The organism is Brevundimonas sp. (assembly GCF_029945885.1).
Lineage (GTDB): Bacteria > Pseudomonadota > Alphaproteobacteria > Caulobacterales > Caulobacteraceae > Brevundimonas.
The window spans coordinates 284469-342139 of the sequence record NZ_JAQSDK010000037.1; the positions used below are offsets into that span (position 1 = coordinate 284469).

Annotated in this window: 52 protein-coding genes (2 of these 52 cut by a window edge); 13 read left to right on the plus strand and 39 right to left on the minus strand. The window is 69.0% G+C overall.

What is annotated here, in order from left to right:
* The 3 genes from uvrC to pgsA form a co-directional block, all read left to right on the plus strand.
* Positions 1-907, plus strand: partial view of an excinuclease ABC subunit UvrC gene (gene uvrC, locus PSV00_RS14345; protein ID WP_300448522.1) — the end only. 977 nt of this gene lie to the left of the window's left edge; the window shows 907 of its 1884 coding nt (coding positions 978-1884); its start codon lies off the left edge, out of view; its stop codon occupies positions 905-907.
* Between the two features lie 21 nt (positions 908-928).
* A complete protein-coding gene (locus tag PSV00_RS14350; RefSeq protein ID WP_300448524.1) occupies positions 929-1552 on the plus strand; it encodes a carbonic anhydrase in 624 nt (207 codons plus the stop codon).
* A gap of 62 nt (positions 1553-1614) precedes the next feature.
* Positions 1615-2241 (plus strand): CDP-diacylglycerol--glycerol-3-phosphate 3-phosphatidyltransferase, encoded by a 627-nt coding sequence (pgsA, locus tag PSV00_RS14355; RefSeq protein ID WP_300448527.1) that lies wholly within the window; start codon positions 1615-1617, stop codon positions 2239-2241.
* Between the two features lie 78 nt (positions 2242-2319).
* Here pgsA and PSV00_RS14360 read toward each other — a convergent pair whose 3' ends face one another.
* Positions 2320-4407, minus strand: coding sequence for a S46 family peptidase (locus PSV00_RS14360; RefSeq protein ID WP_300448529.1), 2088 nt, complete (start codon positions 4405-4407; stop codon positions 2320-2322).
* A gap of 193 nt (positions 4408-4600) precedes the next feature.
* Positions 4601-6622 (minus strand): S46 family peptidase, encoded by a 2022-nt coding sequence (locus PSV00_RS14365; protein ID WP_300448973.1) that lies wholly within the window; start codon positions 6620-6622, stop codon positions 4601-4603.
* A 259-nt stretch (positions 6623-6881) separates the two neighbouring features.
* Here PSV00_RS14365 and PSV00_RS14370 point away from each other — a divergent pair, with 259 nt between their 5' ends.
* From PSV00_RS14370 to PSV00_RS14380, 3 genes are read left to right on the plus strand one after another with little or no spacing between them, the layout of a single operon-like run.
* On the plus strand, positions 6882-8054 hold the full coding sequence (locus tag PSV00_RS14370) for an ABC transporter permease (protein WP_300448530.1): 1173 nt from the start codon (positions 6882-6884) through the stop codon (positions 8052-8054).
* Positions 8051-8803 carry an ABC transporter ATP-binding protein gene (locus tag PSV00_RS14375; RefSeq protein ID WP_300448532.1) on the plus strand — a complete coding sequence of 251 codons (753 nt, stop codon included), beginning with the start codon at positions 8051-8053 and terminating at the stop codon, positions 8801-8803. The genes PSV00_RS14370 and PSV00_RS14375 overlap by 4 nt, the downstream gene beginning before the upstream one ends.
* Before the next feature lie 25 nt (positions 8804-8828).
* The gene (locus PSV00_RS14380) at positions 8829-9842 is read left to right on the plus strand and encodes an efflux RND transporter periplasmic adaptor subunit (protein WP_300448534.1); all 1014 of its coding nucleotides are present in this window, start codon (positions 8829-8831) and stop codon (positions 9840-9842) included.
* Between the two features lie 74 nt (positions 9843-9916).
* Here PSV00_RS14380 and PSV00_RS14385 read toward each other — a convergent pair whose 3' ends face one another.
* Together PSV00_RS14385 and PSV00_RS14390 are read right to left on the minus strand one after the other, a co-directional pair.
* Complete coding sequence (locus tag PSV00_RS14385) at positions 9917-10717, minus strand: crotonase/enoyl-CoA hydratase family protein (protein ID WP_300448536.1); 801 nt, start codon at positions 10715-10717, stop codon at positions 9917-9919.
* Positions 10718-10818: 101 nt separating this feature from the next.
* Positions 10819-10977, minus strand: a complete 159-nt coding sequence (locus PSV00_RS14390) for a hypothetical protein (protein WP_300448538.1) — start codon at positions 10975-10977, stop codon at positions 10819-10821.
* A 163-nt stretch (positions 10978-11140) separates the two neighbouring features.
* On the opposite strand from PSV00_RS14390, the gene PSV00_RS14395 reads away from it, so the two are divergent.
* Entirely contained in the window at positions 11141-11371 is a 231-nt protein-coding gene (locus PSV00_RS14395; RefSeq protein ID WP_300448540.1) for a DUF1289 domain-containing protein, read from the plus strand.
* 91 nt (positions 11372-11462) lie between these two features.
* On the plus strand, positions 11463-11978 hold the full coding sequence (locus PSV00_RS14400) for a TIGR02281 family clan AA aspartic protease (protein ID WP_300448542.1): 516 nt from the start codon (positions 11463-11465) through the stop codon (positions 11976-11978).
* On the opposite strand, the gene PSV00_RS14405 is transcribed toward PSV00_RS14400, so the two are convergent.
* The 3 genes from PSV00_RS14405 to PSV00_RS14415 all read right to left on the minus strand — a co-directional run bounded on the left by PSV00_RS14405 (position 11975) and on the right by PSV00_RS14415 (position 16558).
* Positions 11975-12799: a sulfite exporter TauE/SafE family protein gene (locus PSV00_RS14405; protein ID WP_300448544.1), complete on the minus strand. Its 825-nt coding sequence runs from the start codon at positions 12797-12799 to the stop codon at positions 11975-11977. The genes PSV00_RS14400 and PSV00_RS14405 overlap by 4 nt on opposite strands.
* A complete protein-coding gene (gene dusA, locus PSV00_RS14410; protein WP_300448545.1) occupies positions 12796-13821 on the minus strand; it encodes a tRNA dihydrouridine(20/20a) synthase DusA in 1026 nt (341 codons plus the stop codon). Before dusA ends, PSV00_RS14405 begins: the two co-directional genes overlap by 4 nt.
* A gap of 88 nt (positions 13822-13909) precedes the next feature.
* Positions 13910-16558: a TonB-dependent receptor plug domain-containing protein gene (locus PSV00_RS14415; protein ID WP_300448547.1), complete on the minus strand. Its 2649-nt coding sequence runs from the start codon at positions 16556-16558 to the stop codon at positions 13910-13912.
* A 354-nt stretch (positions 16559-16912) separates the two neighbouring features.
* Between PSV00_RS14415 and PSV00_RS14420 the strand changes: the two genes are divergently transcribed.
* The gene (locus tag PSV00_RS14420; protein WP_300448549.1) at positions 16913-17512 is read left to right on the plus strand and encodes a DUF4168 domain-containing protein; all 600 of its coding nucleotides are present in this window, start codon (positions 16913-16915) and stop codon (positions 17510-17512) included.
* A gap of 63 nt (positions 17513-17575) precedes the next feature.
* Here the strand turns inward: PSV00_RS14420 and PSV00_RS14425 are convergent, their stop codons facing one another.
* Positions 17576-19405: a monovalent cation:proton antiporter-2 (CPA2) family protein gene (locus PSV00_RS14425; protein WP_300448551.1), complete on the minus strand. Its 1830-nt coding sequence runs from the start codon at positions 19403-19405 to the stop codon at positions 17576-17578.
* 138 nt (positions 19406-19543) lie between these two features.
* Here PSV00_RS14425 and PSV00_RS14430 point away from each other — a divergent pair, with 138 nt between their 5' ends.
* A complete protein-coding gene (locus PSV00_RS14430; RefSeq protein ID WP_300448553.1) occupies positions 19544-21370 on the plus strand; it encodes a von Willebrand factor type A domain-containing protein in 1827 nt (608 codons plus the stop codon).
* On the opposite strand, the gene PSV00_RS14435 is transcribed toward PSV00_RS14430, so the two are convergent.
* The 3 genes from PSV00_RS14435 to PSV00_RS14445 all read right to left on the minus strand — a co-directional run bounded on the left by PSV00_RS14435 (position 21367) and on the right by PSV00_RS14445 (position 26164).
* On the minus strand, positions 21367-22422 hold the full coding sequence (locus PSV00_RS14435) for a PepSY-associated TM helix domain-containing protein (RefSeq protein WP_300448554.1): 1056 nt from the start codon (positions 22420-22422) through the stop codon (positions 21367-21369). The genes PSV00_RS14430 and PSV00_RS14435 overlap by 4 nt on opposite strands.
* A gap of 2 nt (positions 22423-22424) precedes the next feature.
* A complete protein-coding gene (locus PSV00_RS14440) occupies positions 22425-24554 on the minus strand; it encodes a TonB-dependent receptor (RefSeq protein WP_300448556.1) in 2130 nt (709 codons plus the stop codon).
* Between the two features lie 107 nt (positions 24555-24661).
* Complete coding sequence (locus PSV00_RS14445) at positions 24662-26164, minus strand: aldehyde dehydrogenase family protein (RefSeq protein WP_300448558.1); 1503 nt, start codon at positions 26162-26164, stop codon at positions 24662-24664.
* Positions 26165-26355: 191 nt separating this feature from the next.
* Between PSV00_RS14445 and PSV00_RS14450 the strand changes: the two genes are divergently transcribed.
* Both PSV00_RS14450 and PSV00_RS14455 read left to right on the plus strand, forming a co-directional pair.
* A complete protein-coding gene (locus PSV00_RS14450) occupies positions 26356-26925 on the plus strand; it encodes a hypothetical protein (RefSeq protein WP_300448560.1) in 570 nt (189 codons plus the stop codon).
* 82 nt (positions 26926-27007) lie between these two features.
* Entirely contained in the window at positions 27008-29455 is a 2448-nt protein-coding gene (locus PSV00_RS14455; RefSeq protein ID WP_300448562.1) for an ATP-binding protein, read from the plus strand.
* A gap of 9 nt (positions 29456-29464) precedes the next feature.
* Here the strand turns inward: PSV00_RS14455 and PSV00_RS14460 are convergent, their stop codons facing one another.
* From PSV00_RS14460 to PSV00_RS14535, 16 genes are all read right to left on the minus strand, one after another.
* Entirely contained in the window at positions 29465-29980 is a 516-nt protein-coding gene (locus tag PSV00_RS14460) for a periplasmic heavy metal sensor (protein ID WP_300448565.1), read from the minus strand.
* The gene (locus PSV00_RS14465) at positions 29977-30402 is read right to left on the minus strand and encodes a hypothetical protein (protein WP_300448567.1); all 426 of its coding nucleotides are present in this window, start codon (positions 30400-30402) and stop codon (positions 29977-29979) included. The genes PSV00_RS14460 and PSV00_RS14465 overlap by 4 nt, the downstream gene beginning before the upstream one ends.
* Positions 30402-30983: an RNA polymerase sigma factor gene (locus PSV00_RS14470; protein WP_300448569.1), complete on the minus strand. Its 582-nt coding sequence runs from the start codon at positions 30981-30983 to the stop codon at positions 30402-30404. Before PSV00_RS14470 ends, PSV00_RS14465 begins: the two co-directional genes overlap by 1 nt.
* Before the next feature lie 65 nt (positions 30984-31048).
* Positions 31049-31702, minus strand: coding sequence for an EF-hand domain-containing protein (locus tag PSV00_RS14475; protein WP_300448570.1), 654 nt, complete (start codon positions 31700-31702; stop codon positions 31049-31051).
* A gap of 73 nt (positions 31703-31775) precedes the next feature.
* Positions 31776-34661, minus strand: a complete 2886-nt coding sequence (locus tag PSV00_RS14480) for a bifunctional [glutamine synthetase] adenylyltransferase/[glutamine synthetase]-adenylyl-L-tyrosine phosphorylase (protein ID WP_300448573.1) — start codon at positions 34659-34661, stop codon at positions 31776-31778.
* On the minus strand, positions 34658-36115 hold the full coding sequence (locus PSV00_RS14485; RefSeq protein ID WP_300448577.1) for a HAMP domain-containing sensor histidine kinase: 1458 nt from the start codon (positions 36113-36115) through the stop codon (positions 34658-34660). The genes PSV00_RS14480 and PSV00_RS14485 overlap by 4 nt, the downstream gene beginning before the upstream one ends.
* Before the next feature lie 5 nt (positions 36116-36120).
* On the minus strand, positions 36121-36792 hold the full coding sequence (locus tag PSV00_RS14490) for a response regulator transcription factor (RefSeq protein WP_300448580.1): 672 nt from the start codon (positions 36790-36792) through the stop codon (positions 36121-36123).
* 69 nt (positions 36793-36861) lie between these two features.
* Complete coding sequence (locus tag PSV00_RS14495; protein ID WP_300448583.1) at positions 36862-38406, minus strand: trypsin-like peptidase domain-containing protein; 1545 nt, start codon at positions 38404-38406, stop codon at positions 36862-36864.
* Between the two features lie 81 nt (positions 38407-38487).
* Positions 38488-39009 carry a cytochrome c-type biogenesis protein CcmH gene (locus PSV00_RS14500; protein WP_300448584.1) on the minus strand — a complete coding sequence of 174 codons (522 nt, stop codon included), beginning with the start codon at positions 39007-39009 and terminating at the stop codon, positions 38488-38490.
* Complete coding sequence (locus tag PSV00_RS14505; protein ID WP_300448586.1) at positions 39006-40991, minus strand: heme lyase CcmF/NrfE family subunit; 1986 nt, start codon at positions 40989-40991, stop codon at positions 39006-39008. The genes PSV00_RS14500 and PSV00_RS14505 overlap by 4 nt, the downstream gene beginning before the upstream one ends.
* Positions 40988-41458, minus strand: coding sequence for a cytochrome c maturation protein CcmE (gene ccmE / locus PSV00_RS14510; protein ID WP_300448588.1), 471 nt, complete (start codon positions 41456-41458; stop codon positions 40988-40990). The genes PSV00_RS14505 and ccmE overlap by 4 nt, the downstream gene beginning before the upstream one ends.
* On the minus strand, positions 41455-42288 hold the full coding sequence (gene ccmI, locus PSV00_RS14515) for a c-type cytochrome biogenesis protein CcmI (protein ID WP_300448591.1): 834 nt from the start codon (positions 42286-42288) through the stop codon (positions 41455-41457). The genes ccmE and ccmI overlap by 4 nt, the downstream gene beginning before the upstream one ends.
* Before the next feature lie 79 nt (positions 42289-42367).
* Positions 42368-43723 (minus strand): hypothetical protein, encoded by a 1356-nt coding sequence (locus tag PSV00_RS14520; RefSeq protein WP_300448594.1) that lies wholly within the window; start codon positions 43721-43723, stop codon positions 42368-42370.
* Between the two features lie 99 nt (positions 43724-43822).
* On the minus strand, positions 43823-45259 hold the full coding sequence (locus PSV00_RS14525; protein ID WP_300448597.1) for a sensor histidine kinase: 1437 nt from the start codon (positions 45257-45259) through the stop codon (positions 43823-43825).
* 10 nt (positions 45260-45269) lie between these two features.
* On the minus strand, positions 45270-45950 hold the full coding sequence (locus PSV00_RS14530) for a response regulator transcription factor (RefSeq protein WP_300448600.1): 681 nt from the start codon (positions 45948-45950) through the stop codon (positions 45270-45272).
* Positions 45951-46256 carry a hypothetical protein gene (locus tag PSV00_RS14535; RefSeq protein ID WP_300448603.1) on the minus strand — a complete coding sequence of 102 codons (306 nt, stop codon included), beginning with the start codon at positions 46254-46256 and terminating at the stop codon, positions 45951-45953.
* A gap of 228 nt (positions 46257-46484) precedes the next feature.
* Between PSV00_RS14535 and PSV00_RS14540 the strand changes: the two genes are divergently transcribed.
* Positions 46485-47000 carry a hypothetical protein gene (locus PSV00_RS14540; protein ID WP_300448606.1) on the plus strand — a complete coding sequence of 172 codons (516 nt, stop codon included), beginning with the start codon at positions 46485-46487 and terminating at the stop codon, positions 46998-47000.
* 62 nt (positions 47001-47062) lie between these two features.
* Here PSV00_RS14540 and PSV00_RS14545 read toward each other — a convergent pair whose 3' ends face one another.
* From PSV00_RS14545 to tolB, 12 genes are all read right to left on the minus strand, one after another.
* Positions 47063-47872: a PhzF family phenazine biosynthesis protein gene (locus tag PSV00_RS14545; RefSeq protein ID WP_300448609.1), complete on the minus strand. Its 810-nt coding sequence runs from the start codon at positions 47870-47872 to the stop codon at positions 47063-47065.
* The gene (locus PSV00_RS14550; RefSeq protein ID WP_300448612.1) at positions 47872-48456 is read right to left on the minus strand and encodes a nucleotidyltransferase family protein; all 585 of its coding nucleotides are present in this window, start codon (positions 48454-48456) and stop codon (positions 47872-47874) included. The genes PSV00_RS14545 and PSV00_RS14550 overlap by 1 nt, the downstream gene beginning before the upstream one ends.
* On the minus strand, positions 48453-49268 hold the full coding sequence (gene thiD / locus PSV00_RS14555) for a bifunctional hydroxymethylpyrimidine kinase/phosphomethylpyrimidine kinase (protein ID WP_300448615.1): 816 nt from the start codon (positions 49266-49268) through the stop codon (positions 48453-48455). Before thiD ends, PSV00_RS14550 begins: the two co-directional genes overlap by 4 nt.
* A gap of 14 nt (positions 49269-49282) precedes the next feature.
* Complete coding sequence (gene folP, locus PSV00_RS14560) at positions 49283-50101, minus strand: dihydropteroate synthase (protein ID WP_300448617.1); 819 nt, start codon at positions 50099-50101, stop codon at positions 49283-49285.
* The gene (locus tag PSV00_RS14565; protein WP_300448620.1) at positions 50098-50403 is read right to left on the minus strand and encodes a transcriptional regulator; all 306 of its coding nucleotides are present in this window, start codon (positions 50401-50403) and stop codon (positions 50098-50100) included. The genes folP and PSV00_RS14565 overlap by 4 nt, the downstream gene beginning before the upstream one ends.
* A 7-nt stretch (positions 50404-50410) precedes the next feature.
* Complete coding sequence (locus PSV00_RS14570; protein WP_300448623.1) at positions 50411-51064, minus strand: hypothetical protein; 654 nt, start codon at positions 51062-51064, stop codon at positions 50411-50413.
* 61 nt (positions 51065-51125) lie between these two features.
* The gene (locus PSV00_RS14575; RefSeq protein ID WP_300448626.1) at positions 51126-52346 is read right to left on the minus strand and encodes an acyltransferase family protein; all 1221 of its coding nucleotides are present in this window, start codon (positions 52344-52346) and stop codon (positions 51126-51128) included.
* Positions 52347-52464: 118 nt separating this feature from the next.
* Complete coding sequence (gene ftsH, locus PSV00_RS14580) at positions 52465-54393, minus strand: ATP-dependent zinc metalloprotease FtsH (protein WP_300448629.1); 1929 nt, start codon at positions 54391-54393, stop codon at positions 52465-52467.
* A gap of 64 nt (positions 54394-54457) precedes the next feature.
* The gene (tilS, locus tag PSV00_RS14585; protein WP_300448631.1) at positions 54458-55765 is read right to left on the minus strand and encodes a tRNA lysidine(34) synthetase TilS; all 1308 of its coding nucleotides are present in this window, start codon (positions 55763-55765) and stop codon (positions 54458-54460) included.
* Positions 55756-56607, minus strand: a complete 852-nt coding sequence (locus tag PSV00_RS14590; RefSeq protein ID WP_300448634.1) for a tol-pal system protein — start codon at positions 56605-56607, stop codon at positions 55756-55758. The genes tilS and PSV00_RS14590 overlap by 10 nt, the downstream gene beginning before the upstream one ends.
* Positions 56608-56687: 80 nt before the next feature.
* Positions 56688-57233 carry a peptidoglycan-associated lipoprotein Pal gene (gene pal, locus PSV00_RS14595; RefSeq protein WP_300448637.1) on the minus strand — a complete coding sequence of 182 codons (546 nt, stop codon included), beginning with the start codon at positions 57231-57233 and terminating at the stop codon, positions 56688-56690.
* A gap of 143 nt (positions 57234-57376) precedes the next feature.
* Positions 57377-57671, minus strand: partial view of a Tol-Pal system beta propeller repeat protein TolB gene (gene tolB / locus PSV00_RS14600; RefSeq protein WP_300448640.1) — the 3' end only. 1073 nt of this gene lie beyond the right edge of the window; 295 of the gene's 1368 nt are visible here — the last part of the coding sequence; its start codon lies off the right edge, out of view — the gene reads right to left on this strand; the stop codon is at positions 57377-57379.

The following is a 57671-nucleotide window of genomic DNA, read 5'->3' on the forward strand; positions in this document are numbered from 1 at the left end:
CCGCCTGATCCTGTCGAACGTGCGGCCCCACGAGCTGGAACTTCTGGAGGAAGCCTTCGGCCTCAAGTCCGGGCACCGGGTCGAGATCGCCCGGCCGCAGCGCGGCGACAAGCTGGGGCTGGTCGACCACGCCCTGACCAATGCCCGCGAGGCCCTGGGCCGGCGGATGGCCGAGAGTTCGGCCCAGGGCAAAATTCTGGACGAGATGTGCGAGGCCCTGGGTCTGGAGACCCGGCCCGAGCGGATCGAGATCTATGACAATGCCCATATCCAGGGGACCAACGCGGTCGGCGGCATGGTCGTGGCCGGACCCGAGGGTTTCCAGACCTCGCAGTATCGCAAATTCAACATCCGCGGCGAGGACCTGACCCCGGGCGACGACTACGGCATGATGCGCGAGGTCATGCGGCGCCGGTTCGGCCGTCTGGTCAAGGACGAGGCCGCGGGCGAGGATGTGGTCCGGCCGGACCTCTTGCTGATCGACGGCGGGGCGGGCCAGCTGGCCGAGGTGCTGGCAGTGCTGGCCGAGCTTGGTGTCGAGGACATCGCCGTGGTCGGCATCGCCAAGGGACCGGATCGGGACGCCGGGATGGAGCGGTTCTTCATGCCGGGCAAGCCGCCCTTCATGCTGCCCTTGAAGTCACCCGCCCTCTACTATGTGCAGCGGCTGCGCGACGAGGCCCACCGCTTTGCCAACGGGGCCCACCGCACCCGCCGCTCGATGGACATCAAGAAGAACCCGCTCGACGAGATCGAGGGCGTCGGGCCCGGGCGCAAGAAGGCGCTGCTGCATGCGTTCGGTTCTGCCAAGGGGGTGTCCCGGGCGGCGGTCGTCGATCTTGTAAAGATTCCCGGAATCAACCAGCCCCTGGCCGAGCGTATTCATGCCTACTTCCGCAAAGCCTGACGCTGGCCTAGAAGCCGGTTCATGACCGCAGCCTCCGACGAACTGACCGCCGGCTATCGCCGGTTCCGTGACACGACCTGGCCCGAGCAGCGCGCCCGTTTCATCGCCCTGGCCGAAGAGGGCCAGGAGCCGCACACCCTGATCGTCGCCTGTTCCGACAGCCGCGCCGACCCCGCCGCCATTTTCGACGCGACCCCGGGCGAGCTGTTCGTGGTCCGCAACGTCGCCAATCTGGTGCCGCCCTATGAGCCCGACGGCCAGTTGCACGGTGTCTCGGCGGCCCTGGAGTTCGGGGTCAAGGTTCTGAAGGTCAAACGGATCGTGGTCATGGGCCACGCCCATTGCGGCGGCGTCAACGCCATGCGCACCGGTGCCCCTGCCAACTGCCAGGACTTCGTCGCCCCGTGGGTGGCCCAGGGGACCGAGGCGGTCCGCCTTGCGATCGGGACGACCAGCCCGGCCGAGGCCGAGCGGGTGGCCGAGGAGGCTGTGGTGCGTCTGTCGCTGGACAATCTGCGGACCTTTCCGTGGATCGCCGAGCGTGAGGCGGCCGGTGCCCTGGAACTGACCGGCCTGCATTTCGGCATCGCCGATGGCGTGCTGACGGCCTTGACCGACCAGCCCCGGTTCGAACCTCTGGGCTGAGACGACCCTCGCCAGTCTCCGCGAACCATGGCAAACCGGACGCAAGCCGACCGGAAACGCCGATGACCCGCCCCCACGCCAACCCGATCCCCAACATCCTGACGGGCATCCGTCTGTTCGCCGGGGTGATCATGTTCCTGATCCTGGCGGGGGCCACCGGTATTCCGGTGCTGTCGGCCTATCTCAGCCCCGACGACCAGTTCGCCCTCTACCGGGCGGCCTTCTGGATCTTCGTCATCGCCGCCTCGACCGACTGGGTCGACGGCTATCTGGCGCGGCGCTGGAATTCGACGACCCGCTGGGGCGCGATCCTCGATCCGATCGCCGACAAGGTGCTGGTCACCGGCGCGATCCTGGGCCTGCTGACCTCGGGGTCCCTGACCTTCATCGCCATTCCCTGCGGCCTGATCCTGTTCCGCGAGTTCGCCGTCTCGGCCCTGCGCGAAACCATGGCGGGCAAGGTCCACCTGCCGGTGACCCTGCTGGCCAAGTGGAAGACCACCCTGCAGATGGTCGCCCTGGGGGCGCAGCAGCTGATCCTGCTGTGGGACGGCTTCGGCCTGCCGCTGGACTGGCAGCCGCATTTCCAGACCTTCGCCTATGTGCTGATCTGGGCCGCCGCCATCGTCACTTTGTGGACCGGCTGGCAGTATTTCGACACGGCCAAGCGGCAGATGGGCGAGCTCTAGGGCTCAGGGCTCAGGGCTCAGGGCTCAGGGCTTAGAGCCGCACAGAAAACCTAAGCCCTAATTCCTGCCCCTAACCCCTCATTCGACGCCCAACTCCGCCACCAGCCGCCCCATGCCATAGACGTCGCGCAGGGCCGTGGTCACCGCGCCCGTGGTCACGATCACGCTGCGGTTGACGTTGCGGTCATAGCCATAGGCGTTGCGCTGGCTCAGCACGGTCGAGTCGAAATTGGCCCCGACGATCTCGCCGGCCGCATTGACCACCGGGCTGCCCGACGAGCCGCCGATGGTGTCTGAGGACACCGCCATGTTCAGCACGGTCTCGCCGTCGATCCGGTCCCTGGCCGCCAGCAGTTTCGGGGCCACGTCGAACGGTGCCGCACCGGTGGCCCGGTCCCACAGGCCGTTGAAGGTCGTGAAGGCACCCCAGCGCTGGCCTGGGACGTCCGTGCCCTCGATCCGGCCGTAGGTCAGGCGCAGGGTGCCGGTGGCGTCGGGATAGACGGCGTCGCCATAGGCGGCGAAACGGGCGGCGGCCAGCTGTTCGGAGGCGCGCGCCGTCAGGGACTCAACCCGTGTTTCCCAGTCCGAACGCACCGCGCGCGTCTCGTCCTGGATCGACAACAGATACCGGATCAGCGGGTCATCCGAGGCCTCGATGGCGGCCATACCGCCCGCCCAAAGCGCCCGCCGCACGGCGGGATCGGCCAGACTCGTGCCCTCGATCAGACGCGCCGACAGCTGCTCGGGTGATTCATCGCCCAGCAGGCCGCGCACCCGCGGATCGTCGACCGTCAGCCACTCGCGGGTCTTGGACAGCCACCATTCCATCCGGACCTGTTCCAGCGAAGGATAGACCGGACGCTCGGCGAACAGGCCGGACTGCACGGAGGCCAGCCGGCTGTCGGCGTATTCCGGAAGGCGTTCGTCCGAGGGCTTGTCACGCTCCTGCGCGCCGCGCACCAGGGTTCGGGCCCAGCTGAACAACTGCGAACCGCCGCCGGGCGACGTCGTTCCCACGCCGGTTCCGCCCTCTAGCAGGGCGACGGCCGGATACAGCTCGCGCATGACCGGCTGCACCGCCGCCAGGTCGCCCCAGGGGTCACCGACCCGCGCCGCCAGCGCGGCATCGGCAGCCACGCGCTGCCGGAAATCCACTTCAGCCTCGGCCCGTCCGGCCATGAAGGCCGGATCGACCAGCGCCGCCATCCGGCCGCGTCCGCGCTTGTAGGTGTTCTCGACGCTCGAGATCGGGTCCATGGCGATGAAGGCGTTCTCTTCGCTCTCCTCCGAGAACCGGATCATCCGTCCGCGCAGTTCCGAGGCCAGCAGCTGGTCCATGGGCAGGACCACGTCGCGGATGGTCATCAGCTGGTCCTGGGTCAGCAGGCGCTGGGTCGAGCCGGGGCTGCCCGAGACGAACACCGGCGTGCCCTCGACGGGCTGGTTGGCGTTCCAGGTGAAATGGGTGGGGGTCACCGCCGGCTGGCCACCCTCGTACAGGCGGATGAAGGCGGCATCGATGGCGAAGCGCGGGAAGCTGAAATTGTCGAGGTCACCGCCGAAGGTCGCGGCCCGGTCCTCGGGGGCGAAGGCCAGACGGACGTCGGTGTATTTCTTGTAGGTGTAGAGTTTGAACTGGCCACCCCGGTACAGGCTCACGACCTGACAGCGCTTGCCGGCGTCGCCACCACAGGCCTCGGACTCGATCCGGCCGGCCTCGGCGTCGCGCGCCTGGGTGAAGGCCTGGCCCGACAGGCCCTCGCCCGCCCTGTGCATGCGATCGGTGACGTCAGCGATGTCGGTCAGGATCTCGGCCGAGCCGCCGGGGCATTTCAGCTCTTCCTCACGCGAGCGCGGGGTGAAGCCGGTCTCGGCGTAGTTGATGGCCTGGGTCGACAGATTGGCGACACAGCTGGAGACGCAGTGGTTGTTGGTCATCACCAGCCCCTCGGCCGAGACGATGCCCGCCGAACAGCCGCCGAATTTGACCGAACTCAGCCGGACCCGATCCAGCCAGGCCTGGTCGATATGGGTGCCGAGCGTCGCATTGGCGCGGGCGATCGGGAAATTGTCGAAGGTCCACATGCCTTCCTCGGCCCGGGCGGTCGAGGCGGCGGCGAGGCTGAGAGCGAGAACGGCGAGGGAGGGGGCGAGGTAACGCATCGTTTTCTCCTGCCTTCTCCCCTTGCGGGAGAAGGTGGCCCGCGAAGCGGGTCGGATGAGGGGTGGCACACCCATGAAAGACGTGAGGGGTGAACCGTGCAAGTCATCGCTGACCACCGCGCTTCACCCCTCATCCGTCATCCCCGGCTTTCGCCGGGGCTGACACCTTCTCCCTCAAGGGGAGAAGGGTACTCTAGCGGACGCCCAGCTCTTCCAGCAGCTGCGGCTGGCGATAGATGTTGCGCAGCGCCTCGGTGATCGCCGCGGTCGAGACCGTGACCGTGCGGTTCAGCTCGCCGTCGTAGCCGTAGGATCCACCCAGGGAGTGGATGTTGCCGTCGAAGGCCGCCCCGATGACCTCGCCTGCGGCATTGATCACGGGCGAGCCCGAGTTGCCGCCGATGATGTCATTGGTCGAGACGAAGTCATAGACGGTGTCCATGTTCACATCGGCCTTGTTGTCGAGGAAGGCCTGGGCCGCGTTGAACGGCACCGCGCCGGTGGCCCGCTCATACAGGCCGCCCATATAGGTGAAGGCCGGCACGGTCACACCACGATAGGTCCAGCCCTTCACCTGACCGTAGCTGAGACGCAGGCTGAAGGTGGCGTCCGGATAGAGGTTGTCGCCATAGGCCGCGAACCGGGCCTGGGCGACGCGTTCGGCGGCGCGCGCGGTCGGGGCATTGACGGCGGCGGCCCACTGGTCACCGACGGCCTGGGCCGCGTCATCATTGGCGACGACCAGGGCCAGCAGCGGATCGGCCTCGGCCATCTGGGCCGGGGTCAGGTCGAGGGCCCAGCGCCGGTAGGCGGGATCGGCCAGACGGGTACCGGATACCAGCCGCTCGGCCAGGCCCTCGGGGCTTTCGCGGCCCAGCAGCGACTTCACCTGGGCATTGTCGACCGTCAGATATTCACGGGTCTTGGACAGCCAGAAGGTCAGATAGATCTGTTCCAGATCGGTCGAGATCGGCGTCTCGGTCGCCAGGCGATTGCCGAGGGCCGCCAGGGCCGCGTCATTCATCCGGCGCTGGTCGGCGGGTTTGGCCCGGTCCTTGGCGGCGCGCACCAGGGTGCGGGCATAGTTGTAGAGGGTGGAGCCGCCGCCGGCGCGGGCTTCAAGCTGGTAGTAGGGCAGGAAAAGATCGCGGGCGACGGCCTGGACCTGTTCCAGCTCGGCCCAGGGGTCGCCGATTCGCTGCTGCAGGGCCGGATCGGCCGCCACGATCTCGCGCAGCTCGGCTTCCTCGTCCCGCTTCTTGCCCATGAAGGCCGGATCGGTCAGGGCCGCCGACTGGCCGAAATAGACCTTGAAGCTGTTTTCGAGACCGAAGATCGGGTCGAACGAGACTCGCCCCGCCTCTTCACTGGTACCGGCGTACTGCAGCAGACGGCCGCGCAGTTCCGAGCCCTGGATCAGCTGCAGCGGCAGCTGCTGGTCGCGCAGCCGCTCCAGCTGGGACTGGGTCAGCAGGCGCGAGGTCGAACCCGGATTGCCGGCCACGAAGGTGACGTCACCCTCGGCCGGCGGATTCGGGTTCCAGGTCAGATGGTTGGGCGTCTCGACCGGCTTGCCGTCCTCGTAGGCGCGCAGGAAGCCGACATCGAGGGCGTAGCGGGGGAAGTTGAAATTGTCGGGATCGCCACCGAAGAAGGCCGCCTGGTTCTCGGGGGCGAACACCAGCCGGACGTCATCGTATTTGCGGAATTTGTACAGGGCGTAGCGGCCGCCGCGATAGAAGCTGATCACCTGACAGGTCAATTTGGCGTCGGTGGCGCAGTTTTCCTGCTGGATCGCCCGGGTCTCGGCGGCACGGGCGGCATTGAAGGCGGCCCCGTCCAGACCTTCACCGGCACCCAGCACGCGGTCGGTCACATCGATGATGTCGGTCAGAACCTCGGCCGTCTGCCCGGGACAGGTCGCCTCTTCCTCTCGGCTTCCCGGCATCCAGCCGTTCTTGACGTAGTCGTGCTCGGCGCTGGACAGCTCCTGCACGCAGCCGACGACGCAGTGCCAGTTGGTCAGGATCAGGCCCTCGCCGGACACGAACGAGGCCGAACAGCCCTGAATTCGCACCGCCGCGCCGCGCACCCGGTCCAGCCAGGCCTGGTCGATATGGGTCCCGTACTTGTCGTTCACGACCTGGATCGGGAAATTGTCGAAGGTCCACATGCCCTCGTCGGCGCGCGCCGGCGTGGGCAGGGTCGATACCATCGCCGACGCCACACCGATGGCGGCAAGCGAGGCGGTCAGGCGAAATGAGGACAATGACAGCAAAACCAGACTCCCGTTGAATGCGCGGCGATCCGCGCCGTCGATTACAGAGTGATTACGCCGGATCAGCGCCGGCCGTCTATGGCCCGGCAATCGACCCGTCGGCCCGGGAGCATCCCTTGCCTTACCCCGATTTAACTTGGCCCGTGGTCCATGGCCCTTCACATAGCGTGACTACTTCGGGGGTTCATCCAGTTCGATGTCGCTTGCACTTTCAACACTCTTGTACGAATGGCGCCGCTACATGGCCGCCGTGATGGCCCTGGCCCTGTCCGGCCTGCTGGTCCTGGCCATGACCGGTGTCTTTATCGGCATCGGCAAGGGTTTCACGGCCACGATCGAACGATCGAGTGCCGACATCATCATCATGCAGCCCGGGGCCAAGAGCCTGATCGGCGGGCCCTCGGGCGTGCCGCGGCGCTTCATCCCCCTGGCCTATAACCATCCCGATGTGGTCGAGGTTCAGCCCCTGGACGGGGCCGGTGGTTCGTTCCAGTCGATCAAGAACGTCGACCCGACCATGAGCCAGGCCGAACGCGCCCGGCGCGGCGCGCCGAAACAGCAGTTCGTCCAGGCCAGCATCATCGACACCACGCCGAATGCGGTGACCATCCCGACCGACTATTCCCAGGAACTGATCGACGCCCTGCGTCAGCCCTATACGGTCGCGATCGACGAAACCGCACTGAAGCCGCTGGGCGTCAAACTGGGCGACAAGGCCCTCTATAACGGCCAGACCGTCACCGTCGTCGCCGTGCTGCGCGGCTATCCCAATATGATGCAGTCCACCGTGGTGATGTCGCGCGATACGCTGCGCATGCTGGGTCAGGCCGATACCGGCCCGCGCGTCGGGCCGCTGATGGTCAAGCTGCGCGACCCGGCCCGGGCGGTCGCCGTCGCGGCCCAGCTGAACACCATGGGCAATGGCCAGTGGAAGGCCTGGACGCGCCAGGAACTGGCCGACGCCAACGCCGGGGCCATGTTCGAGGAAGGCATCCTCGTCATCATCATCGGTGGCTGTGTCGTACTCGGCACCATCATCGGCGTGGCCATCACCTGGCAGACCCTGCAGGGGGCGATCATGGCCAACATCAAGGAGTTCGCCTCCCTGCGCGCCCTGGGCGTCAGCATGGGGTCGTTGCGCCGGATCGTCGTCGAACTGAGCTTCTGGGTCGGGATTCTCGGCGTCGCCGCGGCGATCGGCCTGACCTGGCTGGTCGCGATGTTCGCCGCCTCCAATGCCGTCATCATCGCCCTGCCCATGAGTCTGTTGCTGGTCGTCGGCGGCGGTCTGATCCTGATCGCCATGGGCTCCGGCCTGCTGTCGATGGGCGTTTTGAAAAACAGCCAACCGGCGGATCTGCTGCGATGAGCCCGACAAAATCCCACGGAAAGCACGGCGACTTTGCCATCGAGGCCAAGGGCCTGATCAAACGCTTCAAGACCGGCCGCAGCTATGTCGAGGTGTTGAAGGGTCTGGACTTCGACGCCCGCCACGGCGACCTGACCATGGTCATGGGCCCCTCGGGCTCGGGCAAGTCCACCCTGGTCGCCGCCCTGTCGGGTCTGCTGCGCCCCGAGGAAGGCACCGTCGCCACCCTCGGCCTCGACAATCTGTGGAAGCTGAACAGCGGCAAGATCGACAAATTCCGCCTCGATAATTGCGGCTTCATCTTCCAGGGCTTCAACCTGTTCCCGGCCCTGACGGCCCTGCAACAGGTCGAGGTCGTGCTGAAATACCAGGGCCTGTCTCCGGGTGCCGCCCGCAAAAGGGCCAAGGAGGCCCTGGAAGAGGTCGGGCTGGGCCCGCGCCTGCACCAACGGCCCGCCTCCCTGTCCGGCGGCGAGAAGCAGCGTGTGGCCATCGCCCGCGCCCTGGCCAAGGACCCGCAGATCCTGTTCGCCGACGAACCGACCTCGGCCCTCGATGGCGAGAACGGCCAGATCGTCATCAAACTGCTGCGCCGGGCCGCGACCGAACACGGCGCAGCCGTGATCTGCGTGACCCACGACCCGCGCCTCGAGGCCTGGGCCGACCGGGTCATTCACATCGAGGACGGCAAGATCCTCGACGACCAGCGCCGTACCCCCAATCCCGATGCCACCCTGGCGTCGCACTGAATCCCGACTTCAAGGACACTTCGTCATGCCCGCCTTCCTGAAGAACAAATGGCTCTGGATCGGCCTGGTGCTGATCATCGTCGCGGTGATCGGCTTCAACATCTTCCAGAAGTCCGCAGCCGCCAAAAAGGCCGAGACCGAACAGGCCGCGACCGCCAAGGTCGTCAGCCCCTATGCGGCCATCGCCAACGGCAAGGTCGATGTCGAGGGCGGCATCATCCAGATCGCGGCGCGCCGTGGCGGCATCGTCCGTGAGGTGATGGTGCAGGAAGGCGATCGCGTCACCGCAGGCCAGATCCTCGCCCGCCAGGAAGACGACGAGGCCCGGCTGGCCGTGCAGAGCGCCCAGGCCCAGCTGGCCCAGGCCCAGAGCCAGCTGGCCACCATCCAGGTCGACATCGCCACCGCCCAGCGCGAATACAACCGTCTGGAACGGCTGGTGGCGACCAATTTCGTCGCCGCCCAGCGTATGGACCAGGCCCGCGACGCCATCGCCTCGGCCCGGGCCCGGCTCGGCTCGCAACAGGCCGCCGTCCAGACCGCCCGGGCCCAGCTGGCCCAGGCCACCTATAATCTGGAACTGACGGTGATCCGCTCGCCGATGGACGGTCGTGTCGTGCGCCGCTACGCCAATCCCGGTGCCGGGGCCTCGACCCTGAACGTATCGAACATGTTCGACCTCGAGCCCGATGCGCCGCGGATCGCCCGCGCCGAAATCGTCGAGAGCGACATCCCCAACATCACCGTCGGCCAGGCCGTCGAAATCACCCCCGAGGGCGATCCGACCAAGGTCTATATCGGGGCGGTCATGCGTCGTGCCGCCGTCTTCGGGGCCCGCAAACTGGCCTCGGACGATCCGTCCCAGCGCAGTGACGAGCGGGTCATCGAGGTCGTCGTCAGCGCCGGGGACGCCCCCCTGCTGATCGGCCAGCGGGTGCTGGTGAAATTCATGAAGCCCGGCGAGACCGCCGGGGCCAGCCGCGCGCCCAGCATCGGCGTCCCCGCCGAGCGCGCCATGCGGGCCCCGCCGGCGCGCTAGAACCGGTTACCGCCTGCGGAAACGACCAGGGACCGGTCGGACACTGTCCGGCCGGTCCTTTTTGTCGAACCGGATCAGGTGCCGGTAAAGGTGCCGGCCCGCTTCTCCAGCACGGCATTGACGCCTTCAAGATGGTCGTCGGTCAGGTGGGCCAGAGCCTGCATGGCGGCGGTGGTTTCCAGGATCTGGTCAAAGGTCGCGTCGCGACCCTGGCGCAGCAGGGCCTTGGTCATGCGCAGGGCCTGGGGGGCCTGGGCGGCGATCTCGCCGGCGGTCACCATGGCCTCGTCCATCAGCCGGTCGGCCGGAACCACCCGGTTGACCAGTCCCCAGTCCCGCGCGGTGGCCGCATCCAGCACCCGGCTGGTGAACAGCATCTCGGCCGTCCGCGCATAGCCGATGTTGCGTGGCATCAGCCAGGCCCCGCCGTCGCCGGGCAGGATGCCCAGCTTCAGGAAGGGCACGCCGAAACTGGCGGCTTCGGAGGCGATACGGATGTCGGCCAGGCCGGCGATGTCGCAGCCCAGTCCCATGGCCGGGCCGTTGACGGCGGCGATCAGCGGCACCTCCAGCCCGTACAGCGCGCGCACGATCCGGTGCACGACCCGGCGATAGCGCTCGCGGATATCCGTCCCGGAACCGCCGAACATGTCGCGCCGGTCCCGCATCGCCTTCAGGTCGCCCCCGGCCGAAAACGCCCGCCCCGCCCCGGTCAGGACGACACAGCGGACAGACAGATCGGCGTTCACGGCCTCGCAGGCGGCGGCGAAGGCCTCGCCGTCCCCGAGGTCCGGCAGGGAGTTGAGCCGGTCCCCGCGGTCCAGGGTCCAGACCATCACCGGTCCGTGTCGTTCCTGTCTGATCAGATCGCCCATGTCCGCTCCTTGCGCTGGTGCGCAGGGCTAGCGGTCAGAGCCGCAATTGCAAAGCCCCGGCCTTGCGGTCCGGGGCTCTGTCAATCGACGGTGCGGCGCAGCTAGCTGCGCGCCCGCTTGAGTTTGATCGGCACGAAGTTGGACGGATGGCTGACCACGCGGTCACCGGCCCCGTTGTTGTTCTTCGTGTTCACCAGCATCCCGCCCCACAGGGCAAAGGACATCATGGCGTGCTGGAGGTTGCGCTCCTTATCGTTCATCTTGGCGTCTCCTTTCGCAGAACGATGAAAAGAGACGCGTCGTGCTGATCGGGAATCTCACCGTCATAGTCGTTTCGCGTCATGGCAACCGTAGCAGGAAAGGCGGAAATTTCAAGTTTTATGTTCCGTCTCCAGAACAATATTCGCAAGGTCGTCATCAACCGTGACCCAGCCCCCCCGGTCTATCGCCACCCCCTGCACCAAGGTCTGTATCGTCGACGGGGCCACCAGCCTCTGCCTTGGCTGTTACCGGACCCTGGGCGAGATCGGTGGTTGGAGTGGCCTGTCGGACGACCAGAGGGCCGAAGTGATGGCCGACCTGCCGCGCCGTCGGGCCGACAATGAACCCGCCGGATTGACCGCGTCCCGGGCGCAGGGTCCGCAGCCCTCTTAACCAATGGTCAGCCACATCGATTCACCGCATCCCAACCCGTCTGCCTCATGGTGACCCCGGCCGCAGAAGTGGCCCAGTCGCGTGAGTCTGAATGGTCCGCTTCGATTTTTCCTCTGCCGCCGTGGTCGGCCTGGCCGTCGCCTCGTCCCTGAGCGCGGCCTTCTGGCTGAATCACCTCGGCCACAACGGTGAGGCCCGGGCCGCCCCGGCCTATGTCGCCCCCGTCCCCTCGGCCTCCGGCGATACGGCCCAGGTGGTGCGGGCCGCAGACGGCCACTACTGGGCCCAGGCCAATATTGACGGCCATGCCATCCGGGTCCTGGTCGACACCGGGGCCAGCGTCGTCGCCCTGACCCGCGAGGACGCCCTGCGTCTGGGTCTGCGCCTGAAGCCGGCGGACTTCACCACCACCGTCACCACCGCCTCGGGACCGGCGCGCGCCGCCGCAGTCGAACTGGACAGCGTCTCCGTCGCCGGTGCGCGCGTCGAGAAGGTTGCCGCCCTGGTCGTTGAATCCGGCCTGCCCAGCTCGCTGCTGGGCATGAGTTATCTGGGACGGCTGTCGGGCTTCCAGGCCACGCCGGCGGCCCTGACGCTGCAGCCCTAAAGCGCCTTGAGCACGACCGAGGCGGCGGTCACCAGCAGATAGACCGCGAAGGCCTTGCGCAGCACGCGCTTGTCCAGCCGGTGCGCCAGCCTTGCCCCGTAAGGGGCCACAAGCGTCGTCAGCAGCCCCATCACCAGGGCCGCCGGCACGTTGACGTAGCCCAGCGAATACGGCGGACGTCCGGCCGCATCCCAGCCGAACACCACAAAACCGAGACTGGCCGCCGCCCCGATGGCCAGGCCGAAGCCGGAGGCCGTGGCCACCGCCTGATGGATCGGACGACCGCACAGGGTCATGGTCATGCCGCCGAAACTGCCGCCGCCAATGCCCATCATCGCCGACAACAGGCCGATCCCGGTGGCGACGATCCGCCGTCCCCAGCCGGTCGGCATGTCGGGCCGCAGCACGAACCGTTCCGGCAACAGACCCAGCTGGGCCGCGACGACCAGCACACAGACGCCATAGACGATGGCCAGCCCCTCCATCGAGGTGATCCCGGCCACGGCGGCCCCGACCAGGCCCCCGAACGCGACCCAGGGCGTCCAGGTGCGCAGCACGACCTCGTCCACGGCCCCGTGGCTGCGATGGGCCTTCAGCGAGCGCCACGAGGTGGCGACAATGGTCAGCAGGGAGGTGCCGATGGCGGTGTGCAGATTGGCCTCACCGCCCAGACCCAGGACCGAGAAGGCATAGAAGAGGGCCGGGACGATCACCGTGCCGCCGCCGACGCCGAACAGGCCGGCGATCAGACCGCCGACCAGACCGGCCCCGGTCAGGGCCGCCAGCAGCATCAGGATCTCGTTCAGGGGCAGGCTCGTCACGCGGCCTCGTCGGCCCGGTCGCGCCGCGCCTCGGCCTCACGCACGGCCCCGACCGCCCGGTCGACCACCTCCAGCCCGGCCCCGGGCACGATCGACTCGACGGTCAGGATGCGCCGGAATGCCCGCGCTCCGGGTCGGCCGTGCATCAGCCCCAGCATATGACGCGCCATGGCCTGCAGATGCACCCCCTCCGCCAGCCGCGCCGCCAGATAGGGGCGGTAGCGGTCGATGGCGGCGAAGGCGTCGACATCGGCGACAGGCTCGCCGAACAGCCGGCGGTCGACCTGCCCCAGAATGCCCGGCTCATGATAGGCGGCCCGGCCCAGCATGACCCCGTCCAGGGCCACGCCGTCGCTGTCGTCCAGATGGGCCTCGGCCGCGTCCAGCGAGGCGATGCCGCCGTTGATACAGACGGTCAGCGCCGGCCGCTCGCGTTTCAGACGTCGCACCAGATCATAGTCCAGCGGCGGCACGTCGCGGTTCTCCTTGGGCGACAGCCCCTTCAGCCAGGCCATGCGGGCGTGGACGATGAAGGTGGTGATGCCGACGGCGGCACAGGCGTCGACGGTCTCGAACAGGCTGACGGCCGGGTCCTGGTCGTCGACGCCGATGCGGCATTTGACCGTGGCCGGAACCTCGACCGCCTCGCGGATCGCGGCCATACACTCGGCCACCAGCGACGGCTCACGCATCAGACAGGCACCGAACCGCCCCGACTGGACCCGGTCCGACGGGCAGCCGACGTTCAGATTGATCTCGTCATAGCCGTAACCCGCACCGATGCGCGCCGCCTCGGCCAGTTGCACCGGGTCCGACCCGCCCAGCTGCAGGGCGACCGGGTGTTCGACCGGATCGAAACCCAGCAGCCGTTCGACGTCGCCGTGCAGGATGGCCGGGGCCGTGACCATCTCGGTATAGAGCAGGGCCCGCGTCGTCAGGGCGCGATGAAACGCCCGGCAATGCCGGTCGGTCCAGTCCATCATCGGCGCGACGGACAGTCTGTGGGCGGGAAATGACGACATGGTCTCGGTTGTTCAGGGCCCGGGCGGGACGGCGCATTTCCCCTCATAGCGAACTATTCGGGGAATTTCGCCGTCCTGTGGCGACGCCCTAGAACAGCAGCTTGCGGAAGCTCAGCTTGATCGTCCGCCCGGTCGGGTCGAGATAGTCCGGCTGATAGCCAGCCGGCGTATTGCCGAGTGAGTCCCGAACCTGCAGACGGCTGTCGAAGACATTGTCGATGTCGAGGCTGATCCGCGAGCCGCGCAGCCAGAAGAAGCGGCTGATCAATTCCGGACGGGCCGTCAGGTCGGCGAAGAATTTCAGACCGACGGTCGCCTGGTCCGAATAGTGGAGGTCGCCGGACGTCAGGGTGCCGTTGACGTCGGTGGCGGCCTTCCAGTTGGCATTCACCCGCGCGCCGAGACCGTTCAGCGAATAGCCGGCCTGCAGCTCGACCTCGTGCCGGGGCTGACCGCCGCGCGTGCCCACGGCCGCGCCGTCCAGCAGGTCGAGCACTGGCAGGCCATCACGGATCAGGATCTCATCCTGGAACCGCCACGTATGATAGACGGCCAGCTGCAGCCGCCCCTCGCGGGCCCCGAAGCCGCCACGACCGCCTCCGCCCCCGGGGCCACCGGGACCACGGAACCCGCCGCCCTCGCCCGGGCCGCGCGGACCGGAGTCGCCGGGAGGCGGTCCACCGTCCGGACCCGGCGCGGCTCCCGACGGTGCCGGCGGGACACCGGCCGGAGACGCAGGACTACGTCCCTCCTCGCGGGCGCGCGCGGCGATCCGGCGGTCCCGTTCGGCCTCAAAGCGGGCGCGCAGCTCGGGCGAGATTTCCGGCCGCGGACTGGTGTCGCGGATCGGCCGCGAATAGTTGAAGCCCCAGCGGATTTCCTGACGATCGGCGCGGGCGAAATTGACGGCCCGGGCATCGATTTCCGTCAGTTGATCGGTGACGGGATCCCGGGTGAAGCGATCGGGGAAGGCCGCCTCGATGTCCGGCGTCAGCGCCGGAAAGGCCGCAACCTGGTCGCGGGTGTTGCTGCGGACATAGTCGGCCGAGATCCGCAGGTCGGTGTCCTCGATCGGCTGCCAGTTCACGCCCAGCTTGAACACCCGGCGATTGTCGGCGGTCAGGGCACTGTTGCCGCCGGTCACCCGGGTCACGTCGACGGTCTGGCCGGTGGCATAGTCATAGGTGGCGACGCCCGGGGTGAAGATGGTCGGATCATTCAGCTGCTGCACCGTCGGAGCCCCGTCCTCGTCGGTATAGCTGACGATGAATCGCACCGGCTCGACCGGCGACCAGGTCAGGCCGTAGCCGATCGTGGTCAGGCCACCGAAGTCGGACAGGTCCTCATATTGCAGGTTCAGATTGGCCGACAGGTCGCCCAGCGCCGCCAGCACCGCGTTGCGACGGCTGGCGATCGGCAGGTTCAGACTGGTCTGCAGACTGCCGGTCTGGCGCGAGATCTCGCCGGTCTGGACGACGCCGGAGCGTTCGCTGCGCGAGTCCAGCCAGACGCTCTCAAACCCGCCCTTGAAGGTGGCGCTCAGCGCGCCGGCGGGCGCTTCATACAGGGTTCCGTTGAACACCGCCTCACCGTCGACGGTGCGCGAGGTCGACCGGGACCGGTCATCCGGCAACCGGACCAGATCACTGGCGGCCAGCGGGCCATAGGGGTCGAGGCCCGGGTCTCCGGCCGTAATCCGGGTCTGCACGGCCGTGGCGTCCAGGCCGCGCTGGGTAACGGTCTCACTGCGGGTCTGGTCGAGATTGCCGGTCACGGTCCAGCGCCAGTCGCCCAGGTCGCCGTTGGCCGATCCGCCCAGATGGCCCGACAGACTGTCGGAATCCCGCGCCTTGGCCCCGAGGGTATCGATGAAGCGATCCAGGCTGACGTCGCTGGCGGACGTCGAATACGGATTGGTTGCCGCCAGGGTGAAGGTCGCCGTCGGCAGGCCCAGATAGCTGCGGCTGTCGCTCGCCTCCACCGTCGCATTGACCGTGGCCATCACGTCGCCGAAGGCCCGCGTCACCGCCCCGTTGACCGAGCCGGAGTCCGAACGCGCCAGCAGGGTGCGGAACGGCTGGTCATCGGTGTTCGGCTCGATGTCGCGGTCGCTCTCGTACAGCGGCGTGGCATGCTGGTACTGGGCGTCCAGGGTCCAGCGCTCGTCGCCGCGGATACGCAGGGCGTTGCTGGCGATCTGGCCCGTGGTCCGGTCGCCGGCGGTGGCGGCGGTCACCCCCGCCTCGGTGGTCAGGGCGCGGAACCGTTCGCGCAGCACGAAATTCACGACCCGCTGGTCGGCGCGGTAGCCGTAGGTCAACGCCACCTCTTCCGGCAGGATCTCGACCCGTTCGATGGCCTCGGTCGGTATGCTGCGGATTTCGCGGAAGCCGGAGATCCGGTGACCGTTCAGCAGGACGACCGGTCGACCGCCGCCCCGCCCCTGGGCGCTGCCGGTCTGCGGGGCCAGGGCCGCCAGCAGGTCGGTGATGTTGTTGGCCCCATAGGCGCGGATATCGCGCGCATCCAGCACCAGCTCCGGCTTGATGTCGCCGAGGACGGACCCGCGCGGCTGCCCGCCGCTGATGACGATCTCACCCAGGTCATAGGCTTCCGGATCGACCGGAGCCGCCACGGCGGGCGGGCTCTGCGGAGCCGCCACCGGATCCTGGACGGCAGTCGCGTCGGCCAGGGCACCGGCGGCGACACCGTACATCAGCAGGGAGGAAAGGATCATCGCAGCGGGTCTTCCGTTGAGGGGGCGTCCGGCGTCGCTTGCAGCTGCGCCCGGGTCTGGTTTGAAACGCGGTGACCGGCCCATTCCGTCGCAGCAATCTGAGCCCGATGCATCGAAGGCGGCAAGAAGGCCGCCCCTGCGCAATCCGGCCTAGTGACCCGATATCGTGGCGTTTTTCTTGCCGGGCGCGGCCCACCTTCCGCCTGATTTGCACCGGGCGCGACCTGCCGCTACCCTAGGGGCCTCCCCACTACCCTTTGTATTCAAATCACATTCTACAAAAGACCGACGGAAACGTCGTTCGGCATGCCGGATGACAGCCCCCCCGGTCCGTGAATAACAGTCAGGATTCCCATGCGTAACACCCTTCTCGTCGCCGTCTCCTTCGTCGCCCTCGCCGCTGCCGGTCAATCGGTCGCCGCCCCTGCCTTCACGGCTACCGCCGCCGTGACCCAGGACGCCAGCGACGCCATCAGCGACGCCGAATTGCGCGCCTTCGCGGCGGCCATGGCCGAGGTCCAGACCGTCGCCGCCGCCGTCGAGGGAACGCCCACCGCCGAACAACAGGCGTCGATGGCGGCCTCCGTGCAGGGGTCCGGCCTGGCCATTGATCGCTTCAACACCATCGCCACCGCCGTGTCCCAGGATCCGGCCCTGCGCGCCCGCATCGCCGTGGTGACCGCCCCCGCTCCCGCCCCGGGTTCGGTGGCGGCCGGCGTCAGCGATCAGGAACTGGGCCAGTTCGCCGCTGCCATGGGCGTGGTCCAGACGGTCGCCGCCGGGATCGAGGGTGGAACCGCCACCGCCGAACAGCAGGCCGAAATGGCTGCGGCGGTCCAGAACTCCGGCCTCGACATCGAGCGTTTCAACGCCATTTCGACGGCGGTCTCCCAGGACGGCAGTCTTCAGGCCCGCATCGCCCTGATCAACGCCCGGGCCGACGGCTCGCAATAAGCCCGACGGCATGACGACCGGGAGGGCGGCCTTGCGCGAGGCCGCCCTTTCGTCTGTCCGGCCTCAGTCGACCGGGGGGCCAGACTCTGCGGGCGGGGCCTCGTTCAGCAACTGGCCCTCACGCCGGGGCGTGACGTATGGGGCCGGCTGCGGCGTGGACATATTGCCCCGCATCAGGGCCCGGCCCGCCTGCAACCCGCCCGAGACCTGCAGGATCAGCCGTTCCTGATCCCGGTGACGGACGTCATCGATGGTCTCGCGCGCCTCGGCATCCGAAAAGCCCAGATCGATCAGCACCTGCTCACCGAAGGTCAGGGCGGATTCGAAGGTTTCGCGGATATGATAGTCGACCTTGGCCTCGATCAGCCGCAGTGAGTGACCGCGGTCATAGGCGCGCACGAACAGCTTGGTCAGCGGGAACTCGGCCTTGACCAGTTCGACGATCCGGTCGGCCACCTCGGGCTTGTCGACACAGACCAGGATGGTCTCGGCCTCACCGGCCCCCGACGCCCGCAGCACGTCCAGCCGCGCGCCGTCGCCATAGAAGACCTTGAACCCGAAATTCCCCGCGGCGCGGATCATCTCGACATCGACCTCGATGATCGACACATCCACGTCCCGGGCCAGCAGCGGCTGGGACACGACCTGGGCGAAGCGACCGAAGCCGATGATCAGCACCCGCTCGCGCAGATCCTGGGCGTGGTCGATCCCGTCGGTCGAGACCCGGTCGCGCGGCCGAAGCCGGTCGGCGATCAGCACCCGCAGCGGTGTCACCGCCATCGACAGGATGACCACGGCAGACAGGATCGAAGCTGTGCGCGGATCGAACAGTCCGGCGGCCAGGGCCGCGGCATAGAGGACGAAGGCGAACTCGCCGCCCTCGCCCATCAGGGCGGCGCGCAACAGGCCCTCGCCATGGCCCGAACGGATCCGCGCCACCGCATAGACGGCGATCACCTTGGCCCCCATGAAGGCCAGCAGCCCGCCCAGCACCAGCGGCCAGTCGGCGAGGACCACGCCCAGGTCCAGCGACATGCCCACACTGAGGAAGAACAGGCCCAGCAGCAGCCCCCGGAACGGCTCGACATCGGCCTCCAGCTGGTGCCGGAACGTCGATTCCGACAGCAGCACCCCGGCGAGGAAGGCCCCCATGGCCATCGACAGCCCGCCCAGCGACATGGCGTAGGCCGCCCCCAGCACCACGAACAGTGCCCCCATGGTCATGACCTCGCGGCCACCGTAGCGCGCCAGCAGGCGAAAGAAGGGATTGACCACCCAGCGCCCGGCCACGATCACCAGCGCCACCGCGCCAACGGCGAGGGCGACGGTGATCCAGATCGGATGGCCACTCTCGACCGCCGATCCATAGGTTCCCGCCAGCACCGCGACGAGGGCCAGCAGGGGCACGATGGCGAGGTCCTCGAACAACAGGACCGAGACCACCCGCTGCCCGGCCGGATCGGCATTCTCGCCGCGCTCCTCGAGCAGCTGCATGACGATCGCGGTCGAGGACAGGGCGAAGCCGAAGCCGGCGATCAGGGCCGCGTACCAGGCCAGGCCCGCGGCCATCGCCACCCCGGTCAGCAGCAGGGCGCACAGTGCGACCTGCACCGCGCCGGTGCCGAAGATTTCGCGTCGCATGTTCCACAGCCGCGCCGGCCGCATCTCGAGGCCGATGATGAACAGGAACATCACCACACCGAACTCGGCGACATGCAGCACGGCCTCGGGCTCGCGCACCACGCCCAGCACCGACGGGCCGATCAGGACGCCGGCGGCCAGATAGCCCAGCACGGCCCCCAGCCCAAGGCGCCGGAACAGGGTGGCCGCCACGACCATGGCGGCCAGCAAGGCCACGGCGTGGCCCAGTCCCATGCCTGTTGTTTCGTGCATCGTGTCTTCCCCGCTGGGTCCAATAGTGGGGCCACCCGCATCGATCTGCCAGTCCGCTGGCGTCAACGCCCGGCCGATCGCCACAGTTTTGCCCGATCGAGCACGGTTTCATGGACCCGAACGCTGGAGGAACCCCCGATGACCGTCCGCCCGACCAAGCCGGCCCTTGCCCTTGCGCTCAGCCTCGGCCTCGCCGTCCCCGGCCTGCCTGCCGCCGCCCAGGCCCCGGCGTTCGACCCGGACAAGGCCGCCGACGGTGTCGTCTCCCCGGCAGCCTGTGCGGCCTTCGGCTTCACCCTGCCGTCCACAGCAAGAAGCCAGCCGCTTGCCCGGCCCGGGACGTCGGGACTGCCGAGCGCGCCGCCGCCGCCGCCGCCGCCACCCCCGCCGCCCGTCATCGGTGCCACCGCCGATGAGGTTGTCGTCAGCGCACAGCGGATCGTCAGCGGATCGACGTCAACGTCGGCAGTGGGACTGACGGCCCCGTCCCCCGCCCTGCCCGCCCGCACCCCGCCCGGCCGAACGCCGGACACCGAACGCTATCCCGACGCCACGCCCAGTCCGGTGCGTCGGGTCGCCGATGCACCCGTCTCGACCTTCTCGATCGATGTCGACACCGCCGCCTATGCCAATGTCCGTCGCTTCATCGACGACGGTGTGGCCCCACCGCGTGACGCCATCCGGGTCGAGGAACTGGTCAACTATTTCGACTATGGCTACGCCCGCCCGGCCTCGGCGACGACGCCGTTCGCGATCAACACATCCGTGGTCGCCTCGCCCTGGTCGCCCGGTCGCCAGATCGTTCACATCGGCCTGCAGGGTTATGAGTTGCCCGAGGCCGGACGCCGTCCGCTGAACCTGACCTTCCTGGTCGACGTGTCCGGCTCGATGGGCAGCCCCGACAAATTGACCCTGGCCCAGAAGGCGATGAACCTGGTCATCGACCGGCTGCGCCCGCAGGACTCGGTCGCCGTCACCTATTACGCCGAGGGGGCGGGCACGACCCTGGCCCCAACGCCGGGCGACCGGAAGCTGAAGCTGCGCTGCGCCGTGGCCAGCCTGTACGCCTCGGGCGGGACCGCCGGGGCCACCGGCATGACCAATGCCTATGACCAGGCCCGGGCCGGTTTCGCCGAAGACCGGGTCAACCGCATCCTGATGTTCACCGACGGCGACTTCAACGTCGGGGTCACCGACGACAAACGGCTGGAAGACTATGTCGCCGACCGGCGCGCCGACGGCATCTATCTGTCGGTCTATGGCTTCGGACGCGGTAACTATCAGGACGCCCGGATGCAGGCCATCGCCCAGGCGGGCAACGGCACCGCCGCCTATGTCGACGACCTCAACGAGGCGCGCCGCCTGTTCGGTCCGCGCTTCGACCAGGGGGCCTTCCCCATCGCCGACGACGTGAAGATCCAGGTCGAGTTCAATCCCGCCCGGGTCAGTGAATACCGGCTGATCGGCTATGAGACCCGCCTGCTGAACGAGGCGGATTTCGCCAACGACCGCGTCGACGCCGGCGAGGTTGGCTCGGGCGCGGCGGTCACCGCCCTGTACGAGATCACCCCGGTCGGCGGCCCCGGCCAGATCCCCGACCGTCGCTATGACCAGAACCGGATCGGCACCGGCGGCGGCGACCCGGACGGCGAGGTCGGCTTCGTCCAGGTCCGCTACAAATTACCGGGGGCCACGGATTCGCGACTGATCCAGCGCGTCATTTCCAATGCCGACGCCAGCGGCCGGGTCAGTGCCCAGCCGCCGGAAAGCACCCGCTGGGCCCTGGCGGTCGCCGCCTTCGGCCAGAGGCTGCGCGGGGATCCGTGGATGAGTCCCGACTACGGTTGGGACGCCGTTCTGCAACAGGCACTGGGCGCGCGCGGTGACGACCCCTATGGCGAGCGCGCCGAGTTCGTCCGCCTGGTGCGGGCGGCGGAAACCCTGCCGGAACGCAACCGGCCCTAGGTCGCGGACATCCGGGCCGCGCGGCGTTTGCGGCGCGGCTTGACCAGGAAGGACCAGGTCCCGACCCCGCCCAGCAGGGCCAGCGCCAGGCCGCTGAGGGCGGTCAGGATACGATACGGCCAGCCACCGACGGAGGCGGCGTGGATGGGATACAGGGCGTTGGTCGCGCGCAGGCCGGACGGAAGCCGCTGGGCGTCGATCACCTGGACCACCCGGCTGGTCGCCGGATCGATCAGGACGGTGGTCCGGCCGTTCGGGTGCCATTCGCCGCGCTGTTTCAGACGGATGGAGACGGGCTTGCCCGGGGCCGAAGGCCAGCCGGCCATGCGCAGGGTGGCGGTCGGAAACCGTTCCTGGGCGGCGGCCAGGGCGACCGGCCAGTCGATGTCGCCACTGCCGACGGGGGGGGACGCGGGCGCAGGCGGTGCGCCGGGAGCCAACAGGGCACGGGCCTGATCATGAAAGACCAGACCGGCACCGGTCAGGCAGAACAGCAGGACCGGCAGGGCCGTGATCAGGCCGAGGTTTCGATGGCTGGACACCATGTCCCCGCGCCGCCCGGATCGCGGCCAGATCCGCAGCCGGGTGGCCCGCCAGCCCGGAGCCCAGACCACCAGCCCGGTCAGCACCAGCAGCACGGCCGCAAGGGCGGCGATGCCGCCGATCCGTTCACCGGTCTCGCCCGCCATAAGCTGATGATGGAGATCGAAAACAAAGGCTTCAGGTCGCGCTGCCCCGCGCCAGGCGACGAGGGTGCGTCCTGACTCATCCGCATAGCCATAGCGGTGATCGTGCATATACAGGCGCTGAATGCCGACACCGGAACCGGCGAAATTGACCGTACGAAGGTCACCGTGTTCGGCCTCCAGTCGCTCGGCCACGCCCCCCAGTGCAGCGGCCCGGGGCAGGACCTGGGCCCGGGCCTCGGGCACGGTCAGCCGCAGCCAGTCGTCCTCGAACACCAGCAGGGTGCCGGTCAGGCCCAGGACCACGAGCAGCAGAGACAGGATCGCCCCCGCCCACGCATGGATCGTCCGCAGCACCCCGATCATGGTCAGAACCGCCGCGTCAGGCCGAGGGTTACGGTCCGCCCCCGTCCGGCGAAATAGGCCGCGTTGTCGGTCGGACGCGTGGTGTCGGAATTGTACGAGATATAGTCCGCGTCCAGCAGGTTCTGGACGCCGAGGCTGATGTCGCCGAAGCCGGCCCGCCAGACGGCGATGAGGTCGACGAGATCATAACCCTCGAAATCGTTTTCGGCCGGTTGGCCGTCGAAGGTGCGCTCGAAATACCGTCCCGCCTGCAACCGCAGGGACAGGGTGTCGGTCAGGTCGCTCTCGGCCCACAGGATCAGACGATCGGGCGAGATATTGGCCCCGTCGAGATCCTGATCGACCTTGCCGTCGCCGTTCGTATCGCTGCGGCCGTCGAGGTGGGCGTATCCGCCGCCGAGACGGAGGGTGTCGCTCAGGGTGTAGCGGGCGCTGATCTCGACGCCCTCGATCCCGGTGGCTTCGCGGGCCACCTCATAGACTCCGCCGACCAGCACCAGTCGGGCCCCCTTGGCGGTTTCGGAACGGAAGGCCGCAATCGAGGCCTGAAGATCCCCCCGGCTGAACTCCAGGCCGATCTCGTAATTGTCGGTGATGACCGGCGAGATATCGAGGAAGGTGTCGACGTCCTGGCCCGGGATGTCGATGCCGCGCAGGACCCGACCGACATCGGCCATGCTGAAGCCCTGGGCGAAAGAGCCATAGGCCTTCAGTCCCGGGACGACCTCGAAGGTGGCACCGACATTGGACAGCAGCTCGTTGAAGCCGGGCTCGCCGCCGCCGACCTGCTGTCCACCGTAGGAGGCCAGGGTCCGGAAGTCGTCGACGAACAGGGTGACGGTTTCGTAGCGCAGGCCACCGGACAGGTTCAGCCGGCCGCCCAGCAGTCGCTGGTTCAGCTGGACGAAGGGGGCGAGGCTTTCGTAACGGGTCTCGGGCACCCAGTCGCGGCCGGTCAGGACCAGGCCCTGCCATGTGGTGTCGCGCAGGGCGTCAGCCCCGACGAGGGCGCTCAGGCCCGGCACCGGGGCGATGTCGCCCTGCCAGTCCAGCTTGAAGCCCAGCTTCTCGGAATTGTTGGCCGACTGGTCGAACAGGGTGCCGGCCGGTGCGATCGCCGTGTCCTGGAAGGTTCCGAAGGTGCCGCCGCCAAACACGCCCGAATAGTCGTGGGCGAACAGCTGGGCCCGCAGCGTGCCGCCGAGGACGTTGGTGTCCGTGTAGCTGAGGGCGGCCGAGGTGACGTCATTCGACGGCTGGATCCCGGGGGCGTTACCGCGCGCCGAGGTGGTCGGCAGGCCCGTGCCGCGATTACCCGCGACCCCCACATAGTCGCCGTCACCCTCGAGCTCGAAATGGTTGACCATCAGCGCGATACGGCGGTCTGCGCCCAGGTCGAAGCCGGCCTTGCCGAACAGCGACCAGCTGACGCTGTCCTGCAGGTCGCCCTGGGCACCGTCGACGCCCACCCGGCGATCGCCCCCGTCATAATAGGCCCCGCGGTACTCCCGCGCCGCGCCAACGGTCAGGTCGAAGCGGCCGAAATCCTGGCCGACGATCCCGGCCAGCTTGCCGCCGACGCTGTCGCCGAACGTACTGTCATCAAAGCTGGTCAGGGCCTGAAACCGGCCGCCGGGACCGGCCCCTTCGACGGGCGGGGCGGTGGTGACATAGTTGACCACGCCGCCGGTTGCCCCGACCCCCTGGATGGCGTTGGACCCGAAGATCACCTCGACCCGGTCGATGAAGAAGGGGTCGATGGTGAAGCCGTCGCGGCTGTCGTCGCGCAACGGGGTCGACTGCGGCACGCCGTCGACGAGGAACAGCGGCGAACGACCGCGCAGGGTCTCGCCGGCACCGGACAGCTTCTGGCGCGTCGGAGAGAAGGACGGGATCAGGGTCGCGACGGTCTCGACCGCGGAGGATCCAAGCGCCGCCTGCTGGGCGATCTGCGCCTCGTCGATGACCTCGAGCGTGCTGGGCATGGCCGAGCGCGGCAGGGCGGTGCGCGCGGCGGTGACGACGACGTCGTCGATCGTGGTCGCCTGCTGGGCCGACTGGGCCAGGGCAGGCCCGGAGGCAACGGAACACAGGGCGAGGGCGCTGGTGGCGCAGGCAAAACGTATGAACATCGGGGATCCGCGATCTGTCGGTAAAACAAGACCCCGTTTTCAGCAGACCCGGTATTGCGAGTCAATCGCATTCTCATTCGCAATACGGTCGATCGACCGCGCCGGCGTCAGACCTCGAATTTGACCCCCTGGGCCAGAGGCAGTTCGCTGGAGAAATTCACCGTCTGGGTCTGGCGGCGCATATAGGCCTTCCAGGCGTCCGATCCGCTCTCGCGACCGCCGCCCGTCTCCTTCTCGCCGCCGAAGGCCCCGCCGATCTCGGCCCCCGACGGGCCGATGTTGACGTTGGCGATGCCGCAGTCCGACCCCCAGGCCGACAGGAATTGCTCGGCCTCACGCACACTGTCGGTGAAGACGCAGCTGGACAGGCCCTGGGGCACGTCATTCTGCATGGCCACGGCGTCGTCGAACGTGCGCCAGGTCATCACATAGAGGATCGGGGCAAAGGTCTCGTGGCGAACAATCTCCGTCTGCGCGGGCATACGGACAATGGCCGGACGCACATAGAAGCCGTCACGCTCGACGCGGCTGCCGCCGGCCACGACCTCGCCACCCTGGGCCACCGCCTGGGCCAGGGCCGATTCAAAGCCCTGCACCGCATCCTCGTCGATCAGCGGGCCGACCAGCACGCCGTCGTCGCGCGGGTCGCCGACCGGCAGGGTCTGATAGGCCTTGGCCAGACGGGTCATCAGGGCCTCGGCCACATCTTCATGCACCAGCAGCCGTCGCAGGGAGGTGCAGCGCTGGCCGGCCGTGCCGACGGCCGAGAAGGCGATCGCCCGAACGGCCAGTTCCAGATCGGCGCTGGCCGTCAGGATCATCGCATTGTTGCCGCCCAGTTCAAGCAATGACCGACCCAGCCGTCCGGCCACGGCCTGGGCCACGGCCTTGCCCATCCGGGTCGAGCCGGTGGCAGACACGAGCGCGACCCGCGGGTCCCGGGCCAGGGCCTCACCGGTATCGCGGCCACCGATCAGCAGCTGGGCCAGACCCTCGGGCGCATCGCCGAACCGGGCCACGGCGCGTGCGAATACGGCCTGCACCCCCAGGGCCGTCAGCGGCGTCTTCTCCGACGGCTTCCAGATCACCGGATCACCGCACACCAGGGCCAGGGCCGCATTCCAGGCCCAGACCGCCACCGGAAAGTTGAAGGCGGTGACGATGGCCACCGGCCCCAGCGGCTGCCAGGTCTCGCGCATGTGATGGCCGGGCCGTTCCGAAGGCATGGTCAGGCCGTACAGCTGACGCGACAGGCCGACCGCGAATTCGCAGATGTCGATCATCTCCTGGACCTCGCCCAGGCCCTCGGACACGACCTTGCCGGCCTCGAGCGTCACCAGCATCCCGAGGTCGTCCTTGGCGGCCCGCAGCTCCTCGCCCAGCAGCCGGACCAGTTCGCCGCGACGCGGGGCCGGCACCCGCTTCCAGGCGTCGAAGGCCTGACCGGCGCGCACAAGGGTCGCCTCGATCGCGACCTTGTCCGCCTCGACCACGGCACCGGCCATGAGCCCGTCGATCGGCGAGCGCACCGCCAGGGTGCCGTCCCAGACCGCGGGCGCGACGCCCAGACGGGTCAGGATGGTTTTCGCGGCATTGGCGGTGGTGGTCATCAGAATTCTCCGTCCTTGAGCCGCCCCGCTTAACGCTCGCGGCCCGCGGACGAAAGCGGAACCGGCCGGACAGGGGTGCGCGGTCGCGACTGCGGACAGGGGACGCGGGCGTTTACCCGGCCTTCACCACGCGCCGGAACCCCCTGTTCACCGCCACCGCGGATAGTGGGACGCTAGGACAGGGAGACATCATGGCACGCGCACAATTCCAGAAGGGCCAGAAGGTCTGGGTCGAATGTGTCGGCGCATGGGCGCAGATCGAAAAGGTTCAGCCCGTCTGGGCCAAGGGGTTCGAGGAGCCGGTTCGCGTCACCTATGACGTCGGGCTCGGGCGCGAATTCCTCGGTCACGAACTGATGCTGCCGGTCGATGACGCCGCTGCGGTGCAGACGACCGATCGGTGGCGGCTGTTGCGCGCACGCAACAAGTGGCAGCAGGCCGACGAATGTCTTCACCACCCCTATCCCGGCACCTATCCGGTTGTGGTCACCGACGCCGCCGACTGGGGCGGCTGGCGCGTGCCCGGGGCCGAATACGATCGTGATCCGTCAAGGATCGAGTACCAGGCCCGCCTGATCGCCGCGGCTCCGGCCCTGCTGGCCCTGGCCGAACAGCTGGTCGCCGCTGTCGACGAGACGCCCGAGGATGCACCGCCCGAGACCCGGCGACTGGCCCAGGAGGCTCGCACCCTGCTCAAATCGGTCACCGACACCCTGATCTCCCCACAGGCAAACCCGGTAATGGCGTCCCAGGCGGCCTGACCGGCGTTAACCAAGGCTCGACACGAATCCGCGACGCAGCCTAGATTCGGGCCTTCGTCATCGAATCGTCCGGGAGAGCGCCTTGCGGGGCAATGAGCGCCGCATAACCAATCAGGGGCGACGGGCCTCTGACGGACGCCAGGGTGCGCCGGCGTGGCTCCGTGTCCTGATCCTCTTCCTGACCCTGGCGGTAGCGGCCTATGTCCTGCTGTTCGCCCGCGAGATTGCCCACCCCGGACGGGAAATCGACGCCCTTCGCACCCAGGCTGTCGCCAACGAGGCCCGGCTGCTGGCCTATGATCTGGACGCCCGGCTGAGTCCGGCCCGCGCCGGTCTCGAGGCCGCGGCCGAACGTCTCGACCAGACCCCCGACCGGCCCGTTGATGCCGTCGAACAGGCCCGCGCCCTGGCCCCGGACACAGGCTTTGCCGTCATTGATGTCGACGGTCGGGTGCTGGCCGCCACCGGCGCGGACTCTGCCGCCTTCAGCGCCACGACCGACGAATCCGGTGCCCCCCGCCTGTCGGCCGATGGCCGGTTCCTGCTGATCCAGATCGCGGGCATCAACAGTTCCGCCGTCGTCGGCCGGGTCCCCCTCCCGTCCCTGGCCGGTCGGATGGGCGTCGACCTGTGGCTGCTGCAGAATTCGCACTCCATCCTGGCCTCGGGCGAGCCGACGACCGGTACCGGTACCGGTACCGATCGTCTGGGTCTGGCGGCAGCGCCGATCCAGACGGACGGTCGGGTCGTTCCGGTCGGACTCGCGGCCGGCAGTCTGATCCGGGCCGCCGCGGCCGTCGGCGACACCGGGCTGATCGCCGTCGCCTCCGCCCCGGTCAATGTCGGAGCCAACGCCCTGCTCGATGATGCCTGGGTGCTGACCGTGCCGCTGGCGATCGGCATCGTCGTGCTTGGACTGGTCCTGCTGATGCAGCGCCGGCAGGCCCGGGCCAGCCGGGAATGGGCCGCCTCGGAACGCCGTTTCCGCGTCGCCGTCGAGGGTGCGCGCTGCGGGGTCTGGGAATGGGACCTTGAGGCGGACGAGGTCAATCTGTCCGACTTCATGGCCGTCCTGCTCGGCTTCGAGGCCGCCGGACCGGTTCCAGCCGCAGCCGTCCGCGAACGCATCCACCCCCGTTACCGCGAGGCGGTGGATCACGCCCTGCGCCAGGCCGCCACCTTCGGGGCCTTCGAGGTCACCTTCGCCGTGGCCGATGAACACGGCCGTGCGCGATGGATCGATGCCCGGGGCCAGTCCCGCGGATCACGCGGGGAAGCCGGCTTCTCCAGCATCCTCGGGGTCGCGCTCGACATCACCGAGGCCCGTCGCGCCAAGGCCCAGGCCCAGGCGGCCGAAAGCCGGTTGCGCGACGGTATCGAGAGCGTCTCGGACGCCTTCGTCCTGTTCGACAAACAGAACCGGCTGATCCTGTGGAACCAGGCCTTCCAGGACGCCTTCGGCTTCGAGGCCAATGTGGTCCGGAGGGGCGCGCTGAAGGATGACCTCAACCGGATCGCCGCCCTGGCCATCAAGGGTGACCATCCCGCGCCCGGCGGACGGGCCGGAGCCCGCGAGGTTGAGCTGTACGACGGTCGCTGGCTGCAGCTTTCGGAACGCTTCACCTCGGAAGGCGGCTCGGTGGTCACCGCCGCCGACATCACCGCGATCAAACGCCAGGAGGCCGAACGCAAGAAGGCGGCCGACGACCTGCAGGCCACGGTCGACCAGCTGGAGGTCAGCCAGGAGAAGCTGTCGCAGCTGGCGCGGAAATACGAGGTCGCCATGACCCGGGCCGAGGCCGCCAACCTGGCCAAGTCGGAGTTCCTGGCCAATATGAGCCACGAGCTGCGCACGCCGCTCAACGCCATCAACGGCTTCTCCGAAATCATGGAGGCCGAGATGTTCGGTCCGTTGGGCGACCAACGCTACAAGGGCTATGCGAGCGACATCCTCAAGTCCGGCCAGCATCTGCTGAGCCTGATCAATGACATTCTCGACATGGCCAAGATCGAGGCCGGCAAGCTGACCCTCCACTATGAGAAGGTGGCCCTGAAGGAGGTCTGCGAGGACGCCATCCGGCTGATGCGCGGCAAGGTCCAGGAGTGCGGCCTGACCGTCCACCTCGACGCGCCCGACCTGCCCGAGATCGACGCGGATCATCGCGGCCTGAAACAGGTCCTGCTCAACCTGATTTCCAATGCGGTGAAATTCACGCCGGAGGGTGGCGACATCACCGTGGCCCTGCGACGCGAAGACAATCGCATTCGCATCGCCGTGACCGACACCGGCATCGGCATCGCCGCCGAGGATGTCGCCCGCCTGGCCCGCCCGTTCGAACAGGTCGAGGGCCAGCATTCCAAGACCACCCAGGGCACCGGCCTCGGCCTGGCCCTGACCAAGTCACTGATCGAACTGCATCACGGCGAACTGCTGATCGAAAGCGAGCCGGGCCGGGGCACGACCGTCAGCTTCGCCCTGCCGATTGAACGGCCGAACGACCACCAGGCCGAGCAGGCCCGCGCGGCCTGATTCCTCGCCTCAGGGCGCGACCGGCGTTGCCGGTGCCTCGCGCAGGGTCTTGCGGTCACGACCGTGCCGCCCGTTACGCCCGCCGTTGCGGGCCAGGATGACCGACAGGGCCCGACGATCGTCGACATCCAGCGTGCCCAGCACGGTGACGGCGTCATTCTCGAGCCGAGATCGTCCGCGCAGCTCGGCGGTACGCGACTGCTCCAGCAGGGTGCGTACCTGATCAGCGTCGTAGGGTTCGGCCGCCGCGGCGGTTATGGCCGCGCGCCGGGCCGTCCGGGCCTCGTCGAAATCGGGGCGCGAGGCCATGGCCGTCGCGCGCAGTTCCTGACGGACCCGGTCACGAACCGTCGGGTCCATCGACTCCAGCATCATCCGGAACGGGACGCGGGGGCCGCGATGCTGGGACTCGACCCGGTTCTCGACCCGGGCCTGGCCCACCATCACCGTGACCCCGGCCGCAACCGCGAACAGATTCAGGGCGACCGAGGCGGCCAGCGCAATTTTCAGCGTGTTCGGGCTCACCCCAGAACCTCCGTGTCATCGACCCCGGCCAGGGTCGCCTGGTAGAGGACCGCATCGGCCTGGACGTCGGCCGTCATATGGGTGGTCAGGCTCAGGCCGGCGACGACACCGGCACAGGCCGCCGCCGCCCAGCCGGCTCCGGAGGCCAGCACCAGCCGGTCCAGCCAGAACCGCCGGGCCGGCCCTGGCTTGAGACCGGCGCGGGTCGCCGCGTCGATCACCCGGTCGCGCAGGGCGGCCGTGGCCTGGGGTCGGGGCGAGGCGGACAACAGGGTATCAAAGGCCATTGCCACATCGAACAGGGCGCGAGCCGCCGGATCGGTCGCCAGCAGACGCTCCGCCGCCGCCTGATCCGCCACCGGCCAGCGCCGCAGGTCGCCGCCATAGGCCTCAGCCAGGGCAGTGAAACGGTCCAGGGTCATCATCGTCCTCCCTCAATCCGCTCCCGGACACCCTCGGGTGCCAGGTCGGTCAGAGCCTGTCGCAGGGCCCGTCGCCCTCGGGCGAGCAGGCTTTCGAGCGCGTCCACACTGACACCCATCAAGGCCGCGGCCTCGATATTGGTCAGCTCCTGATAGTGACACAACACAATGGCCTCGCGCTGCCGCCCGGGCAGCCGGGCCAGGGCGGCATCGACCCTCAAACCCACGTCCGCCGCCAGAAGCCCCCGGTCCGGCGCGGCCGAGTCGTCGGCACGTTCGGGCAGGGTATCGGTCGGACTCTCGCGCCGTCGTCTCAGCCGATCGTAGCAGAGGTTCAGCGCCACCCGGTGCAGCCAGGTATCGAATTTGGCCTTGCCGGGCACCCAGCGCGGGGCCTGTCGCCAGGCCCGCACCATCGCCTCCTGGGCCACATCCTCGGCCTCGACCGGGTCGCCCAGCATGCGCTGCGCCAGCGCCAGCATGCGCGGCAGCTTGCGCGCCACCATGGCCTGAATGGCCGCGGGGTCGCCCTGACCCACGCGGCGCACCAGATCCTCGTCGGGGTCGTCGATACCAGCCAAACCGGGCTCTTTCGTTTCTGACCGAAAGGGCCGGTCGGTCGATGACCGCCTTCCCCGACATCATCCTACTCCGAAGCGGACGGCGCAGGCGACGCCTGTCTGTTCGTACGCCGCTCGCCCATCCGTTCACGCCGATGCTCGCGCATCTGCTGGCGTCCGGCCCGGCCTTCCTCGGCCGAGACATAGCCGTCGCTGTTGGCGTCGAGACGGGCAAAGGCTTCGGTTGCCCTGGCCTGGACCTCGGCGATCACCACCGGACCACGATCGGCCCCGTGACGCCCGCCCTGGTGCGCCATGTCGCCACCGTGTCCGCCCTGTCGGCCACCGCGGTGACCGCGGCTGCGTTCGCCACGGGCACCCGCTCGGCCACCTTCGGCGCGGGCCGCATGGGCTCCGTCGAACTCGCTGCGGCTGATGGTGCCGTTGTTGTCAGCATCCATACTGGCGAAACGGGTCGCATTCCGCTCGGCGCGATGGGCCTGCATCGCGGCCTGGCGTTCCTCGACCGTCACCGTGCCGTCGTGGTTGGCATCAACGGCGGTCAGGCGCTGGACGCGCTGCTGCACGAACTCGGCCTGGCTGACCCGGCCATCGGCATTGGCATCGGCACGCGCATGGCGCTGCGGCCCGGCGGCCGGTGCCTGCTGCGCCAGGGCGACGCCACCGGCGGCGGCGAGAGTCAGGGCGGCAAGGCCACCCAGCATGAGAGTCTTCTTCATAACGATCCGTCTCCAGAGACCGCAGAACTGGCGGTCGCAGTTTCCCCGTCTGGAAGGTCTAACGCCGGTCCGGTCAGATTCCGTCGCCGGGCGGAGGAAGGATCGTTTCAAAGGCCGCCCGTGCGGACTCGCGGACCTCGGTCAGGCGACGTTTCAGGGTTGGAAAGTCCGGTTCACCTGCCGCTTCGGCCAGGCGTTGCCGAAACCCTTCGGGTTCGGTTTCAGGGTCCGGCCGGTCCTCAAAGGCACAGCCGATCACCTGGGCCAGCCGTTGCTGCATACGCCAGGCCTCAGCCACCTGCGGATCCCCGGCCAGGGCCTCGAGAGTCGAGACGGTGAGGTCACCGCCCGTCGCGGCCCGGGTCAACTGGCGGAACTGGGCCACGAATTCCGCATCCACCTGCCCGCCCCTGACAAGCTTCAGGTCCCACTCGCCCCGGGACGGCCGTCCCTGATCCATGCGGTCCCGCATCCGTCGCACATCACCGGCCACGTCCGCCTCCGGCCGCGGACGGCGCAGCACGGCCTCGATCGCAGTCGCCACCCGGTCCCGGAAGGCCGGCTCACTGGCCCACACCACCCGCGCCCGCGTCAGCGTCATGAACTCCCAGGTATCGGCGTCGCTGGCATAGTAGTCGGCCAGGGTTCCGAGCCGCACCGCGACCGGCCCCTTGGAGCCACCCGGCCGCAGCCGCAGGTCGACCTCATACAGCCCGCCCTCGGCCGTATGCGACGACAGGGCCGCGATCAGCCTCTGGGTGAAGCGTGAATAGAAGACCTCCGGGCTCCAGCCCCGATCGCCGGACACCGCCTCCGGTGCCGCCTCATAGACGGTGATCAGATCGAGGTCCGAAGCGGCGGTCATCTCCCGCGACCCGGCCTTGCCCATGGCCACGATCGCCACCGCCCCACCCATCGTGCCGCCCATTCGTTCGGCCTCGGCCAGGGCCGCCGGGCCCAGGGCCCGCATCGCGCCGTCGGCCAGGGCCGTATAGGCGCGCCCGGCCGCCGCCGCTCCGGCCCGGCCGGTCAGGATCTGGACGCCGATCCGGAACATCTGCTCACGATGCACCCGCCGGACGACATTCATCGCCACTTCGAAATCCCCGGCGGATGCGACCTCGGCGATCAGCTGCTCCATCAGGCCGGTATCGGTGTCGAGGTCCCGCAGGAAACGCGCGTCCAGAATACTGTCCAGCGCGGCGGGATACCGGCCCAGGGTCCGGGCCAGACGTGGGGCGAAGGCCAGCACGCCCAGCACCATCTCGAACAACTGCGGCTGGGCCAGGAACAGGGCCTGGACCTGGACTCCGGCGCTGAGCCCCGAGAAGAAGACCGCGAACCGCCGGAAGGCCGCGTCCGCCGCCCCGGTCCGGGCCACCGCCGTCAGCAGTTGCGGGGCCAGTCGGGTGAACAGCTCCCGCCCCCGCGCACTGCGCGTCGCCGGGATCCGTCCGTGGTGCCAGCTGCGGATCGTGTCCGCCACCATCACCGGTTCGCTGAATCCCATCCGCCCCAGGGTTTCCAGGGTCTCGGGATCGTTCTCGACCCCGGTAAAGACGAGACTGCCATAGGGAGAGGACAGGTCTTCCTCCCCCTCGAACAGTTCGCCGTAGCGCCGGTTGACGCCCTGCAGGATCCGCTCGACCCGCGCATCGAAGCGCGCGAGATCGGCCTCACCCGCCAGGGCGGCCACGGCCGCGCGCCCGCGGTCGTCCTGCGGCAGGGTGTGGGTCTGTTCATCCTCCAGCATCTGCACGCGGTGCTCGAGCCCCCGCAGATCGACATAGGACCGGGTCAGCTCGGTCGCGACGACGGGGCGGATATGGCCCGCCTCGCTCAGGGCCTTCAGGGCGTCGGCGGTGCGGGGAGCCCGCAGGGCGGCGTCGCGCCCGCCGAGAATCAGCTGCTGGGTCTGGGCGAAGAATTCGATCTCGCGGATACCGCCCCGCCCGAGCTTCAGATTGGCCCCGGCCGCCTCCAGTCCGTCGCCGGTCTTGTGGACATGGATCTGGCGTTTGATCGACTGGATGTCGAGAATGGCCGGAAAGTCGAGGCTGCGCCGCCAGACGAAAGGCGTCAGGGCCTGCAGGAAGGCCGCCGCCGCCGGCGCATCGCCCAGCACGGCCCGGGCCTTGATGAAGGCCGCACGCTCCCAGTTCTGGCCGACCGATTCATAATAGGCCAGGGCCATCGGCGCGGCGACGACCGGCGGGGTCGAGGACGGATCGGGCCTCAGCCGCAGGTCGACCCGGAAGACATAGCCGTCCGCGGTCCGCTCCGACAGCAACCCGGCCAGGACCTGGGCGGCACGGTTGACGAAACGCTGAGCCTCGACGCCCGGGGCCAGCACCGCCTCCAGCGTCTCCGGCTCATAGAACAGCGACAGGTCGATATCGCTGGAATAGTTGAGCTCAAATGCCCCGTGCTTGCCCATGGCCAGGCCGAACAGGCCGGGGACGGGCCCTCGCGGATCGTCGGCGGCGGCGAGCAATTTCCCCGTCCCCCTCTGCTCGTAGGCCACAGCGGCGAGGGCCGCCTGGGCCGCGGCATCGGCGAAACGCGACACGGCCCCGGTGACCCGGTCCAGATCCCAGACCCCGCCCAGATCCGCCAGGGCCGTGAGCAGGTGCAACTCGGCCTTCAGCCAGCGCAGCGGGGCCTTCACGACTTCGGACGGCCCCTCGAGGGCCGCGGTATCCGCCAGGATGGCGGCGAGACGGTCGGACGGGTCCGCCTCGAGGATGGTGCGCAACCGGTCCGGCCAGCGTCGCGCCAGACCGGACAGATAGGGTGAGGCCGCGAACACCGGGGCCAGGGCCGGCCAGGTGCTGTCCAGCACGCCGGTCCAGCCGTCTGCGGCGGCGGCCTCCGACAGCCGCTCGAGGACCCGCGCGGCCGCTTCGACGTCGCGGACCGGGCCGCAGGGCTTCAGCCGCGGCCCGAGCGGTCCGGTCACGCCGCCGCTGCCGGCAGGATCAGGGCCACACGCAGGCCGGGCCCGAAGCCGCCGTATTCACCCGGCCCCTCGTCCAGTTGCACCCGGCCGCCGTGCGCTTCCAGTACCGCCGCCACCAGCGACAGGCCCAGACCCGAACCCGGCTCGGTGCGGCTGTTGTCGAGGCGCACGAACCGCTCCACCACCCGGTCGCGATCACCGTCGGGCACGCCCGGCCCGGTATCGGTGATCGAGAATTCGATATCGCCCGACGAACGCCGCCGGGCCCGCAGCATCACGGCCCCGCCCTCGGGGGTATATTTGATGGCGTTGTCGATGACATTGGCCAGGGCCTGGGCCAGGAACGGCCGGTTGGCGTCGATCATCAGCCCGGTTTCGATCTCGGCCGAAAACTCCAGCCCCTTGTCCTCGGCGGCGGGCTCATACAGTTCGGCCATGTCGGCAGCCAGTGAACCGGCGTCGAACACCACCGGATCGGGCGTGCGCCCGGCGGCGGCCTGCAGACGGGCGATGGCCAGGACAGTGTTGAAGGTCTTCAGCAGTTCGTCGGCCTCGGCGAGCGACAGTTGCAGCGCGTCGACCCCGTCGATCTTGCCCGCCTCGGCATCGATCAGGGCGACTTCCAGCTTGGCCCGCATTCGGGTCAACGGCGATCGCAGGTCATGGGCGATCGCGTCCCCGGCGTGCCGGACCGAGGCCATCGAGGCCTGAAGCCGGTCCAGCATGGCATTGAGGCCGGCCCCCAGTTCGTCCAGTTCATCGCCACTGCGACGGACCTCGACCCGGGCCTTGAGATCGCCCTCCTGCACGGCGGTGACGACCCGGTTCAGCCGACCCATCGCCTGTTCGACATTGCGGCTGACGATCAGTCCGCCGCCCGCGCCCAGCAGCAGCACCATCCCCATCGCCGCCCACAGGGCCTGGGTCAGGCGCGACAGGTATTTCTCGGTGTCGCCCAGGTCCTGGGCGACCAGCAGCATCTCGCCGCCCGACAGGGTCACCTGGACCCCCAGGGCCTGGTTGCGCACGACATTGCCCGCCGCGTCGGTGTCGGTGAAGCGGAAGGTCGCCCACTGTTCTCCACCACGATAGTTGTCGATCGGCGAGACATTGAGCGGCTGCCCGTTGGTCGCGCCCGCCGCCGACCGTTCGGTGACGCTGAGATCACCGGTGATCTTGCTGCCGTCGGACCGCATCAGCAGATAAAGATACGGACTGCGTTTGGTGACCCGTTCGACCAGGGCCTGGTTCAGCACATCAACGCCACGGGTGCGATAGAGGGCCGTCAGCACCGAGGTCTCGGCCCGCACATCGGCCTCGGCCCGCGCCCGGGCCTCGGAGGCCGAGGCGAAATAGACATAGGCCAGCACCGCGCTGGCCGCCGCCGCGAACAGGGCCAGGAACAGCAGCGTCAGCCGGAACGGCGTCCGCCGGAAGAGCGACGGGAGCTTCACGCCGACTAGGCCTCCAGCCGGTAACCCGCGCCGCGGACCGTCTGCAGCATCGCGCGGTCAAAACCCTTGTCGATCTTGGCGCGCAGCCGGCTGATGTGAACGTCGATGACATTGGTCTGGGGGTCGAAATGATATTCCCAGACCTTCTCCAGCAACATGGTGCGGGTCACCGACTGACCGGCGTGGCGCATCAGGAACTCCAGCAGCTGGAACTCGCGGGGCTGCAGATCGATCTCGGTCTCGCCGCGATGCACGGTGCGGGCGATCAGATTCATCTCCAGATCACCGACCTTGAGCACGGTCTGGACCCCGCCGGTCTCGCGCCGGCGCGATAGGGCGTCGACCCGGGCGATCAGTTCGGCAAAGGCATAGGGTTTGACCAGATAGTCGTCACCGCCGGCCTTCAGCCCCAGGACCCGGTCCTCGACCTCGCCCATGGCGGACAGGAACAGCACCGGCGTCTGGTCGCCGTCCTTGCGCAGGGTCTCGACCATGCCGATGCCGTCGAGGCGCGGCATCATCCGGTCCACGACATAGACGTCGTAGCCGCCCTTCTGGGCCTCCAGCAGGCCAAAGGCCCCGTCCACCGCATGGACTACGTCATTGCCCGCCTCGGTCAGGCCACGCACCATCGCCGTGGCCGCCTCCGCGTCGTCTTCAACCACCAGAATACGCATCGATCAGCCCCCGGAATTCAGATTCGCCGCCGATGTTAGCGCATCGGCGGCGATCCCGTCAGTTAAGGCTTAGTCAGCTTTCGGAAGTTCCAGCGCCACTGGGGTATTCCCCTGCGGCGTGCGGACCAGCAGGAAGACATCGTCCCGACCGGCCTGCCGCGATGCGGCCACCGCAGCCTGGACATCGGCCACGGTCTGCGCCTGGGCCGTGCCGGCCCGCAGGACGACAAAGCCCGGCTGGAAGCGGCGGTCGCCACCGGCCGCAACACCGGTCACGACGACCCCGTCCACATCGGCGGGGATGTCATAGCGCTGGCGCAGGGCCGGGGTCAGGGCAGCCAGGTTGAGTCCGGCCACCACCTGGCCGGCGGGCGTGGCGGCGGCGGGCGGGGCATCCGGTTCAGCCGCGCCGTTGCTCGCCAGCAGATCCGCCTGCGACGGCCGCGTGCCCGAGCGGACGTTCAGGGTCTGGCGGCGGTTGTTGCGCAGGATTTCAATATGCAGGGTGTCCCCGGCCTTGGCCCGCCCCACACGCCGGGTCAGGTCGGTGGAGCTGACGATCGCCGTCCCGTTCAGGCCCACGACGATGTCCCCGGCCTGGAGTCCGGCCCGGTCAGCCGGACCATCCGCCGTCACATTGTTGATGAAGGCCCCGCGGGCCGTGTCCGGCAGGCCCATGGACGCGCGCCACGGATCAAGATCACCGATCTCGACGCCGAGATAGCCGCGCTCGATCGTCTCGCCGCGCATCAGCCGGTCGGTGATCGGCTTGGCCAGCGACGCCGGAATGGCGAAGCCGATGCCGACCGACCCGCCGGTCGGCGAGAAGATGGCCGAGTTCACCCCGATGACCCGACCGTAGATGTCGAAGGTCGGCCCGCCGGAATTGCCGCGGTTGATGGCGGCATCGATCTGCAGGAAGTCGGTATAGGGATTGTCGGTGCCGCCGATGTCGCGCGACTTGGCCGAGACGATGCCGGCCGTGGCGGTGCCGCCCAGGCCGAACGGATTGCCGACGGCAACGACCCAGTCGCCGACGCGCGGCTCGGCCTGTTCCTCAAAGCTGACGAACGGCAGCGCGCCGCCGGACACCTTGATCACGGCCAGGTCGGTCGCTTCGTCGCGGCCGATCAGACGGGCCGGCAGTTCACGGCCGTCGCTCAGCTTGACGGTGATTTCCTCGGCATTCTCGATGACGTGGTTGTTGGTAACGATGAAGCCGTCGGCCGAGATCAGGAAGCCCGACCCGGCCCCCATCGCCGTCTCGCCCTCGTCATCAGCACCCGGATTTCCGCCCGGCCCCCTGGGAATCGGCACGGCTCCCAGGCCCGGGATGGTGATTGTCGCCGGGCGTGAGCGCTGGACCCGCGTCTTGACGTCGATCTGCACGACCGCCGGAGCGACCTGGGCGAAGATATCGGCAAAGCTGAGCGGCGCGCCCTGCGGCGGGGCGAAGGCCAGGCCCGCGGCACCGGCCGACGGGATCAGCTGGCCGACGGCCCGGGCCGGCTCGGCATGGGCACCGGGCCACTGAATGACGCCACCGGCGGTCGCGGCGGCGGCAAAGGTCAGGCCGACGGCGGCCCCCAGAATGAACTCCTTACGCTTCATCATCTCGGGCGTGGATCCTTTCAGGCGGGTGCCGCGCACCCGTTCATCAGTGAATATAGGACGGACTGGCCTGTAACCAAACCATCAAGCCCTGATGGTTGGTCCGCCCTCGTGCTCGTCATTGGGCGAAGATGAGTCAGGATCAGGGCAATCCGTCCCATCCCGCAACAGAACGGCCAGGCGGGCCTCCTCCTCCACGGACAGGGCCGCCACCTCGGGCCGCCGACGACGTCCCACCACGACCAGACCCGCCCCGGCCAGCAACAGCAGCGTCAGGGGGCCGAACCACAGCAACCAGGTCCCGGGCCGGACCGGCGGCTGGAACAGGACGAAATCGCCATAGCGTCTGACCAGATCCTCACGGATGGCCGCGTCGGACTGACCGGCGGCGATCTCCTCGCGCACCAGCCGGCGCATGTCGCCGGCGATCCCCGCCGGGCTGTCGGCGATCGACTCATGCTGGCAGACGACACAGCGGATATCGGCGAACAGGGCCCGGGCCCGGGTCTCCTGGCGCGCATCGGCCAGCGGCCGGTCCGGCGGGGCCGCCGGTTCGGCGGCCATCAGACCCACAGCCGCCACGGCGATCAGCAGGACCCGCCTCATGTCGCTTTCGGCCGGGCTCCGACCCCGACCCTCAGACGACGATCCAGCAGCGACAGCAGGGCCCCCAGACCCATGATCGCCGGGCCGAGGAAGATCAGCCGCGCCCACGGGTTCCACCACACCCGCACGGTCCAGGCCGGCTCCCCGGCCGGCGTGGCCCGGCGCTCACCCATCACCACATAGACGTCGTCCAGACCGCGGAAATCCAGCCCGACCTCGGTCGTGGTCTGTCCCCCGGCGGGGAAGAAGCGCCGTTCGGCCACGATCGCCCGCGCCGCCGCCCCATCCGGCCGCGCCACGGTCAACCGACCCTGTTCGGCCAGATAGTTGGGGCCCTCGACGATCTCGACCTGGTTCAGCCGCACGAGCCAGGGACCGGCGGTGACCTCACCGCCCAGGGCCACGACCTCCGCAGCCTCGACGCGATAGCCCGTCTCGACCACCGCCCCCAGGACGAAGACCCCCAGTCCGGCATGGGCCAGGGTCATGCCCCAGGTGCCCAGCGACAGTTTCCGCAACCGGCGGGCGGACGTGCCCAGCGGCCCCCGGAACAGACGGACCCGTTCGGCGATCTCGGTCAGTGTCCCCAGAATCAGCCACGCCCCGACGGCGATGCCGACGGCGGACAGCACCTGTTTCGGTTCAAACATCGCCCAGCCGGCCAGGCCGGCCACCAGGGCAAGACCCGCGGCCAGGGCCAGCCGCTGCATCGCGCCACGAACATCACCGCGCTTCCACGCCAGCATCGGGCCCGCCGGCAGGATCAGGAAGGCGACGATCATCAGCGGGGTGAAGGTGATGGCGAACCACGGCGGCCCCACCGAAATCGTCGCGCCGGACGCCGCCTCGAGGATGAGGGGATACAGGGTCCCCAGCAGCACCGTCGCCGCCGCCGCCGTCAGAAACAGGACATTGAGGACCAGGGCTCCCTCGCGGCTGACCGGGGCGAACACGCCGCCGCCTTTCAGGGTCGGGGCCCGCCAGGCGAACAGGGCGAAGGCGAGGCCCGCCGTCAGGCCCAGAATGGCCAGCAGCATCAGTCCCCGCTCCGGGTCCACGGCAAAGGCGTGGACGCTGGTCAGGACCCCGGAGCGCACCAGGAAGGCCCCCAGCATCGAGAAGGTAAAGGTCAGCAGGGCCAGGAAGACGGTCCAGCCCGCCAGGGCCCCGCGCCGCTCGGTCACCACGGCGGAATGCAGCAGGGCGGTGCCGGCCAGCCAGGGCATGAAGGAGGCGTTCTCGACCGGATCCCAGAACCACCAGCCGCCCCAGCCGAGTTCGTAATAGGCCCAGAAGGCCCCCAGCGTGATGCCGATGGTCAGCAGGCCCCAGCTCGCCAGGGCCCAGGGGCGCATCCAGCGGCCCCAGGCCGGCCAGAAGCTCGACTGGGCCCGCCCCTCGATCAGGGCCGCGACCGCCAGCGAGAAGGTCACCGAGAATCCGACATAGCCCGCGTAGAGTAACGGCGGATGGATGGCCAGGGCCGGATCCTGCAGCAGGGGATTCAGCGACGCCCCCTGGAAGGGGACCGGGTCCAGCCGGGCGAACGGGTTGGAGGTAAAGACGGCGAAGGCCAGAAACAGGGTCGACAGCGCGCCCTGCACGGCGACGGCCGAGGCCTTCAGACCGAACGGCAGCCCCCGGGCCCGGGCCAGGGCCCCGCCGAACACGGTCATGACCAGGCACCACAGCAGCAACGAGCCTTCGTGGCTGCCCCAGGCCGCGGCCACCTTGTAGAGCATCGGCTTGTCGGTGTGGCTGTTGGCGGCGACGTTGGCGACCGAGAAATCGCTCTGGGCAAAGGCGCTGATCAGCACCGCATAGGCCAGCACCACGGCTACGGCCGCCGCCAGAGCCGCGCCCTGGCCCGCGCTGGCGAGCACCGGACTGCGCCGGATCCGACCGGCCGCCGACAGACCCAGCTGAAGCGCCGACAGCGACATGGCCAGGATCAGGGCGAAGGCCCCGAATTCAACAATCACCGGTCTGTCGCTCCACCTTCAGGACGCCATTCGCCCTCCACCTTCAGCCGTTCGGCCACCTCGCGCGGCATATAGGTCTCGTCATGCTTGGCCAGAACCTGGGTGGCGAGAAAGCGGCGGTCGGGCTCGAAGGCCCCCTGGGCCACAATCCCCTGCCCCTCGCGGAACAGGTCCGGCAACTCGCCGTGATAGGTCACCTCGGTATCGGCGGCATTGTCCGTGACGACAAAGACCACCGCGCCGTCCGGCTGATGCCGGACACTGTCGACGACCACCAGCCCGCCCAGCCGCACGACACGCCCGGCCGGGGCCTTGTCCGGCGTGGCTTCCGACGGCGAGAAGAAGAAGGTCACCGTATCGCGCAACGCCCACAGCGACAGGCCGACGGCCAGGGCGAGGATCGGCGCGACCGCGGCGACCACCCACAGACGACGTCGTGCCTTCGGTGACCGGGGAAGCCAGCTCATGTTCCGGCCGCTCCGGGTCCGGTCGGCGGCAGACGGCGCTCAAGGTCGATGCGGCGCGGGTCGGCCGGGTCAAGCGTGGCGATCAAGGGCCCCCACAGGGTCCGGGCCGCCTGATTGTCGCCGCGGTCCAGCGCCGCCTCACCCAGGAAATAACGCGCGCCCAGCTGGCCCGGATCGCGCTTCAGGGCCTCGCGGAAGGCGGCTTCGGCGTCGCCACCGACGACCCCGTCCTGGGCCCGCACCAGACTCTCGCCCAGCCGGCCCCAGCTACGGGCATCATCCGGCTGGATCATCAGGGCCCGACGGAAGGCGGACGCGGCCCCGATCGGGTCCCCGGCCTCGAACCGGGCCACGCCCAGCATGACCAGGGCCTGATGGTCCTGGGGATTGTCGCGAACGACCCGGGCCGCCACCGCGGCCAGCTGCGGCGCTTCCAGCGACTCCAGATTTCCGGCCCACTGGTCGACGCGGCGCTGGAAAGGCTGGTCGGTCTGGCCGGGGACGCCGATCAGCACATAAAGACCAAGGGCGCAGATACCCGCGACCGCCAGTCCGCCCAGGACCCAGCGACGGTCGGCGGGACGCGAGACGATCGGCACCGGCTCGCCCCGGCCGGCCAACAGGCGACGCCCGGCCTCGGCCCGCGCCGATACCCAGGCCTCGGGACTCAGAAGCCCGCGGGCCTTCAGCTGGTCCAGCTCGTCCAGTTCACGCCGGGCCAGATCGGCCGGCCCCGCGGGCTCGCCGTCAACGCCGCGCCGGGCACCGGCCAGCACAAGGAGTCCGGCGAGCGCCGTGAGCAGTCCGGTCAGGATCCAGAATACCGTCATCGGCGGATGGTCTAGAGGCCGACGGGCAAGAGGGAAAGTGTTTCAACCGACATCGGCCGGGCAACATGGTCGCAGCCGGTCAGGCGACTGCCCTGGCGTTGCCGGCATCCGCCTTCGGCCGGGTCGCGGCCGCCACACGCCGCCTCACGGTGCGGGCGGCCTCCTCCTCATCGATCAGGACCAGGAAGTCGGCCGCGACCCTGACCAGTTCCAGCGCATTGCGCGGGTTGTCGAGCTCGCCGGCGTTCACAGAGCCGATCGCTTCTTCCGCGTAACGGCTCAGCTTCTGGGACAGGATCTCGACCACCTGTTTCCGCTCGGACTCACAGCCGAACACACCGGCAGGTCCGCGAACGGCCCCGACCAGTCGCAACAGGTCACGGGCTGCATCCACATCCGGGCCGTCGAACGGGGCGGCGAGATCCGGGGCCTTGCGGCTCATACCACCGGCAATCTGTACCTTCGCCAGTGGCAGGGCACCGTCGACCAGTTTCTCGCTGGTCCGCAGCAGGGCACACAGCCGTTTGGAGATCGCCACCCGGGCCTGCAGGGCCGACCGGCCCCAGGGACTGTCGGGTTGAAGCTGCAGGGTCGCCTCGAGTTCAGCCAGGACCACCGAACACCAGGCCACATCCTCGATCACGGGTTCGATCGGATCCGCGCCGGACTTGAAGGCACCGACGCGTTCGACCCGCCCGATCACCCCGGCGATCAGACGGTCGACGAACCCCGCCAGCTCCGAGGCGCTGAGGAAGGATTCCCGGCCGGCCGAGCCCGAGGCCTGGGTCAGGATGCGCAGGATCAGGACGGCGTCGACGAGATGGGAGAACAGGATTTCCAGAACCTGCTGCGCCCCGTCGGTCACGATTTCCGCGCTGTCGCGGATCATCAGGCGCAGTTCCGCGATCTGGTCACCGTCGGGGCGTTTGAGCCAGGTATCCAGCGACGACAGGCCTTTGCGGGCCAGATGGATCAGGTCGAGACTCGCCGCCAGATTCGCCAGACCACGGGTCCGCTCGGCCGGGGGTGAGAAGCTTTCGGGCCAGACGGCGTCGGGCTGGTCACGAACCACGGCGGCGGCGGCGAGACAGATTCGGTCGGCGATCCGGATGGTCTGGGGTCCATCCCGGTCGAGACGCGGCAGCAGGGCCGGTTCCCTGGCGCTGGCCAGCTTCCACAGGCGGGGCAGGACCCCGGCCGGAAAGACCACGCCTTCGACGGCATCCGGACGGGGACGGAACATCGGCAGGATCGGGCCCAGCACCAGGGCCCGCCGGCCACGGTCCACAACCTCTTCGTCCAGCAGGATCTCCAGCTGCCGGGCGCGCTCGCCCTTCATGCCCGAGACAGCCTTCTGCAACTGCTTGAGCATGGAGTCAGCGCATCGCTCAAGCAGCGGGGCCATGATCCGGTTGATGGACGCCTGTTCGGCCATGCCGACACCCCAGGACCGGAAGCTGCTCCGGATGCTCCAATCTGGGGGGATAGGGTTAACATCTGCTTCCCGTGATGGCGGGCCCCGGTGACGTCGGACTCAGGTCTCGGCGGCGGGCAGTTCGGCAATGACCTTGAGGCCGCCCATGGCGCTGGACGCCAGCGTCAGCCGCCCCTCATAGGCCCGGACCAGCTCATCAACGATCGACAGGCCGAGACCGGACCCCGGTGCGGTTTCATCCAGCCGCGCCCCGCGCTTCAGCACCTCGTCACGCTGGTCCTCCGGCAGACCGGGTCCGTCGTCCTCGACCACCACGGTCATCCGTCCCGGTCCGGACGAGGCCGCGACCACCCGAACGCGACGGGTCGACCATTTGCAGGCATTCTCGATCAGATTGCCGAGGATCTCCTGCAGGTCCTGGCGTTCGCCGCGGAAATCCAGCTCATCGGGGGCGCGCCAGTCGATCTCGACCCCCTTGGACTCGAACACCTGCTCCAGCATCACCGCCATCTCGTCGATGACCCCGGCGATGGGCGTGCGCTCGCCGATCAGCTGGGCCCGGGCCGCGGCGCGCGCGCGGCGCAGGTGATGGTCAACCTGGGCCTTCATGATGTCGGACTGGCGACGGACCATGTCCGGCAGCGCGCCCGTCGAGGTCCCGGCCTCGGCCAGCAGCACCGACAGCGGGGTCTTCAGCGCATGGGCCAGATTGCCGACATGGGTGCGCTGACGCTCGACGGTCTCCTGATTGTGGGTCAGCAGATGGTTGACCTGATCGGCCAGCGGCTGGATCTCCAGCGGGTAGCGATGGACGATCCGTGCCGCCTTGCCCTTGCGGACATCAGCGATCTCGTTGCGCAGGGAATAGAGCGGGCGCAGGCCGATCTGGACCTGGATCAGCACCGCCGCCGCCAGACCCAGCCCCATCACCAGCAGCACCACCCAGGTCACGGTGGCGAACTGCCGCGTATCGTTCTCGACGTCCGACCGATCGATCCCGGCCATGAATACCACCGGCGCGGTGCGGCCCGGCATCTGTTTCATACTGGCGGCGACCCGCAGCGGCTCTCCGCGCGGACCGACCGCATTATAGGTGATGGTCTGGCCGAAGGCCGCGCTCAGGCGCGGCGGCAGGTCCAGGGGCACCACCAGATCGGCCCCGGCCAGGGAGTCGGACCGCACCAGCGTTCTCAGCCGGCTGTCGCCGTCCGGCTCCGCCACCGCCCAGTATTTGCCGGACAGAGGCCGCAACGAGCGTGCATCCTTGATCTCGGCGGTCACGACCGTGTCGCCGCTGGCGTTCGAGGCCACCACCACCTCGTCGATGGTGTCGCTGAGTGTATTGCCCAGCCGGCGCAGGGCCGATTCCTGGAACAGGGAGGTCAGGACCAGGCCGGTCACCACCAGGGCGATCATGATCCAGGCCGAGGCCAGCCAGATCAGACGACGGGTCAGCGACCGTCCCGGACGCCCGAACCAGCGGCCCCAGGACTCCTTTACCGGCGGATCCGTCTCGACGCCTGCGCTGTCCGTCATCGCGGCGCGATCAGTCCGCGACCGTCTCGCCGGCCAGGGGCGTCAGCCGGTAGCCCAGGCCGCGCACCGTCTCGATCCGGTCGGCCCCGATCTTCTTGCGCAGCCGCCCGACGAAGACCTCGATCGTGTTGGAATCGCGATCAAAGTCCTGATCGTACAGATGTTCGACCAGTTCGGTCCGGCTGATGACCCGGCCCTGGTGCATCATCAGATAGTGCAGCAGCCGGTATTCCAGCGAGGTCAGCCGCAGCGGTTCGCCGCCGACACTGGCCCGGGCCGCGCGCGGGTCCAGCCTCAGGTCGCCACACGACAGGGTGGCCGATGCAATTCCGGCCGAGCGCCGCAGCAGGGCCCGCAGCCGCGCCAGCAGTTCCTCGGTATGGAAGGGCTTGGTCAGATAGTCGTCGGCCCCGGCGTCAAAGCCGGCGACCTTGTCGGACCAGGCCCCGCGGGCAGTCAGGATCAGGACCGGCGTGGTCTTGCCGTCGCGCCGCCAGCGCTCCAGCACCGAGACGCCGTCGATCTTGGGCAGGCCCAGGTCCAGCACCACCACATCATAGGGTTCGGTATCGCCCAGAAAATGCGCTTCCTCGCCGTCGGCAGCGTGATCCACCGCATAGCCGGCATCGCCCAGCGCGCCCTTCAGCTGACGGGACAGGTCAACGTCATCTTCGACCAGCAGCACGCGCATTCAACGCTCTCCAATGATGCGGCCGCTGCGCGCGTCCACGGTAATGTCGGCGATCCGGCCGTCCGGATAGGCCCAGCGCACCACGATGACATTGCCGCGGTCGCTGGCGTTCAGATAGCGGCCGGGCCGGCCGGCGCGGACACTACGTTCGGCCTCGGCCAGGCTGATGCGTTGATCGGGCTGGGCCTGGCGCTGACGCGGCTCCTCGCGCTGGCCGCGCGACTGGTCAAGGTCACGCGCAACCGCATCGGCCATCGGCACGGCGGTCATCAGGGCGGCAAGGAGAAGAACGCGGATACGGGTCATGAATACGGGTCTAGGCCTCAGCCTCTGAACGGCGGCTGAACAGCGACTGTAGGGATATTTAACCGCCATGGGCAGTCCGTTCGCCCAAACAGATGCGGTCGTCCACGCACCGCCCCGCACATGAACCGCAGATGACCCGCGCCGTTCAGATCAGGCTCAGCCGCCAGGCGTCAGTGTTCATTCCAACGCAGCCCCCCCCCGGACTGCGACAATGGAAGGACCGACCCGATGATCAAGAAAGCATTCCTCCCCGCCCTCGTCCTGGCCGCGGCTTCCGTCGCTGTCCCCGCCATGGCCCAGTCCTATGGCCACGCCCCGGCCCGTCAGTCGGGTCTGAGCATCAGCATCGGCACCGCCCCCGCCTATGGCCAGAACCGTGGCTACAGCCAGCCCCAATGGCAGTCGATCAACCGTCGCCAGGCCAACCTCGACCGTCGCATCGACGTCGGTGTCCGCAACGGGTCGCTGACGCGTCGTGAGGCGACCAGCCTGCGCCGTGAGTTCAACAACATCGCCCGGCTGGAGGCCAACTATCGTCGCAACGGCCTGAGCCAGCGGGAAATGGCCGATCTGGATCGCCGCTTCGACCGCCTGTCGATGCAGATCCGCGAAGAGCGCAACGACCGTCAGGCCCGCAATGACCGGTACGACCGCAACGACCGTCATGACCGTTACGACCGCAACGACCGCCATGACCGGAACGATCGCAATGGCCGCGACGGCCGCGACGGCCGCCACAACTAGAGCCGACCATCCTCCCCGGATGTCGAGGGCGCGATCCGCAAGGGTCGCGCCCTTTTCCGTGGTCAGGCCCTGAGGCGGCTTTCGATCACCGTCACGGCCCGACCCCGGATCAGCACCCGATCGCCGGCCGCCTCGGTCTCGATCTCGCCGCCGCGCCCCGGAAAGGCCTGCAGGAACCGCACGACCGGCCGCCCCAGCGTCTGCGCATACATCGGCCCCAGCAGACAATGGGCCGACCCCGTCGCCGGATCCTCATCCACGCCGCAGCCGGGGGCGAAGAAGCGGTCGATGACATCGACCCCGTCCCGCTCATCAGCCGGCGCGCAGACGATGACATGGCCGGCCTCGCCCGCCTCGCCCCGGATCGTCGCCAGCCGCCGGAAGTCCGGACTCACCGCCCGCACCGCCGCCGCATCGGCCAGCACCACCACCAGATAGCGCCCGGCCAGCACCGCGACCGGCGTCACCCCCAGGGCCTCGACCAGTCCTTCCGGCAGGGCCGTGGGCCGCGGTGGATCGGCGGGGAAGTTCATCTCGTAACCGTCACCGCGCCGCTCGACCATCAGCGGCCCCGACCGGGTGTCGAAGGTCAGCCGCGCCGCCGTCACGCCCAGCTCGGCCAGCAGCACATGGGCCGCCCCCAGGGTCGCATGGCCGCACAGGTCGACCTCCGCCGCCGGGGTGAACCAGCGCAGGTCGAACCGCGCCGGATCGGCGGTACGGCGCAGGAAGGCGGTCTCGGCCTGGTTGTTCTCCATCGCCAGGGCCTGCATCCAGCCGGCCTCCGGCCAGACCGCGAACGGCTCGACCACACAGGCCGGATTGCCCCGGAACGGGGCGGAGGCGAAGGCGTCGACGGTCCACTGGCGCATCAGGCGGGTCCTTGCGGTTCGATGACGGTGATCTCCGGCCAACGGCCCCGGGCGTTCTCGACCGTGCGGGCCCAGCCCCTGGCCACGCCGCGCAGCGGATTCGGTCGCAGGGTCATCGCGAACACATCCTCCAGCCCGAACGGCGCGGCGACGCTGATCGTGTCATCGGCCTCCAGCCGCACCCCGACCGCGAAGGCCGGGGCGACGAAACGGGACAGGGCCGCGTCGGTGTCGGGCAGCGCGTCGTAGGCCTCGCCGAACCTCTGTTCGAACCACAGATGGACCCGCGCCTGGTTGCGCACCTCGACCAGGTCCCGCAGCGGCGCGTCAAAGGCGGCCGCGACCCGTTTGATCACCCCGTCCTCAGCGTCCCAGCCGGTGTCGGGATCGAAATACCCCAGGTCATAGTCCTTGATGCCATAGCCGACCGGCCGCCCCGTCTGCGCATTCCAGACCGCCTGGTAGACGGCCCCGGAGAATATCCGCCAGTCGGGCAGGTCCAGCCCCCGCACCGTCGCCAGCACCTGCATCAACTGCGGATTGGCGCGAACGATGGTCGCCAGTCGGGTTTCGAGGTCGCTCATGTCCGGTCCCTCAGCGGCCAGCCGTGGTCCAGCGGCCCATGCCCCTGTCCCAGTCCCGGCGCGCGGCGGATGGCCTCGAACACATAGGCGCGGGCCTCGGCCACGGCGACCGCCAGCGGCAGGCCCCTGGCGATCCCGGCGGCGCAGGCGCTGGCCAGGGTGCAGCCGGTGCCATGGGTATGCCGGGTGTCGAGGCGCGGCCCTTCCATCACGGTCTCGCCGTCCAGGGTCAGCAGCAGGTCGATGACCGTGTTTCCGGCCACATGACCGCCCTTCATCAGCACCGCCTTCGCCCCCAGGGCCAGCAGGGCCTCGCCGGCCCGGCGCTGGCCGTCCAGATCGGCGACGGTGATTCCGGTCAGGGCCTCGGCCTCGGGCGCATTGGGTGTCAGCAGGGCGGCGCGGGGCACCATCAGCGACCGGACCGCCGCGATGCCCGCCGCCTGCAACAGCGGGGCCCCGCCCTTGGCGACCATGACCGGATCGACCACCACCGGCACGTCGACCGTGTCGAGGATGGCCGCGACCCGCTCGACCACCTCGGCGGTGCCCAGCATGCCGGTCTTGATCGCATCGGCACCGATATCGTCGAGCACCGCCCGCGCCTGGGCCGCGATCAGGTCCAGCGGCAGGGGATGCACGCCATGGACGCCGAGGGTGTTCTGCACGGTGATGGCGGTCACCGCGGTGGCGGCATAGCCGCCCAGCATGGTCACCGCCTTGATGTCGGCCTGCAGACCCGCCCCGCCGCCGGAATCCGACCCGGCGATGATCAGGACGCGGCCGGGGAATTGCGTGGGGACGGAAGCCATCCCCGTCAGATGCGTCAGTCCGCCCGGTCGGGCAAGCCCGCCATGACCGCCGCCTGCACCATCAGGGCCTGAACCGTCTCGCGCACGTCATGGACGCGGATCACCGCCGCGCCGCGCCGCGCCGCTTCCAGCGCCAGGGCCAGCGAGCCGCCCAGCCGGTCCCCGGTCACCGTGGCCGACGCATCGATCACCTGGATCATCCGCTTGCGACTGGCCCCGTACAGCACCGGAAACCCCGTCGCGACCAGCCGGTCCAGTCCGGCGGTCAGGGCCAGATTGTGCGCCGCCGTCTTGCCGAAGCCGATGCCCGGATCCAGCCGGATCCGCTCGCGCGCCACCCCGGCGGCCATGGCGGCGTCCGCACGGGCCAGCAGCCAGTGCGTCACCTCGGCGGCCACATCATCATAACGGGGATCGGCCTGCATGGTCCGGGGCTCGCCCCGCATATGCATCAGCACCAGATCGCAGCCCAGGTCCGCCGCGACCGCCGCACTGTCGGGCCCGCCGAGGGCACTCACGTCGTTCCAGATCGTCGCCCCGACCGCCATCGCGGCCCGGGCCACGTCCGGCTTCATCGTGTCGATGCTGATCGGCCCGGCCCAATGGGCCCGCAGCTGTTCGATGACCGGGACGGTGCGCGCGATCTCCTCGGCGGCATTGACCGGCTCCGCCCCCGGCCGGGTGCTCTCGCCGCCGATGTCGAGAATGTCCGCCCCCTGGTCGACCAGACGCAGCGCATGCGCCACGGTCGCCCCGACCGTGGCCAGCCGCCCGCCGTCCGAGAAACTGTCCGGCGTGACATTGACGATGCCCATGACCTGCGGCCGGCTCATGTGCTGCCCCCGCCGATCAACCCGGCCAGCGCCTCCAGATAGGCCCCGAACGCCGTGCGTCCGGCCCGGGTGATGGCCACCCGGGTCAGGGATTTGTTGTTGTGAAAACTCTTGGTGATGGTGACGAAACCCGCCTCCTCCAGCTTTTTCAGATGGACGGACAGATTGCCCTGGGTCGCCTCCAGCGCCGTCTTCAGCTCGGTGAAGTCGGCCGTCTCGGCATCGGCCAGATAGACCATGATCCCCAGCCGCATGCGGCCGTGGATGACGTCATCGATCCTGCCGAGGTCAGCGACACCCATGGGGAGTTCAGCCGCCCGTCGGCGCGGCGCGAGCGTCGCGGAACATGATCCAGCCCGGCAGCGCGAACAGCAGGAACAGGGCGACGGTGCAGACACCCAGATACCACAGGGGTTCGCGCACCAGCACGCCCAGGGCCACGGCCGTGGCCCAGCCGCCCAGCGCCGTGGCCAGCATCCAGCCCTTCCGCTTCAGCGTCCACGCCATATACCAGGCCGCGGCCTGCAGGGCGAAGACGATGGCCGCGTAATAGAGCCAGATCGCGAAGTCCTGATCCCGCACGGCCCCCACGCCGAACACGATCAGCACGGCGGCATTGGCCATGCCGGTGGCGTTGAAGGCCGCGCTGAGCGTGCGGGCGGCCAGCGCCCCGTGACGGGGCGGATTGTCCCGGCGGTCCTTGAGGATGGCCCAGGTCAGCACCGCGAGGAAGGCGACCGTGATCCCGGCCACGAAGACCAGGTTGGCCAGGTCAGGCCAATGGATGAGCCCGGTCACCTGACCCACATGGAACAGGCACTGCAGCCCGTAAAGCAGGCCGCCGGCCAGATAACAGACCGCCAGGGTCATCGGCGGACGCCAGCCCCCTTCAACGATCGACCGCATGAAGGCGAGATCGTCCTCGGGCGAATGCAGGCGGGGCTTGGCGGACTTGGCAGGCATGGGCGATTCTCCGGGGCCGGCTCTTTGCGATGGGGTGAACGAGCCAGCCACTGTTGGCAAGCTATTCGGCCGGGGCCGGGGCGGTTGTCGGGGCACGACGCCACGGGACGCGATGGCCGTTCAGCCAGCGCCCCATGAAACTGTGGCGCACCAGCAGTTCGTAGGTGATCAGACTGACCGCCATGGTCCCGCCGATGACCAGTCCGAATTTGACGAACCACGGCAGGACCGCGTTCACCACCAGAACCTGTCCGACCATGACCAGCGGCAGATGGATCAGATAGATCCAGTAGGAGGCGTCGGCCAGATAACGGCGAACCGCGCTGCGGCCCGAGGCGAACCGCAGGGCCAGGGACAGGGCCGCAAAGGTCGAGGCGAAGATGGCCAGGGCCATGACCGTCGCCAGCGGGGCCTTCAGGTTCGGATCGGTGACCGGCATCAGCGGCGGCACCGGTCCGCCCGCCAGCACCAGGGCAGCGGCCCCGACCCCCAGGGCCACGACGGTGAAGACCGGCCACAGCCGCTCGATCCGGGTCAGCAGGTCGCGACGGCGGTCCAGCAGGAACCCCAGGCCGAAGGCGGTCCCGAAGGCGGTCAGGGCCACAGGGTTGGGCACCAGCCCCGTGTCCGGCGTCGGAATGCCGAAGAACGGAATCCAGTCGGGGGCCAGCCAGAAGGCCACCGCCAGCGGCGCGGCCATCAGGACCGGGGTCCAGGGTCCGATCAGGGCCCCTGTGATCCGGTCGACGACCCGGCCCCAGCCGCCACCGCGATCCATCACGGCGAAGGGCGCGCGCAGGACCAGCATGGCCCCGTAGAGGATCAGCAGCACCCACAGGAACCACAGATGGGTCAGGGGGAAATTGCCCACGGTCATCGCCGGCGGCGGCGGGCCATCGGTCGGGATCACCCCGCCGTTGCGGATCGCCGCCATCCAGATCAGCACCGCGACGAAGGCAGCGAAGATCGGGGTCCACAGGGCGGCCAGCGGGCCGGCGATGCGGATCAGCCGGTCCTTGATGAAGCCCGCGGTCCCGCGCCGGTGCAGCATCATATGGGCGAACAGGCCGGCGATCAGGAAGAAGCTGGTCATCCGGAACAGGTGGATGGCGAAGAACAGGATGCTCGCCAGCGGCGAGTTGTCGGTGTCCGGAACGATCCAGATCGTCACCGGGAAATAGGCCATGGCCGCGTGCAGGACCACGCCCAGCAGCAGGGCGGTGCCGCGCAGGGCATCGAGGCCGTGCAGGCGCTCGGGCGGGCGGGCTTCGGATGACGACATGACGGGCTCCCCTCTTGATGGAAATCCGCATCTCACAGACCTGTTTGAAATGCAAACTGGTTCATCAAAACAAGAGGCGCGCAGCCGGGGCCACGCGCCTCTCCGGGCCAGGCCCGTATCAGTGAACGGTCGGCACGACCTCTGCCACCGGCTCGGTGGCCGGGGTGATCGGCACCGAAACCGAGGGGCCGCTGTTGGGGAAATTGGCCTCGTCACGATTGGGGGTCACCCCCTTCTCCAGCAGGTCCTTGATCTCCTCGCCCGACAGGGTTTCGAACTCCAGCAGGGCCTGGGCCAGTTTCTCGAGATCACCCGACTTCTTCTTCAGGATCCTGCGCGCCTCGTCCCAGCCGCTGGTGACCAGCTTCTTGACCTCGGCGTCGATGATCCGCGCGGTCTCCTCGGAGACGTTCTGGCTGCGAGCCACCGAGTGTCCGAGGAAGACCTCCTGTTCGTTCTCGCCATAGGCCACCGTGCCGAGCACGTCGGAAAAGCCCCACTGGGTCACCATGCGACGGGCCAGTTTCGTGGCCTGCTGGATATCCGAACTGGCCCCCGAGGTGATGTTCTCCTTGCCGAAGATCAGCTCCTCGGCCACCCGGCCGCCGGCCATGATGGCGATGCGGTCAATCATCTGCTGGTATTTCATCGAATAGCGGTCGCCCTCGGGCAGCTGCATGACCATGCCCAGGGCCTGGCCACGCGGAACGATGGTCGCCTTGTGCACGGGGTCGGCCATCTTGACGTTGATGGCGACGATGGCGTGACCGCCCTCGTGATAGGCGGTCAGCCGCTTCTCTTCCTCGTTCATGGCCATCGAGCGCCGCTCGGCCCCCATCAGCACCCGGTCCTTGGCGTCCTCGAAATCGCGATGGGTGACCATGCGCCGGTCCTTGCGGGCCGCGGTCAGGGCCGCCTCATTGACCAGATTGGCCAGGTCGGCCCCCGAAAAACCGGGCGTGCCGCGGGCGATGGTGCGGACGTTGACGTCGGCCGCCAGCGGCACGTCCTTCATGTGGACGCGCAGGATCTTTTCACGCCCGCCGACGTCGGGGTTGGGCACCACCACCTGGCGGTCGAAACGACCGGGACGCAGCAGGGCCGGATCCAGAACGTCGGGGCGGTTGGTGGCGGCGATCAGGATGATGCCCTCATTGGACTCGAACCCGTCCATCTCGACCAGCAGCTGGTTCAGCGTCTGTTCGCGCTCGTCATTGCCGCCGCCGACACCGGCCCCGCGGTGACGACCGACGGCGTCGATCTCGTCGATGAAGATGATGCAGGGGGCATTCTTCTTGGCCTGTTCGAACATGTCACGCACACGGCTGGCCCCGACGCCGACGAACATCTCGACGAAGTCCGAACCCGAGATCGAGAAGAAGGGCACGCCCGCCTCCCCGGCCACGGCGCGGGCCAGCAGGGTCTTGCCGGTGCCGGGAGGTCCGACCAGCAGCGCGCCCTTGGGAATCTTGCCGCCCAGACGCTGGAACTTGCCCGGGTCCTTCAGGAATTCGACCACTTCGGACAGCTCGTCCTTGGCCTCGTCGACCCCGGCCACGTCCTCGAAGGTCTTGCGACCCTTGTGCTCGGTCAGCAGCTTGGCCTTGGACTTGCCGAAGCCCATGGCCCCGCGCGCGCCGCCCTGCATCCGGTTCATGATGAAAAGCCAGAAGACGATGATCAGGCCGACGGGCAGCAGCAGGCCCAACATCCCCATCCACCATGGCGACTTCGTCGTCTTGACGTCCACCTGGGCCCCGGAGGCGCGGATCGACTCGACCAGGTCCAGATTGGGATAGGGGGTGACGGTCGTGAATTTGCTCTCGTCCTTCAGCGTCCCGGTGATCTCGTCACCCTTGACCACCGCATCGACGATCTGCTGGCCCTGAACGGCGGTCACCAGCTGCGAATAGTTGATGACGACCGGCTTGGCCGCAGCCGCGCCGTCGGCACCCGGGGTCAGCGACCCGCCGCGGTCGACCAGCAGGGTCGCGGCCAGCATCATCAGGAGTATGGCGCTGATAATGGCCATGTTGCGAAGGTTCATTCGGTCCTCGGTCGCTTGTCTTGCAAGCCGGTCCGGCGACGATGCCGGCACGGTCTGGGATGGTTCAGATAGAAAATAGGGGGTCCGGAGGCATTGCGCCATGCAGCGCGTCACCGAGGCCCGTCTCATGCGTCGTTTCGTCCAGCGCCAGGGCCAGCCGTTCGCCGACCAGACACCTCACCCTGCCGGTCACCCCTGCAAGAACCGGTGCATCCGAACCTTCCCGGATCAGGACAGCCAGGGTCGGCCGGGCCGCCGACGGCAGACGGGCCAGACGCTGCCGGTCATCGGGCGATAGCCGGGCCAGCCGCCCGGCGGCGGCCACCACCCGGGTCCCGGCCGCCAGGCCCGCCAGTTCGAACCGGCCGTCCCAGACCAGCCCCCCCCCCGGCGTCGCCACCTGCGGGGTCGGCGGAAACCGCACGAACTCACCCGCCTCGCGCATCAGGGTCACGTGGGCTCCGAGGGCCTCGATCCGGGTGCCACACATCGCCGCCGTGAAATCCTCACCCGCCGCCAGCCGCACCAACAGCCGGGCCAGCCGCTCGCCGCGGGGCGGCCGGTTTCCCCCGCCGGCACAGACCGCAGCGGTGGCGAGGGTCCGCCCGCTCGCGGCGCGGGACAGCTGGATGATCCCGACGGCCGAGACCCTGGGGGCCGGCCCCCGGATCGTCCGTGGCTGGGATGCCGTCGGCGGCGGTACCGCCCCTGCGGCCAGGTCCTGACGGGCCCGGCTGCGGGCATAGCGGGGATCGACATTGCCCGGGTCCTCGACCCAGCCCAGCCCGCGCTCTGACAAATAGGACCGCACCCGCTCACGGCTCTCGGGCAGCAGCGGCCGCAGCAGCATCAGTCCCCGTCCCTGCGGCCAGGCCGGTGACGGGGCCCAGGCCCGGATCCGTCCCAGGCTGGACCCGCGGGCCCGCATCCAGTCGGCCTCGGCCACATCCGACGATGTATGGGCGAACAACATGACCCGCGCGCCAACCTCACGCGCGACGTCGGCAATCAGGGCATGGCGGGCGGCCCGCGCCGCGGCCGGCAGGCCGGTCGACGGTCGCGGGCCGTCCCAACGCACCCCGCGCCACGCGACCCCAACGGCGGCTGCGGCCCGGGCGGCGGTGGCATTCCAGCGGCCACTGTCAGGATTCAGCCCGTGATCGACAGTGACGGCCAGCAGCCGCCGGCCGCGTCGCGCCGCCCACAGGGCCGCCAGATCCAGCAGGGCCATGGAGTCGCCGCCTCCGGACAGGGCCAGGACGATCGGGCGGTCGACATTAAACTCAAGACGCGCATCCAGCCGCTCGAAAACCCGCGACGCCAGACCGGCCGCCGGAGTCGTCGCGCCGGGCCCGATCGGCGTCAGCTGCACCCGGCGCGGGTTTTCACCTGGGTCGCACGGGTACGCAGGGCCGCGGTCGCACCCTCGGCATAGCGTCGCGTGAACTCGCCCAGGGCCCCGCACGCCTGGGTGTCGCGATCGCTGGCTTCCAGGGCGGCGGCCAGTTTCACGGTCGTCTCGGCGGCCCACGGCGTCCGCGGCCAGCCGGACAGGGCGGCGGCATAGGCCTGCACAGCCCCGGCCTGGTCGCGCGCGCCGACCCGCATGTCGCCCAGGGCGACATTGGCCTCACGCGCCTGGGGCGTGTCGGGCCAGGTCACCACGACCGTCTCCAGCGCGCGTCCGCCCCGGGCCGGATCGGCCGTGACCATACGCACGGCCAGGGCCAGGTCCTGGGCGGCATCCCCGGTCGGCGAATGGGCGGTGATCGGACCGTTCAGCTCGGCCTCGGCGCGGGCCGCGTCCTCGATGGCCTTCACCCGTCGTTCGAAATCGGTCAGTCGCGTCCGCAGGGCGCTGTTGTCCCGGGTCGCCTCTTCCAGCTGGAAGGTCAGGCGTTCAACGTCGCCATTGACCCGCTGCAGGGTCGCCTCCACGTCATCGACACGCCGGTCGAGGGTCGAGACCCGCCCCTGCAGGGCCAGGACCTCGGGATCGGTCTGCAGGATGAAGGGTTCGCCGGCGGCGCTGGCCTGGTTCAGGGCCCGATCGACGCGGCGCACCGTGCGCTCCAGCTGTTCCAGCCGGCGCTTGTCCCACTGGATCGGTTCATTGGGCACGGTCTGGGCGACCGTCGTCCCGGCGATCAGGGCCAGGCCGATCGCCGTCAGCACGGCCTTCTTCGAGCGGAACAGGTCAGGTTTCAGCGTCATGGATCAACGGTCCCACCGTTTTGCGGCACCCGCAAGGCGACTCCTCCCCGCCGCACCGCGACAGGGAGGAAAGGCGAGTATCAGCGCGGCGCGCCGGAGACGATGGCGGTGTGGGCGTTGCGGTTGCGCGCCCAGGCGGCCTCGTTCGAGCCTTCAGCGATCGGGCGCTCCTTGCCGTAGCTGATGGTGTCGATCCGACCGGCGGGAATGCCGCGATCGACCAGATAGTTGCGCACGGACTCGGCGCGACGGGCGGCCAGGGCCAGGTTGTATTCACGGGTGCCGCGTTCGTCGGCATTGCCCTCGATCCGGATGGTCACCTGCGGATAACGCTGCAGCCACTGGGCCTGGGCGTCGAGACGGGCGAAGGCTTCGGGACGGATCTGGTACATGTTCAGATCGAAATAGACCCGGTCGCCGATGTTGACGACAAAGTCCTGCTCGGAGCCGGGCGTCACAGCCCCCACCGGAGCACCGGTCACCGGCGTCGTCGGCGCAGTCGGATACTGCGGCGCGGCCGGGGGCGTCGGCGGGGTATTGTCAACCACAGGGCGCGTCGCGCAGGCGCCCATGGCACTGACGGCGACGCCGACGAGGGCGAGACGCATAAGGGTCGAGGTCTTCATCGGGTCGTCTCCTGATAGGATTCTGAAAGAGCAACTCAAGCTCGGCTATACTGGACCGGAAACACCGATCCAGCCAATTCACCTGCCACGCTTCTGCGATAACGAACAGTTGAGGGGTCGGTTCACCGGGGCGACCGGGATCGTCAGTTCGGACAGCTGTCGGGACTCTGGCCGAAGCCGATGTTCGACGGCGGGCCGTCCAGCAGCGGCGACCAGGCCGGATCCGAGCCGCGCCCGGCATAGCCGGCCTGGGACACCACCCGACCGCTCAGGTCGACGGTCCACAACCGGGCGTCGCCGCCGGGGGCCGATCGGGCGAACATCACATAACGGCCATTGGGGGCCCAGGACGGACCCTCCTCGAAATAGCTGGACGACAGGATACGCTCGCCCGAGCCGTCGGTATTCATCACCCCGGTCGAGAACCGGCCACCCGAC

Coding starts and splice junctions, on each gene's coding strand:
- PSV00_RS14590 (WP_300448634.1), bottom strand. CDS start 56,607: ATGACGCTGAAACCTGACCTGTTCCGCTCGAAGAAGGCCGTGCTGACG.
- PSV00_RS14475 (WP_300448570.1), bottom strand. CDS start 31,702: ATGAAGAAGACTCTCATGCTGGGTGGCCTTGCCGCCCTGACTCTCGCC.
- ftsH (WP_300448629.1), bottom strand. CDS start 54,393: ATGAACCTTCGCAACATGGCCATTATCAGCGCCATACTCCTGATGATG.
- PSV00_RS14530 (WP_300448600.1), bottom strand. CDS start 45,950: ATGCGCGTGCTGCTGGTCGAAGATGACGTTGACCTGTCCCGTCAGCTG.
- PSV00_RS14385 (WP_300448536.1), bottom strand. CDS start 10,717: ATGGGCGATCTGATCAGACAGGAACGACACGGACCGGTGATGGTCTGG.
- PSV00_RS14375 (WP_300448532.1), top strand. CDS start 8,051: ATGAGCCCGACAAAATCCCACGGAAAGCACGGCGACTTTGCCATCGAG.
- PSV00_RS14575 (WP_300448626.1), bottom strand. CDS start 52,346: ATGTCGTCATCCGAAGCCCGCCCGCCCGAGCGCCTGCACGGCCTCGAT.
- PSV00_RS14390 (WP_300448538.1), bottom strand. CDS start 10,977: ATGAACGATAAGGAGCGCAACCTCCAGCACGCCATGATGTCCTTTGCC.
- PSV00_RS14545 (WP_300448609.1), bottom strand. CDS start 47,872: ATGCGCCAGTGGACCGTCGACGCCTTCGCCTCCGCCCCGTTCCGGGGC.
- pgsA (WP_300448527.1), top strand. CDS start 1,615: ATGACCCGCCCCCACGCCAACCCGATCCCCAACATCCTGACGGGCATC.
- PSV00_RS14540 (WP_300448606.1), top strand. CDS start 46,485: ATGATCAAGAAAGCATTCCTCCCCGCCCTCGTCCTGGCCGCGGCTTCC.
- PSV00_RS14520 (WP_300448594.1), bottom strand. CDS start 43,723: ATGGCCGAACAGGCGTCCATCAACCGGATCATGGCCCCGCTGCTTGAG.
- thiD (WP_300448615.1), bottom strand. CDS start 49,268: ATGGCTTCCGTCCCCACGCAATTCCCCGGCCGCGTCCTGATCATCGCC.
- PSV00_RS14535 (WP_300448603.1), bottom strand. CDS start 46,256: ATGACCCGTATCCGCGTTCTTCTCCTTGCCGCCCTGATGACCGCCGTG.
- PSV00_RS14440 (WP_300448556.1), bottom strand. CDS start 24,554: ATGTTCATACGTTTTGCCTGCGCCACCAGCGCCCTCGCCCTGTGTTCC.
- PSV00_RS14350 (WP_300448524.1), top strand. CDS start 929: ATGACCGCAGCCTCCGACGAACTGACCGCCGGCTATCGCCGGTTCCGT.
- PSV00_RS14365 (WP_300448973.1), bottom strand. CDS start 6,622: ATGGTATCGACCCTGCCCACGCCGGCGCGCGCCGACGAGGGCATGTGG.
- ccmI (WP_300448591.1), bottom strand. CDS start 42,288: ATGACGGTATTCTGGATCCTGACCGGACTGCTCACGGCGCTCGCCGGA.
- PSV00_RS14430 (WP_300448553.1), top strand. CDS start 19,544: ATGACCGTCCGCCCGACCAAGCCGGCCCTTGCCCTTGCGCTCAGCCTC.
- pal (WP_300448637.1), bottom strand. CDS start 57,233: ATGAAGACCTCGACCCTTATGCGTCTCGCCCTCGTCGGCGTCGCCGTC.
- PSV00_RS14495 (WP_300448583.1), bottom strand. CDS start 38,406: ATGATGAAGCGTAAGGAGTTCATTCTGGGGGCCGCCGTCGGCCTGACC.
- folP (WP_300448617.1), bottom strand. CDS start 50,101: ATGAGCCGGCCGCAGGTCATGGGCATCGTCAATGTCACGCCGGACAGT.
- PSV00_RS14490 (WP_300448580.1), bottom strand. CDS start 36,792: ATGCGTATTCTGGTGGTTGAAGACGACGCGGAGGCGGCCACGGCGATG.
- PSV00_RS14370 (WP_300448530.1), top strand. CDS start 6,882: ATGTCGCTTGCACTTTCAACACTCTTGTACGAATGGCGCCGCTACATG.
- PSV00_RS14435 (WP_300448554.1), bottom strand. CDS start 22,422: ATGATCGGGGTGCTGCGGACGATCCATGCGTGGGCGGGGGCGATCCTG.
- PSV00_RS14550 (WP_300448612.1), bottom strand. CDS start 48,456: ATGAGCGACCTCGAAACCCGACTGGCGACCATCGTTCGCGCCAATCCG.
- PSV00_RS14450 (WP_300448560.1), top strand. CDS start 26,356: ATGGCACGCGCACAATTCCAGAAGGGCCAGAAGGTCTGGGTCGAATGT.
- PSV00_RS14380 (WP_300448534.1), top strand. CDS start 8,829: ATGCCCGCCTTCCTGAAGAACAAATGGCTCTGGATCGGCCTGGTGCTG.
- PSV00_RS14465 (WP_300448567.1), bottom strand. CDS start 30,402: ATGACCCTGGACCGTTTCACTGCCCTGGCTGAGGCCTATGGCGGCGAC.
- PSV00_RS14500 (WP_300448584.1), bottom strand. CDS start 39,009: ATGAGGCGGGTCCTGCTGATCGCCGTGGCGGCTGTGGGTCTGATGGCC.
- PSV00_RS14360 (WP_300448529.1), bottom strand. CDS start 4,407: ATGCGTTACCTCGCCCCCTCCCTCGCCGTTCTCGCTCTCAGCCTCGCC.
- PSV00_RS14415 (WP_300448547.1), bottom strand. CDS start 16,558: ATGATCCTTTCCTCCCTGCTGATGTACGGTGTCGCCGCCGGTGCCCTG.
- PSV00_RS14445 (WP_300448558.1), bottom strand. CDS start 26,164: ATGACCACCACCGCCAATGCCGCGAAAACCATCCTGACCCGTCTGGGC.
- ccmE (WP_300448588.1), bottom strand. CDS start 41,458: ATGAGCTGGCTTCCCCGGTCACCGAAGGCACGACGTCGTCTGTGGGTG.
- PSV00_RS14420 (WP_300448549.1), top strand. CDS start 16,913: ATGCGTAACACCCTTCTCGTCGCCGTCTCCTTCGTCGCCCTCGCCGCT.
- PSV00_RS14570 (WP_300448623.1), bottom strand. CDS start 51,064: ATGCCTGCCAAGTCCGCCAAGCCCCGCCTGCATTCGCCCGAGGACGAT.
- PSV00_RS14525 (WP_300448597.1), bottom strand. CDS start 45,259: ATGACGGACAGCGCAGGCGTCGAGACGGATCCGCCGGTAAAGGAGTCC.
- PSV00_RS14425 (WP_300448551.1), bottom strand. CDS start 19,405: ATGCACGAAACAACAGGCATGGGACTGGGCCACGCCGTGGCCTTGCTG.
- dusA (WP_300448545.1), bottom strand. CDS start 13,821: ATGTCGTCATTTCCCGCCCACAGACTGTCCGTCGCGCCGATGATGGAC.
- PSV00_RS14400 (WP_300448542.1), top strand. CDS start 11,463: ATGGTCCGCTTCGATTTTTCCTCTGCCGCCGTGGTCGGCCTGGCCGTC.
- PSV00_RS14565 (WP_300448620.1), bottom strand. CDS start 50,403: ATGGGTGTCGCTGACCTCGGCAGGATCGATGACGTCATCCACGGCCGC.